Raw genomic sequence first — 42,459 nt, forward strand, 5'->3', positions numbered from 1 at the left:
TTTTGTCCCATTGTCAATGATGTGAGACCAACAATCTAAGAAATAGAAAGCTGATATGTTATTCTTTACAAGGGGCTAGCCCCTTGTAAAGAATTTCTGATTTCAATAGGCGATAACCAGTTAAGAGTCTGCATGGGGAGGCGGTTAGACAGGTAAAGATAGTTTTTCATCTGCTTGATAAGGTCATCGTAAGAGTAAAATTGCAAGCGTTGGTAGAAGCGCCTGTTATCATTTCGGTGGCTGCGTTCAACCTTCCTATTGTGTCGTGGCGTTCGAGGGCGGATGCACTTGTGTTCAATTCCTAACTCCTGACAAAGGATATCCAAAGGATGGATCTGCTTGGTTTCCTTGAAATGAGTGAACTCAACACCATTATCGGTTTGAATCATTTTGGGCTGGTATTTAAAGTGTTTGATGGCCATTTTGACAAATTGCACGGTCGAATGTGAGGATTGTTCCTTGAAAGGGAAGATAAAGCGTTCTCTGGAGGCTTCGTCGATCATAGTGTACTGGTAAAACTTATCAGGAAGTTTGCCCGTGTAGCAGTGCTTTGGGACATATTTGACATCCATCTGCCACTTTATTCCCAGTTGTGTCGGAGTATCGTAGGGCTTGGGGACGTAAGCCTTCTTCTTTTTCTTGGTATCATTGAAGAATCCTAGTTTTCTCAAGACTCGGTAAAGGGAGTTAGGATGGCGTTTGTAACCTTTATTGACCTTGAGCTTGTAGAAAATCTCGATGAGAGTTGCATTGGGATTTCGCCGAATGCAGTTTTTAATCCAGGTGATTTCTTCATCGGTATGAGCATTTGGATGAGGAGTCAGAGGTTTGTGAGACTTATCCCGCAGAGAATCTTTTGTGCCGTCAAAACGCTTGTTCCAGCGCATGAGGGAAGCCTTTGAGACCTTGTATCTGCGACAGATGAAAGCGACTGATGCGCCAGTGCGATAGGTTTTGACCGCATGGTAGCGCGTATTGAGTGTGTGTGGCAAATAGCGGAGATGTTGTGGTATACTAGTCATGAGAAGATTCCTTTGTGGTAGTTGTGTCATGACTCTTATCATATCAAGGATTCTTCTTTTTGGCTTCAATTGGTCTCACATCTATTGTAGCGGGACATTTTTATGTGTGGCTATCTGAGCGTCTACTTTTGACTGGCGAAAATTTATGGTATAATGGAATTTATGATACAGACCATTTTTACCCTCAGTAGTCATTTTTTCTTTATTTTTATTAGTTTTCAACTCTTTTATAAGGTTGTGGACTGGAATCGATTTTTTAAAGTTACTGGAGAAAACGAGCGTGCAATTCGTTTGTTAATGGTCTTTTTTAGTATTGCCTTGGGCTATCTAGTCAGTTCATTTTTCCTGACGATCTGGGAAGCTAGTCGTAGTTTCTTTCAGGGAAATTTTTAGATTAGCTGACAAACAGATACTAACTATCATAATCTTAACGGAGTAGTTATCAATGGAAAAAATTATCGTAAATGGTGGAAATACTCGTTTGGTTGGTGAAGTGACAGTTGAAGGAGCTAAGAATGCGGTTCTTCCTCTTTTAGCAGCAACTGTGCTTGCTAGTACAGGTAAGACAATCCTGACAAATGTACCGATCTTATCAGACGTTTTTACCATGAATAATGTCGTGCGAGGTCTCAATGCTGATGTTGATTTTGAGCAAGAGAAAAATACGATCCTTGTGGATGCAACTGGTGAACTATCTGAAGAAGCACCTTACAAGTACGTCAATAAAATGCGTGCTTCGATCGTTGTTTTAGGGCCGATTTTAGCTCGGAAAGGTCATGCTAAGGTGTCTATGCCCGGCGGCTGTACGATTGGAAGTCGTCCGATTGATCTACATCTCAAGGGCTTAGAAGCAATGGGGGCAGAGATTAGTCAAACTGCTGGGAATATCGAAGCAAAAGCTAAGCGCCTTAAGGGAGCACACATTTATATGGACTTCCCTAGTGTTGGTGCCACACAAAACATCATGATGGCAGCGACTTTGGCTGAAGGAACTACCGTGATTGAAAATGCAGCTCGTGAGCCAGAAATTGTTGACCTTGCTATGTTGCTCAATAAAATGGGCGCTAAGGTTCGTGGTGCAGGAACAGAAACTTTGACGATTACAGGTGTTGACAGCCTTCACGGAGCGGAGCATAGTGTGGTGCAGGATCGTATCGAAGCAGGGACTTTTATGGTGGCAGCAGCTATGACTGGCGGCAATGTTCTAGTGAAAGACGCTATCTGGGAGCATAATCGTCCTCTTCTTTTCAAAATGCAGGAAATGGGTGTGCAAGTGACTGAAGAAGATGGTGGGATTCGTATTCAATCAGATGTGGCACACTTAAAAGCGGTAAATGTAAAAACTTTGCCCCATCCAGGATTCCCAACGGATATGCAGGCACAATTTACAGCTCTCATGGCCGTTGCTCAGGGAGATTCAACGATGATTGAAACGGTCTTTGAAAATCGTTTCCAACACTTAGAAGAAATGCGGCGTATGGGCTTAGTATCAGATATTTTACGTGATACAGCTATGATTGTGGGAGGTGGACAACTTCAGGGAGCAGAAGTTATGTCAACGGATCTGCGCGCCAGTGCAGCCTTGATTTTGACAGGTCTGGTTGCACAAGGTCAGACGAAAGTGGGAAGATTGACTCATTTGGATCGAGGATATTATAAATTCCATGAGAAACTGGCCGCTTTAGGTGCAGATATTAGCCGTGTAGAGGAAAGTGATGATGAAGACTAGATTACGATATGTTGTGAAACAATCAGCTCTAATTTTACTAGTACTTGTACTAGCAGCCATAATATTTGCTTTAGGTCTTGCTTTTGGCTATGGTGGTTTAGGAAATGGAGAAAATCCTTGGTCAATCCTCTCACCTGACACTTGGAAAGAAATTTTATCTAAATTTACGGGTCAGTAATTACGAATAAAAAAGTATGACAAGAAAAAAGATAAAACAAAAAACAATAATTTCTTTTGCTGGTGCGGCAGTTGCCTTAGTGCTTGCTATTGGTGGCTACTATGCAGGCGGAAATTTTCAGTCCGCAAATCAGCCAAGTATCCATCAACACACTTCAACCAATAAAAATACACCCAGCCAAGAATTAGCAAGTTCTGTTTTAACAGAAAATGTCAAAAAGCAGTTAAAAGGCAAGATCGAGTGGAATGGAGCGGGTGCTTTTGTTATCAATGGCAATGTAACAAACCTAGATGCTAAGGTGGCAAGCGCCCCTTACGCACAAAATCAAACCAAAACAGTGGCAGGAAGGACAGTTCCCACAGTTGGCAATGCTCTCTTGTCACAAGCGACACGCCAATACAAGAATCGTGAAGAGACAGGAAATGGCTCTACAACATGGACACCAGCAGGTTGGCACCAGCTTAAAAATCTCTCTGGCTCTTACACTCATGCAGTCGATAGGGGGCATTTGATTGGATATGCTTTGGTTGGAAATCTCAAAGGTTTTGATGCTTCAACTAGCAATCCAGCTAATATAGCAGTTCAGACAGCTTGGGCAAATCAGGCGCGCGATAGCGACTCGACTGGGCAAAATTACTATGAAAGTCTGGTTCGTAAAGCATTAGATAAGAAAAAACGAGTGCGCTATCGGGTGACAGCTATTTACAGCAGTCCAGAAGATCTGGTTCCTTCGGGCAATCAGATCGAAGCCAAGTCTAGTGATGGTAGTCTAGAGTTCAATGTTTTTGTTCCTAATGTTCAAAAAGGCATTCAGCTGGACTATCGAACAGGACAAGTCACCAAAACAGAATAAAAATTAAGGGAGCGGGACAGAACTCATTCCTTAAAAGGAATAGTTCGTTGTCCCACCCCCGCGATGCCCATTAGGCTTGTACGGAGCCTGCAATGGCGAACGTAGAAGTCAAGAGGCTACCGCGTCTTGTACATATTCCAAACAGATTTTCGAGGTTGCAGACTTTTGTCCCAGCCTCTTTTTTGTATAATAAATGTAACCGTTTAGAATGTTGATTCGTTTTATTAGTGAGAGGAGGTGGAGAAGATCAAGCTTGATGATTATGAAAAAGTCTTGATTGCCTTTGCGAAAGAAATCGTCTATTATCTGCAAGGCTCAGGCGTTCCAAAAGAGCAAGCAGAAGATGTTGTTCAAGATGTTTTTATCAAAATGCTAGAGTCTGATTTTGTCATCCCTGCTGAAAAAATGCGAGCTTGGATGTATCGTGTGTCTATTTGCCGTTATATTGATAAATACCGGCGTGATAAGCATTATATGGAAATCCTGAGACGAGATTTTTTTACAAAGGGAAATCAATTGATTGTTGAAGGATCAGACTACGACTTTCTCATGGAGGAGGTGGAAAAGTTGCCAATGCGGGATAAAATCATGTTGGATCTTTATTATTTTCAAGGGTTCTCAACAGGCGAAATAGCAGAAGTGCTTCATTATTCTAACAGCAAGGTCAAGGTTCAGCTCATGCGCAGTCGAAATAAACTTCGACAGGTTTTGGAAAAGAAAGGATATTATCATGGAAACTTTTGAAATCGTTGCAAAGAAAAACAAAAAGAGAAATAGAAAGCGAATCATTCTCTGGTCAACAACAGTAGTGGTAGTATTTTTTGGAATATATATTGGTGCTCGTATGATTACGGGAAAACTCATCAGCAACCAAGCTTGGAAGGTAGTCAATGAGGTACAACTATTTGAAAGCGTTGCCTTTCCTAATATTGAAACTTATACCTGGTCTGCTAATGGTGGGGACATGCTCCATGGTGGTATTAAAGGTAGACAAGCTAAAGATATTTATGGAATTCCACTCGACTATGGTGAATATAAGGCAGATTTTGGAATTTTTAATATCAATCGAGGAATCCATTTTCATGCAAATTCTGGCAGATATACAGAATCTGGGGCAACTATTCAAATAGAAAATAACCAAAAAGTGCCACAATTCTACAATAAAAATGTGAAAGAGGAGAAAGGAGAATCTGTCCATGAACCAACTAAAGAGCTTCCTTACGTAAAAGATATGCAAAATCAATTAGTAGAGGTAGCACTGACTTTTGATAAACCATATAGTTTAAAAGAAATTCGAGCAATGATTCCTAAGAATCTTAAAACCAATTGGTATTGGATTGGTACAAATTCAACAGGTGATCCAAGTTGGTGGCAACCAAGTAATCTATACGGCACGAGTCCAGATTATCTAACGAAAAAAGAATATGTTCACAAAAAGGAAGCAGAAGAAGCTATTAAAAATCTCAAAGAAGGAGAGAGACTGAGTAACAGACTTGCCCAAATGAAAGATGTAGATGGATTCTTGGTTAATTTAAAAAAATATATTGCGACTGACATTGGAAAAAGTACCTACAATAATGTAACTCCGTCAGATGATATTAAAACCTACTTGAAAAAATTTGGTAAGCTAGACTTGTCTAAGAAAGAAGACTTAGAAAAATTAGAATTCTCAGGCGTTATCCTAACAGGAAAAGCTGAAAATTTTGCACAGTTGGAAGGTAAGGAGTGGATTTATGCATCAAGCATTGGAGCTTCTATACCAAATCAACCATACTACAAGTTGGACAAAGAATAAATTGATAAAAAAGGCGTAAAACACTTGCAATTTGAAGAAAATTTGATAAAATAGTAAGGAAAGTTAGACTGTATTGCCTACTGTCTATCTATAAAATATATTTTATTGGAGGCTTTTACTCAAATGGCAAAAGAAAAATACGATCGTAGTAAACCACACGTTAACATCGGTACAATCGGACACGTTGACCATGGTAAAACTACCTTGACTGCAGCTATTACGACTGTACTTGCACGTCGTCTTCCAAGCTCAGTTAACCAACCTAAAGATTACGCTTCAATCGATGCTGCTCCAGAAGAACGCGAACGCGGAATCACCATCAACACTGCGCACGTTGAATATGAAACTGCTAAACGTCACTATGCTCACATCGACGCTCCAGGACACGCGGACTACGTTAAAAACATGATCACTGGTGCCGCTCAAATGGACGGAGCTATCCTTGTAGTAGCTTCAACTGACGGACCAATGCCACAAACTCGTGAGCACATCCTTCTTTCACGCCAAGTTGGTGTTAAACACCTTATCGTCTTCATGAACAAGACTGACTTGGTTGATGATGAAGAATTGCTTGAATTGGTTGAAATGGAAATCCGTGACCTGCTTTCAGAATATGACTTCCCAGGTGACGATCTTCCAGTTATCCAAGGTTCAGCTCTTAAAGCTCTTGAAGGTGATGAAAAGTACGAAGACATCATCATGGAATTGATGGATACTGTTGATGAGTACATTCCAGAACCAGAACGCGACACTGACAAGCCACTCTTGCTTCCAGTCGAAGACGTATTCTCAATTACTGGACGTGGTACAGTTGCTTCAGGACGTATCGACCGTGGTGTTGTTAAAGTCAACGACGAAATCGAAATCGTTGGTATCAAAGACGAAATTCGTAAAGCAGTTGTTACTGGTGTTGAAATGTTCCGTAAACAATTGGACGAAGGTCTTGCTGGAGATAACGTAGGTGTTCTTCTTCGTGGTATCCAACGTGACGAAATCGAACGTGGACAAGTTATTGCTAAACCAGGTTCAATCAACCCACACACTAAATTCAAAGGTGAAGTTTATATCCTTACTAAAGAAGAAGGTGGACGTCATACTCCATTCTTCAACAACTACCGTCCTCAATTCTACTTCCGTACAACTGACGTAACAGGTTCTATCGAACTTCCTGCAGGTACTGAAATGGTTATGCCTGGTGATAACGTGACTATCGATGTTGAGTTGATCCACCCAATCGCCGTAGAACAAGGAACTACATTCTCTATCCGTGAAGGTGGACGTACTGTAGGTTCAGGTATGGTTACAGAAATCGAAGCTTAATTCAATTAAGTTCCCAGATTAACAATTATAGTCAGACAACTTTAATTGTAGCCCTCTGTTTGAGCAGAGGGCTTTTGTTATATTGAAATATAAAACCCTACTAAATTTTAGTAAGGTTTTAGCTATTAATCAGGAAAGTTCCTCTTTTTCTCCTGTAAAGGGAAGGGGGAATTTAGGAAGTTTGCTCTCTTCTTTCCAACTTTCAAAGCGTAGGCTAAAGAGGAGTTTGGTTAAACGAATGAGCATTTCTTTTTCGTTTGGGTCAAGTGCCTTGGTGTTGTCAAGAATTGTTATTATTTTTTTGGGTGCGTCTAGCTGGAAAAAATCAGTAATCGAAGTAATGTTAGCATCTAAAATCAGCCCGAAAAAGAGATCAAAAAATTGTTTCAGTTGGTCATCGGGAGTGGAAGCGACCCAATTTTTTAGAGTTTTGTCAGTTTGCAGACTATCTGCATTGAGTCCATCAGCTAGCAGAAAAGAATCATTTTCAACTTTCCAAGAAAAAGGATTGTGCTGTGCAATGCCGCCGATAGCAGTACTCTGAACGATGTGAGCAGTTTCAGGAATTTCCAGCATCATACCGACAATCGAGCCATAAGGAATATAGCGTTCGATTTTAGGACTAATTGATTGATAACCTGCCGTTTCAATAATAAGTTTATTAAGTCCCGGCGCATCAAAGCTGGTGATGAGTTTGATCCGTTCTTGGTTCTCTGAACTTAAATGACTGGTCGCAAAAGTTGCCAAATTACCTCCTTTAGAATGCCCTGTGACGTAAAAGGTTCCGGGTAACTCAGCGAGAGCTTTTTCCAGATAATGTGTTGCTGTTAGTTGAGCTGGGATTTGTGGCATGTAGGTCATGTGGAAATCTTCTTTCCAACCGATAATGGAATCGTCTGTTCCACGGAAAGCCACGATGTAAGTATCTGGTTTAATCCGAAAAGTTGTTGCTGAAAATTGTTTTTCGATATCTGAATCAATATCGTTAACGTAGCCCATAAGCTTGCTGCTTTTAAAACGCAGGCTTTGTCCCATTTGTTGCAATAGTTGCAAGTGTTCCTTTCCCATAATAGTCGGTGTTGGAGCTAGATCTGTAAGAGCCTCAGCACAATCATCTAGGCGCTTTGCATGGTAGCGGTCAAAATTTTTATCAGCTACTCCATCAAAATTTATGTAGCTTAATTCTGTAAACATCAGTAAATCCAAAATGGTCAGATCTTTGTCGTAGATTGTTTCATTTTTAACCTGTTCTAGATAATCAAATAAATTCATATTTTTCCTCCGGTTTTTCATGTTTAGTATATCATATTTTTGCTATAATAGAATAAATAAAAAGTATGAGGAAAGTATATGCACAAGATTATGTTAGTGGAGGATGATCCAATCATCCGCCAAATGGTAAAGCAGAGCTTGGAACAGTGGGATTTTCAGGTTATTGATATAGAAGACTTTACTCAAGTTTTAAGCATTTTTGTTCAGGAAAATCCTCATCTGGTTTTGATGGATATTGGTTTGCCGATGTTTAATGGTTATCATTGGGCTCAGGAAATCCGTAAGGTTTCAACAGTGCCGATTATGTTTTTGTCTTCACGCGATCAGGCAATGGATATTGTTATGGCTATCAATATGGGTGGAGACGATTATGTGACCAAACCCTTTGATATCAATGTTCTCTTGGCTAAGATTCAAGGGCTGCTCCGTCGTTCCTATGAGTTTGGTACAGACAATAATCTCCTAGAATATCAAGGCACTGTGCTTAACTTGAAAAATATGGATATTGTAGTCAATGGGCAAGTGGTTGATCTGACAAAAAATGAATTTCAAATTTTACGAATATTGTTTGAGCGAAAAGGGGCTATTGTCACACGTGAAGACATTATGCAGGAGCTATGGAATAGTGACTTTTTCATCGATGACAATACTTTGTCGGTTAATGTCGCACGTTTGCGTAAGAAATTGGAGGAAGTGGGTCTGGTAAACTTTATTGAAACCAAAAAAGGAATAGGATACGGTCTACGTCATGACTAGTAAGGAAAAACTTCATTTCATAAAAGGGTATATTTCTTCTCGGCGGTATTTTCTGCTCTTGCTTTTCTTGTTCTTTTTTGTGCTAGGGCTGTTGACATTTCTCTACACAAGTCAGGGACAGATGATTAATTATATTTCCTTGCTCTTGTTTTTTCTGGGCTTTCCACTTCTTAGTTTAGATGTTTTTCGCAATTACCAGCAGTTTAAGCATTTGCTCTGGGAAAGAGAAGATATAGTTATGCAGTCAGGCTCTGAGCAGCTGCTTTTGGAACGGCTTCAAGAAAGTCAGCAGAAATTGCAGAACCTAGATGAAGCAGAGAGGCAGAAGCGTTCAGAGGCAGAAGATTATTTTACTCTTTGGGCGCATCAGATCAAAACGCCGATTGCTGCTAGTCGTTTGTTAGTTGATAATCTCGCTGAGACGAATAGCCGTCAGGCCTTGCAGCAAGAGTTGTTTAAAATAGAAGCTTACGCAAATCTTGTCTTGCAATATTTACGATTGGAAAGTTTCCACGACGATTTGGTACTTAAAAAGGAAAATTTAGCAGATGTAGTCAAGGAAGCAGTGAAGAAATATTCGCTTTTCTTCATTCAAAAACATCTCAGCCTCAACTTGCATGATTTGGATTATGAATTTGTGACAGATCGCAAGTGGTTTCTTATTGTTTTGGAACAAATTTTGTCCAACAGTGTCAAATATACTAATCAAGGTGGCGTGGAGATCTATGTCAAGGATGACAGCCTTTATTTAGTCGATACAGGTCTAGGGATTCAAGAGAGCGATTTGCAGCGAGTTTTCGAGCGAGGTTTTTCTGGCTACAATGGGCGCTTGACGCAGCAATCTTCTGGTTTAGGACTTTACCTGACCAAGCAAATCCTTGATAAACTGGACTATCCAATTATGCTTAAGTCCAAGGTTGGTCAAGGGACGACAGTTAAAATTGATCTCAAACGTCGGCAGTTGGTATTTGAGTAGTTCAAGTTTTTAAAAATATTTTTCTTTCTTACAAAATTGTAAGAATTATCCTTAAAAATGAAAGGTTAGGTTATGGTACCGACCTTTCTTTTTTTATATACTAGTCTTGTAAATAAGTTAAACATGCTCTTTATATGAGAGGAGTAGAAAGTGAGGATGAAACGATGAAAAAGTTAGAAGAATTGTTCAAAAATCATGTGAGCCATAAACCGGAAGTGCTCAAAGAAGAATCCTTACGAGAAAAGATTGAAAAGCAGGAAACCTTAATCGAAATGAATCAATTTTGTATGGATTTGCGGATGATGGGTTAAGGAGAAGCAGATGAAAAAGTATAATGCTTATCAGTTAAAATTAGCTATGGCAGCCTTGATGGTGCTGGATCATATCTATATTATTCCAGGGCTTGTTTCTCCCAGCTGGGAAGGGATTTTTCATGCGCTAACTCGCTGTGTGGGAGTCTATTTTGCCTATATGGCGGTGGAGGGATTCATTCATACGCGTAACTTAAAAGCCTACCTACTCCGCTTATTTTCTTGGGGAATGTTTATGGCAGGAGGAAATGCGCTGCTAAACCTGCTTTATCAGTCGCGGCAGATTCATCTTGAAAATAATATTTTTCTGACCTTAGCCATGGGTGTGCTGATGTTAACTTTCTTTTATAGATTTTCTTCCTTATCTAAAGGTTGGTATCTCGTAGCAGGAGTGCTGACTTTACTTGCAGGTAGTTTTCTCACCGAAGGTGGGATTGTTATTTTGCCTTTTATGCTGATTAGCTACGTCTGCAGAGAACGGAAGATTTTGCGTAATAGTCTATATCTTCTTTTGTCAGCATTTTTACTGATCATGTCCTATACTGCCTGTCCAAGTTGGCAGGAGACACTGGAGATGTTACTTTATAATTCAGACTTTCTCTTTATCAGTGTGCTTCTCTTGCTAGCGCTTTATAATGGTGAGCGAGGACCAAAGACATCTTTTAGCAAATATTTCTTTTATGTCTTTTATCCGGCTCACCTCTGGTTGCTGGCAACGCTTGCCTTTTTTATGGCTGGCTAAGTCAGATTTAAAATAGTAAAATGAAATATGGAGGTACGGAGATGTTTAAACTTACCAGTAAACTTGCCCTGTCAAATCTAGTGAAAAATCGCAAACTTTACTATCCTTTCGCTCTTGCTACGATGATAGCGACTGCGATCCTTTACAGCTTTATCTCTCTGGCTTATAGTCCAGATATGGAAAAGAGTTACGGAGGTGCTGCTTCAAGGATGACTTTGCAATTTGGGATTATTGTGATTCAAATTGCGGTTTTGATTCTTGTTGCCTATGCGAATAGCTTTGTCATGAAAAATCGTTCGCGCGAGTTGGGGCTCTATAGTATTCTTGGGATGGAAAAGTGGCACTTACTCGTTATGACCTTTGTTGAGCTTTTGCTCTTCTTTGCGGGAACTGTTGGCTTGGGGCTTGGTGTTGGATTTATATTTGACAAACTTCTCTACGCTGTCTTACTCAAAGTTATGGGGATGCCTGTAGTCTTAGCTTCAACTTTCCAGTGGTTCAATATCTTTCTAACTTTAGTCAGCCTAGCTGTCGCTTTTGCCTTGATTCTCTTGCTCAATAGTGCTAGGCTTCTGCGTTATAGCTCGCTTACTATGATTCGTGAGAAAAAAGCTGGGGAGAAGAAGGGGCGTTTGCTTCTCTTGCAGACCTTGATTGGGCTTGTTTTGCTAGGTATTGCCTATTATATGGCTTTGATGGTTAAGAGTCCTGTGGCGGCGATTATCCAGTTTTTTTGGGCAGTTATCTTGGTAATTGCAGCAACTTACATTCTTTTTAATGCAGGCTCCATCACTTTCTTGCAGTTCTTGAAAAAAAGTAAGAGTTATTATCGCAAACCCGAAAATATGATTTCCGTCTCCAATCTAGTTGCACGTATGCGTAAAAACGCAGCGGGGCTTGCGACGATTTCTATCTTATCAACCATGCTGTTGGTTACCCTAGTGGGTTCTATCAACATCTATGTTGGCGGTAAGGACTATCTGGATAGTCTGTATCCTCACGCTTATAATTTTTCAGTCAGTACAGGAAATGAAAAAGAAGAGGATTTTCTTCTAAAAACAGTCAAGGAGCTAGTTGCAGAGAATCAGATAGCTTCTCCTAGTTATCATACGTATACTTACTATACCGTAGGTGTCAAAAGGAAAACCGCTAATCGGTTGATTTCAGTAGAAAATGGAAACAGGATTCCAGATATGGTTTTTACTGTTATTAGCTCTGCTGAATATGGAAAAATGACAGGCGAGAAACTTAGTCTAGCAGATAATGAAACGATTGTCTATGCAAAGGACAACTCACTGCTGGCTGATAAGCCTTTACAAGTTAATGATAAGTCTCTTACAATCAAAAAGATTGTAAGAAAAGATTTTAGCCATGGAAACATTCCAAATGAAGGCGTCGCTGTTGGTAATAAGCAAATTTATGCAGTGGTGAATGATCCCAGTCAAATCATGAAAATTGAATCGAAAACGTATTATGTCGGTGTTGATAGTTCGACAGAAGTGAAAGATATAAGTCATTTCGCTAGTCAGGCACTGGATAGGCTGATGACTTTACGCGAACAAGAAACGGCTGGAAATTTTAGTTTTACTAGTCGTCAGTCTGTTGAAAAGGAATATCGTGGCGTTGTGGGGACTCTCCTTTTTATCGGTATTTTTCTGTCTGTGATCTTTCTGATCGGAGCGGTCTTGGTTATCTACTATAAGCAAATTTCAGAAGGATATGAGGATCGGGATAATTTTGTTATTCTGCAAAAAGTAGGATTGGATCAAAGTCAAACCAAGCGCACCATTCAAAAGCAAATTTTGATCGTTTTCTTCTTACCGCTGGTCTTTGCATTTGTACACTTAGCGGTGGCTTTTAAAATGATCAGTCTAATTGTGGCTATGCTTGGTGCAAGTAATGTGGGGTTGCTCATTCAAACAACGATTGGAATTTGTCTAATCTTTCTCATAGCTTATATTGTTGTCTTTCTACTGACGGCAAGAACTTATCGAAAGATTGTTTCTCATTAAAATTTAAAAATTATACATAATAAAGAAAAAGAGGTACTTATAATGACTGTTTTAGATGTTCAACATGTGAAAAAAATTTACAAAACTCGCTTCCAAGGAAACCAAGTAGAAGCGCTTCGTGATATTCACTTTACAGTGGACAAGGGCGAATATGTCGCTATCATGGGGGAATCTGGTTCTGGGAAATCAACTCTTCTTAATATTCTCGCTATGCTGGATAAGCCGACAGAAGGGCGCGTTTTCCTCAACGGCACCGACACAGCGACCATCAAAAATAAGGACGCGTCGAGCTTCCGCCGTGAAAAGCTAGGTTTTGTCTTTCAAGATTTCAATTTATTGGATACTTTGTCTGTAAAAGATAACATTTTGCTACCATTGGTCTTATCTCGCCGTCCAATCACTGAGATGATGCGCAAATTGGTTGAGATTTGTAATGAGCTAGGGATCAACAACCTACAAGAGAAATTTCCTTATGAGATTTCAGGTGGTCAAAAGCAGCGGGTGGCAGTGGCGCGTGCCATTATCACTGAACCAGAAATTCTCCTTGCTGATGAGCCGACAGGAGCACTGGATTCCAAATCTTCCGCGACCTTGCTTGATGTCTTTGAAGAACTTAATGACAAGGGGCAAACCATTCTCATGGTGACCCACTCGACAGCAGCGGCTAGTCGTGCCAAGCGTGTGATTTTCATCAAAGATGGTATTCTCTACAATCAAATCTTCCGCGGGGATAAAACAGAGCGGCAAATGTTCCAAGAAATTTCAGATACCTTGACTGTAATGGCGAGTGAGGTGGGCTAAAATGTTTAGGCTTACCAGTAAACTCGCAGTTTCAAACCTTATCAAAAATCGCACTCTTTATTATCCTTTTGCGTTGGCTACCTGTGTTGCCGTTGCCATTACTTATATTTTTATCTCTTTAACCTTCAACCCTCACTTGAGTAAGATGGCAGGTAGCAGCACGATTGCTGTGGTACTTGCCCTAGGGATGGTCATTGTAACAATTGCTGCGACGATTATCGTTCTTTACGCCAATAGCTTCGTCATGAAAAATCGGTCTAAAGAATTAGGTGTTTACGGCATGCTGGGGCTCAATAAGCGACATTTATTTTCCATGATTTTTATTGAGCTCGTTCTCTTTGGACTAGTGACGGTTGCTTTGGGTTTAGGGGCAGGAATTTTGTTTGACAACTTGATTTATGCCTTTTTACTAAAGCTAATCGGTGTAAAGGCTGTTTTGGTTTCAACCTTCCAAGTCCCAGTTGTAATTGCAGTAGTCTTTATTTATGGTGGGATATTTGCTTTATTGGTTTTTGTTAATGGCTGGCGCCTGCTGCGTTTTAATGCGCTGCAAATGACCAAAGAAAAGCAAAGCGGTGAGAAAAAAGGACGCTTTCTTGTGGGACAAACCATTCTGGGTATACTAGCGCTTGCGGCGGGCTATTATCTAGCGCTCAGCGTAACCAATCCCATGTCAGCTATCTTCATCTTCTTCTTGGCTGTGCTGTTAGTCATCCTAGCGACCTATCTGCTTTTTAATGCTGGCATCACCGTTTTTCTGCAAATGTTGCAAAAGAACAAGAACTATTATTACCAGCCCAAAAACATGATCTCGGTCTCCAATCTCATCTACCGCATGAAGAAAAATGCGGTCGGTCTTGCTACCATTTGTATCTTGTCCACCATGGTCTTGGTGACCTTGGCAGGCGGCAGTAATATCTATGCTGGCGATGAATATTTCCAAAAAGCGATCAATCCTAGTGATTTTGCTCTAAATGGGAAAAATGTCACGACTGAACAAATGAACCAAGTTTTTAGTGAATTTGTAGCAGAACAAGGCTTGAAGGTCAAAAAACAATATGCTGTTCAGTCTTATATTATGGGGGTTAAGGAGCAGACGGGCAACACCTTTGAGCTCTACAATATGGGACAAAATCGAGTGATTCCTAAGTCAATCATTTTCATGATGTCAACGAAGGACTATGAAACCATGACAGGTCAAAAGTTGGATTTACAAGAAAATGAAGCAGCGATTTATAGTAAAAATGTCAAGCTAGACACCCAGCAAAAAGTGCGCATCGCTAATCAAGATTTGACAGTCAAAAAGGAGTTTAATGAAAACTTTATCTTTGGCTACATCCCTGATGAATACAGCTTAATTACAGACAAAATTCTTTATATGGTGGTCAACCATCCTGACCAGCTCCTAGCGCTACAAAGCCAACAATTTAATGTTACTCCCTATCTCTATGGCGGGCTCAATATTGAGGCTTCTAACAAGGTGAAAGAAAAACTAAATCAGCCTTACCAGAAAAAACTGGAGCAGTTCAATCAAACCCTACCAGAAGGAACGGCCTTCTACGGTTCAGCGAGAGTAGTGGCGGTTAAGGAATTCTCAACTGTCTTCGGCGGACTCTTCTTCATTGGCATTTTCCTAGCCATTGTCTTTATGTTGGGAACAGTCTTGGTTATCTACTACAAGCAAGTTTCTGAAGGCTACGAGGACCGCGAGCGCTTCGTCATTCTGCAAAAAGTCGGGCTCGACCAAGAGCAGACCAATCAGACCATTCGCAGACAAGTGCTGACCGTTTTCTTCCTGCCCTTGATTTTCGCCTTTGTCCATTTGGCCTTTGCCTATCATATGCTCAGTTTGATTTTGAAAATCCTGGGCGTGCTAAATAGCGGCTTGATGCTCATGGTAACCCTGGGAGTCTGTGCGATCTTCCTCATCGTCTATATCGTCGTCTTTCTTATTACATCGCGCAGCTATCACAGAATTGTGAAAATGTGACAAATGCTAGTAAAAAGTTCTGAATATAGTTTCAGAACTTTTTATTTTATAAATATTTATACCGTTTTACGAAAAAATATGATACAATAACTAGGTTATTTATATTTCTGGGAGTTAATAAATGAATATTTTTAGAAAAAAAGAAAGCGGACATGAGCGGACAGGCATGCGGCGTCATCTGCGGCTTATGGACTTGATTTTGCTGGGGATTGGCTCTATGGTTGGAACAGGAATCTTCACTATTACAGGAATTGGGGCGGCAACTTATGCGGGTCCAGCTCTGACGATTTCCATTGTAATTGCGGCTATCTGCGTGACCATTTCGGCTCTTTTTTATGCCGAATTTGCTTCGCGCGTGCCAACCAACGGTGGTGCTTATGGCTATCTTTACGTCATCTTGGGCGAATTTCCTGCTTGGATAGCGGGCTGGCTGACCATTATGGAATTTTTGACTGCTGTTTCCAGTGTGGCTTCGGGCTGGGGCTCCTATTTAAAAGGGCTTTTGGAAAATTGGGGCATTCGCCTTCCGACCGCACTCAACGGCACTTTCAACCCAGCAGCAGGGACCTATATTGACTTGCTGCCGGTCTTGGTTTTGGTTTTTGTCACAGGCCTTGTTCTGCTCAATTCTAAGGCGGCTTTGCGCTTCAACTCAGCCTTGGTCGTCCTCAAATTCTCAGCCTTGGCACTCTTTATCGTCGCAGGTCTCTTTTTCATCAAACCTGAAAATTGGTCCAACTTCGCGCCTTTTGGCTTTGGACAAATCTACGGCGGCAAAACCGGTATTATGGCTGGCGCTTCCATTATGTTCTTTGCCTTTCTTGGTTTTGAGTCTATTTCTCTGGCGGTCGATGAGGTCAAGGAACCGCAAAGGAATGTTCCGCGCGGGATTGCCCTGTCGCTCAGCATTGTGACGGTGCTTTATGTGGTGGTGACCTTGATTTTGACGGGTATGGTGCATTATACCAAGCTAAATGTACCGGACGCAGTTGCCTTTGCTCTGCGTAGCGTCGGTCTGTCTTGGGCGGGGAATTACGTGTCTGTGGTCGCGATTTTGACCTTGATTACGGTTTGTATTGCCATGACCTACGCCCTGTCGCGCATGGTCTACAGTATCAGTCGCGACGGACTCTTGCCGCGACAATTTAGCAACTTGACCCAAACGAGCAAGGTTCCTAAAAATGCCACGATTTTGGTAGGAATTTTTGCAGCTATCTGCGCGGGCGTCTTTCCCTTAGCAACGATTGCTTCCTTCCTCAATATCTGTACGCTGGCTTACCTGATTTTGTTGGCTTACGCCATTATTAAATTGCGCAAGGAACAGGGAGCACCAAAAGAGGGCGAGTTCAAGACGCCGCTGATGCCCATTCTACCAATCTTGTCCATTGTGATTTGCCTGTCCTTTATGACCCAGTATGAGCTAGTCACTTGGCTTGCTTTCGGGCTTGCCCTAATCGTCGGTATCATCATCTACGCCCTTTACGGCTACCGTCATTCCGGAGTTGGGGAGTAGCTAATCTTACAAAATTGTAAGAAATAATTAAAAAATGTAAGATAGAGCTAAGGAAATTAGTTCTATCTTTTGATATAATCGAATAAAAAATGGAGGTTTGAAAATGAAGAAAGTGTTTTTAGGGTATCTGGGAGCGCTGGTTTTATTGTTGTTAATGGCTGGGGCAGCATTGTTTTATTTCGGTCCAAATTATAACATTTACCTGCTTCCTCCAAGTCCGCAGCAATATGTTAAATCTGCACTTGGCAAAATGAGTTTTGGACTGTATGCAGGAAAAGAGTGGGAAGAAGAAAGTAAAAAAGCATTAGAGGAAGTAAAAATCGCAAAAAACTATGAAGAAACTTATCCTGTACTAAAAAGAATGGCGGAGTTAGCAGGAGGCAAACATTCCTATTTTTATAGTCCAAAAGATAACAGACTCATTCGTCGTTTGTTACCCAAAGGAGGCAAAGATGCAACTCTACAACAAGTCGCATTCATTGAAAATTGGATGAACAACTATCCAAAGAAAATACTAGATCACATATCTCTTAGAGAGTTTTTAGACGCTGGCCAACTTGGACTTAAAGTTTGGATTTTTTAAAATTAATTTTTAAAAATATATTGACCATATTTATATTTTTTGTTATAATGAAAGTACAAATTAAATAGAAGTGTAACTATTCAATTAGGCATTATTATCCAGACGACAGAGGGATAATAGTGCCATTTTTTGTTCCCTTTTTAGGAGAGTATAACTATGAGAGTGATGCAGTCGTTGAATCAGAATGCTTTATTAGTAGAAGAAGGTAAAAAGCAGTTTGTAGTTTTAGGAAAAGGAATTGGTTTTGGGAAGAAAAAGGGAGAAATTATTTCGGAAGTTCAAGGATTAAGGTACTATGAGATTACCGAAAATAACCCTAAAAATATCTTAGAGTCCATATCAGAAAAGAATTTAGAGATTGCAGAAGAAATTGCAGAAGTTACAGCTAAAAAATTTAAAACAGTTATTAGTGCAGAATCAATTGTTTCTCTTGCAAGCCATCTCGAATTTATTCATGACCGTCACCAAGAAGAGGCGACTTTCCAAGAGCCATTTGCCTATGAATTGAAATATCTTTACGCAGAAGAATATAACTTAGCGAAGTGGATTATTGATTACATAAACAAAAACTACCATTTATCTCTTCCGTTAGCTGAGGTATCTTTCTTTACTTTACATTTTGTGAATATGCAGCTTGATAAGAATTCCTCGACGAATCTGTTAAAATTAAGCACGATTTTAACAGATTTGATAAATGTAGTTGAAGAAAAGTGGGGGAAGAAAATCGATAAAGAAAGTATTGATTTTTCAAGATTTATTGTCCATCTACGTTATTTTATCATGAGAAATTTTTCTGCAGTAAGAAAAGAAGAGCAACAAGCTACAATAGACGATTTTTACTCACTTGCGGAAGTTATGTATGTTGATGAGATGGAAACACTAAGTTGCATTAATAAGGAATTATCAAATAAACATGATATTTGTTTAAGTAAACCGGAAAATTTTTATTTGTTACTTCATTTAATTCGTTTAAAGAATTGTTAGGGAGATTATTATGGTTGATTTGAGTAGTATGTTTAACAAAGATTTGGTTTTTACAGATATTAAAGCAGATGACAAATTTGATTTTTTTAGAATCGCATCTGAAAAATTAGTTTCTCTAGATTATATTGAAAATAGTTTTGAGCACGCGCTTATAGAAAGAGAAAAAGAATATCCTACAGGTCTAAATTTAGGTGACTTTGGGATTGCAATACCTCATACAGATTCGATTCACGTCAAAAAACAATTTATCAGTGTATTTAAGATGACGGATGCTATTAAGTTTACTCAGATGGGAACTGACGATGAGGAGGTAGAGGCTAAATATATCTTTGTGTTAGGGATAAAAGATCCAAAATCACAGGTAGCTTATTTAGCTTCTCTTATCTCATTGTTAACCAACCAACAATTTTTAGATGCCTTATCTCAAGCTCATACTAAAGGAGGAATAAAAGAAATTTTAAGTCGGACGTTCGATTAAAGCTAGTTTTAATCGGATTGCAAATAAGTTTCCATGGTTTTTCAAGGAGGTCTTTATGAAAAATATTTTATTAGCTTGTGGCTCAGGTATTGCAACTTCAACTGTGGTACACAGTAAAATTGCCACTATCTTAGACGATAAAGGCTATAGGGGAAAATATAAGATTACTCAATGCAAGGTATCTGAGGCCCCTGCGAAGTCAGCTAATTTCGACTTTTTGATTGCAACTACTATGCCACCTAAAGGATTAGAGTGTGAGTTTGTGTCAGGTGTCTGTTTCTTAACAGGAGTTAACACGCAAGCTTCCATTGATCGTATTGTAGAGCTTATGGAAAAATAGGAGAAGGATTATGAAAGGTTTACTTGATGTCTTCCAGTTTATTCAAGGATTGGGAGTAAGTGTGGTGATGCCTATTGTAATTTTTATATTAGGCTGTGCTTTTAAAACAGGGATTGGGAAAAGTCTTCGTGCAGGTCTTACTGTAGGGGTTGGTTTTATTGGTTTAAACCTAGTTATTAACTCACTACTTGGAGTGAGTCTGTCTCCTGCTGTACAAGAAATGGTAAAACGTTTTGGCTTATCTCTATCAACGATTGATGTAGGATGGCCAGCGTCCGCTGCGATTGCGATGGGATCAACAGTAGGGCTTATTATCATACCGTTAGGTATTGTCATTAATATGGTCATGCTCCTTACTAATACAACACAGACTGTAGATGTGGATATCTGGGACTACTGGCACTTTGCATTTACAGGAGCCTTGGTTGCGATTCTAACTAATAATGTTGTTATTGGTGTGATTGCCGCAACCATTAACATGGTTATTGTAATGGTGTTAGGTGATATTACTGCACCGGAAGTTGAAAAATCCTTGTCCTTACCTGGTGTTTCACTCCCTCACGGTTTTACAACTGCATATGCACCTATTGCCTTGGTTATCAATTCTATTATCGATAAGATTCCTGGAATCAATAAGATTGATATCAACATGGATACTGTTCAACGTCGTTTCGGTGTGTTTGGAGAGCCAATCTTAGTAGGTACTCTTCTTGGTTTCGTTATAGGAGTTTTAGCTGGTTATGATTTTAAAGGAATTCTAACTTTGGGAGTTTCTTTGGGAGCTGTTCTGGTATTAATTCCTAAGATGGCGGCCCTTCTGATGGAAGGGTTGATTCCAATCAGTGATGCTGCGAGTGAATTTATTCAAGTGAAATTCAAGAATCGCGGTAAGATCTACATTGGACTTGATTCTGCAGTAGGTGTTGGTCACCCTGTAACTCTTGCGATCTCATTTGTGCTTGTACCATTGTTGATTTTCTTAGCTGTAGTATTACCAGGAAATACTGTACTTCCATTTGCGGATCTTGCGGTTATTCCATGGATGTTTGTACTTATTACCCCAATTGTAAAAGAAAATGGATTTAGAGGTTTGATTGTTGGTTTGGTTGTCCTTGTGTGTGGTCTTTATATTGCAACTGACTTGGCACCGTTAATTACAACAGCAGCTAAAAACGTCAATTTTGAAATGCCTGCAGGTGCGAATATGATTTCTTCTATTTGTGACGGTGCAAACCCTCTAACTTGGATTCTTGTTCGTCTAAGCGGGCTTGGTTATGTAGGAACTGCTGTAGGTAGTGCTTTTGCGGTTGTACTTGCACTTTGGAACAGAAATCGTATTAAGAAAGAAGCTGCTTTGATGCATGCTGGTGAATAATAGAAAGCGGGGGAACAAAATGGTTTATGTTCATAATAAGTTTAGCTACTTTGTCAGTGTGGTTTTAACAGGAATCTTCACTGTCTTAATTGTGGCTTGGTCATTCTTTATGGTTAGCCAAAACGTTCTCCCACAGTTATTCTTGTTTATTGCTTTTATAGCGGGGTATAACGTTTGGAACACCTTTGTGTCTCAAGTCAATATTAAAGAAATTAAACTAGATGGTAATAGACTTGAGATTAAAACCTTGTCTAAAACTCATGAAGTTAAAGTAGATGAGTGTGAGAGTTTTAAAATTCGAGAGTTCCCATCAGCTGGGAAAATGTATATCAGAATAAAGGGGACAAAGTCACGACGTTTTTGGATTGATACAAAATATTTCAATGATTCTAAGACATTATTTAGAGAACTTTTGAATATTGAATTTGAGAAACACCCGAATAGCTTAAAAGCACGCGCAAGAAAAGTAAATACTGAGTACAACAAGATTACAAAAAAGAAAGTGTGATGACATGTACGAGGATTTAAAAGCGAAAATCATTGATTATGGAAAGAAATTAGATCGCTATGGGTTGATTGCCCTATCTGGTGGGAATATATCATGTAGATTAGGAAATGATTTGTTTTTGGTAACACCAAGTGGAATGGTCTATGAAGAACTTGTTCCAAGTGATATCTGTCTGGTAAATAAAGATGGACAAGTAGTTGAAGGTCAAAGAAAACCAAGTGTAGATACAGAAGCACTTCTCTATATTTATAATCATTTATCTGAAGTAAACGCAGTAATTCATACACACCAACCTTATGCGACAGCACTTGGTTTAATATCGAATCGTATTGATTGTGATTTAACAACACTAGCAAATACTGCAAAAGGTCATGTAAATGTAGCACCGTATGCATCTGCGGCTTCAATTGATATGGGAATTTCGGCTGTAGATCATCTTGATGGAAAACTAGCAGTTGTTCTAAAAAACCATGGTGTTCTAACCGTTGGAAAAGACTTGAAAGAAGCATTTTACGCAGCGGTTTATTTGGAAGAAGCATCAAAAACAATTGCTGTCGCAAGATCTCTAAATACAGATATTGCAAAGTTATCTGAAGAACAGATTCAAAAGGCAGTTGAAGTATTTACGCATTATGGCCAGAAGTAGGAGAAGGGGACATGTTAGTTACATCAAAAGAATTATTACAGTATGCAAAAAAACATCATTTTGCAGTTCCTGCCACAAACTTTGTTAATCTGGAGTCTGCACGCGCTTATGTGAAGACAGCGGAAAAGCTAGGTCTTCCTTTAATTTTAGCTTTCGCTCAAGCTCATATGGACATGATTAGTCTTGAAGAAGCTGCTTTAATTGGGAAATACTATGCTGAAAACTCAAGTACATCGGTGATTCTTCACTTAGATCATGGACAGGATTTCGATACGATTGAAAAAGCGATTCAACTAGGATTTAATTCTGTCATGATTGACGCATCGACTATGCCTTTTGAAGAGAATATTAGCTTAACAAAAAGAGTTGTTGAAATGGCTCATTCTTATGGGGTAGATGTTGAATCTGAAATTGGTCATGTGGGTTCTGGTACAAATTATGAAAATCATGACTTGAGTGATTCTATCTATACTGAGGTGGAAGATGCGGCTCGATTCGTTAAAGAAACAAATACTGATACTTTAGCAGTCTCAATTGGAACAGCGCATGGATTCTACCAAGGAACTCCAGTCATTAGTTTTGATCGTCTTCATGAGATTAGTAAAGAGGTAGATGTTCCTCTAGTACTTCATGGTGGTTCTTCCTCAGGAGATAACAATCTTCATCGTTGTGCAACGGAAGGAATTTCTAAGATCAATATCTTTACGGACTTTATGGTGGCTGCTGTAAATCAAGATAAGAAGGTAGAGTTAACTGCCTTTTCAAAAGAAGCAGAAAAAAATATGTCGGAAACTCTGGAACACTACTTTAATGTGTTTGCGACAAAAGAGTATAAGAGGTAATCTATGTCAAAAAATCATTTTTTTATCTTTAATCCAAAGTCCTATTTATATGGTAAAGAGCTAGAAGAGCTAGCGAGAACTGCAGATAAGGTCGCAAAAGAAGTAGATTTTGAAATCTATGTAACGGCTCCTTATGCGGATTTATATCGAATAAAAGAAGCAACAGAGAACATTACTGTCTGTGCCCAACACTTGGACGGAATTAACCCAGGGAGAGGGATGGGAGCAGTGTTACCAGACTCTCTAAAAGAAGCGGGAGCAGGAGCAGTCTTTTTGAATCATGCAGAGCACCCTCTGACTCTTGCTCAACTCGTACAAGCTGTGAAACGCTCTAAAGAATTGGGGTTAACCACCATTGTCTGTGCTAACACGGTTGAAGAAGCAAAAGCGGTTGCTACCTTAGGAGTAGATATTCTTCTCTGCGAGCCAACCGAATTAATTGGTACTGGACAAGTTAGCGATGAATCTTATGTGAGAGATACGATTAATGAGATAAAATCGATTGATCCAAATGTCTTAATCATGCAAGCAGCAGGCATTAGTAATCCATTAGATGTTTATAATGTTATTTCTTTAGGAGCTGATGGGACCGGTTGTACAAGTGGAATTGTTAAAGCAGGTAATCCAAAAGAGATGTTGGTCGATATGGTGAAGGCCATGGAACTTGCGATAAAAGGAGAAAATTATGACAGCTCGTTATGATGAATTTGTTGTAAAGTCGTTCAAAGGACAGTCATCCTTTATTGATGTGACGAACGAGGTGAGAGAATTCGTCCAACAAAGTGGCGTTCATGAAGGTATTTGTACGGTCGCAACCACTCATACAACCTGTGCTGTCTTTCTGGAAGAGTATACACATGATGAAGATTCACAAGGAGTGGATTACTTGTCAGTGGACTTGGAGCGCGTGTTGACAAAGTTGGTACCACGTCATTCTTCGAAAGATAGTTACCTATATCCTGGAGAAAAGCATTATCGGGCTGTTGAGTCTTGGCCAAATGCAGAGGATTATCTACCAGGAGGAGATCGAACACTTCTATTTAATGGAGATGCACACATTAAGGCGACGATTATTGGTGAGAGTGTAACCATTCCTATTAAAGGATCTAAACTTACTTTAGGAACAACCGGTTATGTTTACTTTGCAGATTTTGATCAAACACAAGAAAGAAAACGCAAGGTTCAAGTTGTCGTTATTGGGGAGTAGGGGAAGTCGGCTTAGACCAAGTCCTTCAACAGGCTTTCCTACTAGCTAAACAACAACGTTGTCTGGTTCACATTGGTAGAAACCTCCTCTCAAATGTGAAGAAAAAAGGTCAGCCAGAGATCACCAAACAGTTCAAAGAAAGCAAAAGAGTGGATTGCTAGCGAATTGACAAAATAGCTCCTGCAATGTAAAAAACAACCCTCGTGGTTGTTTTTTGCTATAATGATAAGTGGAGGAAAATAGATGATTAGACGAGCGAGGCTGTCAGACCTAGAAGGGCTTCATGCACTCAACACCAAGGTGCTGGGTTATGACATTGATAAAAAAGTAATGGGGCAGCAGTTGGAGACTTTGCTAGAGCGGCGCGACCATTTTATCTTGGTTTCAGAGACAAAAGAGGGCGAGCTTTTGGGCTACCTTCACGCGGCAGCTTACGATTGCCTTTATTTTCCACCCTTGCTCAATCTTTTGGCGTTGGCAGTCGGGGCTGATTTTCAAGGGCAGGGACATGGCAAAGCTTTGATACAGGCGCTTCGTGAACTTGCTGACCCAGCTGACTACACCAGTCTTCGTATCAACTCAGGAATTGCTCGCACAGAAGCGCATGCCTTTTACCGCGCTATCGGCTGTCAAGAGAAAGCTGACCAGAAACGCTTTTTCTGGAATTGGAAGGAGAGCAAATGAATATTCAACCGCTAAGCCAGAGGCATGCTCTGGAAATTGCGAATGACTGGCACTATGAGGGGATTTATGCTTTTTATAATATGGAAGCTGACCCTGAAGATTATGCAGAGTTGATTTCAGAAGAAGCGCGGGGCAATCGCTACTATCAAGTATTGCGCGATGGAAGTTTGTATGGCTTTTTCTACTTGGAAGAAGTAGCACCTGAGAGTTTTGAACTGGGGCTTGGACTTAAACCAGAACACTGTGGCAAAGGGCAAGGAAAGGCTTTTCTAGAATTGATTTTATCCTACATTAAAGAGCATTTTTCTGCTAAAACGGTCTTTTTATCAGTCGCAGATTTCAACCAGCGTGCACAAGCACTCTACCTTAACAGCAGCTTTGATATTGTCGACCGCTATCCGCAAGAAACCAATGGCGATAGTTACCTCTTTGTCAAAATGAAAAAAGAAATGGAGTAAAAAAATGAAAATAGCTGTTATTCAAGCTACAACTCGAAAAAATATGAATTCACTTCTTGTAGATATGGTAAAAAAATCAACTAAAGGGGAATATGAAATTGTTAATTTTGGAATATTTCCAAATGAAGATTGTCAGTACTCTTATGTAGAAGTTGCTATTATGATTAGCCTTTTAATAGAAACACAAGCCGTTGATTTTGTGGTAACTGGCTGTTCTTCTGGCCAAGGTATGATGCTCGCTTGTAATAGTCTACCGGCTCTCACATGTGGCTATGTAGCAACTCCACAAGACGCTTTTCTTTTTGGGCGTATTAATGGTGGAAATGTTGCATCACTTCCTTTGGGACTTAATTTTGGCTGGCAAGGTGATTTAAATTTACAGTATACTTTGGATAAATTATTTGATGGAGAATTTGGTGTTGGTTACCCTGCTCAAGATGCAGAGAGAAAATGCTTAGAAACTCAATTGTTACAATCTCTTAGTCAGTTAACAAAGTCAACATGGCTAGATTTATTGGATGAGTTTCCACAAGATCTATTACTAAAGATTTTACAGCGTAAAAATGTAATGGATTATTTATTAAAATATGGGCAAAACAAAAAATTAGTAGAAAAATTACAAACAAAAATGTGAGGAAAATCAAGTGACATTTGAAGAAATTTTACCGGGGCTGAAAGCCAAGAAAAAATATGTCCGCACGGGCTGGGGCGGCGCAGAAAACTATGTCCAGCTCTTTGACACCATTGAGCAAAATGGCGTGGCGCTTGAGGTGACGCCTTACTTCCTCATCAACGTCACGGGTGAGGGCGAAGGCTTCTCCATGTGGAGCCCGACCCCTTGCGATGTGCTCGCGACTGACTGGGTAGAAGTACATGACTAGGACAGTTTTGGTGACAGGCGCTAGCTCTGGTATTGGCTTGGCGCAGGCGCGGCTTTTTTTGGAAAATGGCTGGCGCGTTTACGGCGTGGACAAGTCCGAGCAGCCTAGCTTGCTTGGTGATTTCCACTTTTTACAGTTGGACTTGAGGGGCGACTTGACGCCACTCTTTGACTGGCTGCCTCAGGTTGATGTGCTATTGAACACCGCAGGCGTCTTGGACGATTACCGTCCCTTGCTTGAAACAACAGACCAAGACTGGGCTCAGCTCTTTTCCGTCAATCTTCATGCAGTCATGAAAATCACCCGCTTTTACCTAGCCAAAATGGTCGAAAAAAAGGAGGGCATCATCATCAATATGTGCTCTATTGCAAGCGACTTGGCTGGCGGAGGGGGTGCTGCCTACACGGCTTCCAAGCATGCTCTAGCAGGCTTGACCAAGCAAGTAGCGCTGGACTATGCAGACAAGGGTATTCAGGTCTTTGGCTTGGCACCGGGCGCTGTCAAAACCGCTATGACAGCAGCCGACTTTGAGCCGGGCGGTCTCTCTGACTGGGTGGCAGCAGAAACGCCAATCAAACGCTGGCTCGCCCCCCAAGAAGTAGCAGAAATCAGCCTTTTTCTTGCCTCTGGAAAAGCTCAAGCTATGCAAGGACAAATCCTCAAAATTGACGGCGGGTGGAGCTTGAAATGAAGTTTCTGGTGTGATTTAGGTAATCTGAAAAAGGAGACAGAAAATGAACGCTACTTTGTTTACGGATAACAATCTTCTATTTTTTAAAGATTGGCAGAAAAACATGGTTTCTTATGGGCTAGAAGCGCGCTTGGGGCAGCTCTTTCTTAATGAGAGTGAGACCACGGTTTTCTATGCTTTAGGAAATTTTCTCTTTTTAGCCGGCGATGTTGATGCTCGATTTTTTGTCGAATACTATGAGAAACATGGTCTTGAAAATAAAATCCTTATTTCTGAAGAAAAGGCTTGGCAGGATTTTTTGGATAAGAATGAGAATGTGCCTCCCTTGCGGCGCTTTAAGCGCTTTGCTTTTTCTGATACCATAGATGTTGATAAGGCAAAGTTGACAAAACTGATTCAGGATTTGCCAGAGAAGTATGAGTTGAGACCAATCAATCAAGACCTGTATGAAGATTTGGGAGCAGAAGACTGGTCTCAAGATTTGCAAGGTGATTTTAAGGATTTTTCTCAATTTGAGGCTTGTGGTGGTTTTGGTTTTCTTCTCTTACACGATAGAAAAACGATTGCAGGAGTTTCATCGGGCTTGGTCTATCGCTCTGCCATTGAAATCGAAATCGCAACCAAGAATAATTACCAAAAGCAGGGTCTAGCGAAAGTTTTGGCAGCGCGAATGTTGCTGGAAGCAACTAAGCGAGGAACCATTCCTCTGTGGGACGCGCATAATGACGCTTCGCGTAAAATTGCTAACTTTCTTGGTTATCAATGTTTAGGAGCTTATCCAGCCTACGAGCTGATAACAAATGAGTAAGGAGCTAACTATGAACGCACAACAAATGTGGGCGGAATACAAAGCAATCAATCCAGAAATTGGCGATGAGATAGACGCTTGGGCTTTTGGCGCGGAGGCCGATAAGCTAGCGGACTTGGTCTTGCGCGGTCAAAAGACAGCCACAGCCTCAAGCTATGATTTATATGGAGTGGACGGGGAGCCCCTGCCGCAAGTCGGGACTTTTGATGTCATCTTGGACAGTCGCGATGAAGCGGTTTGTATCGTAGAAATCACCAAGGTAACTGTCCAGCCTTTCAATCAAGTAGCAGCCGAGCACGCTTTTAAAGAGGGCGAGGGGGACAAATCCCTGTCCTATTGGCGGGAGGTTCACCGCTCGCTCTTTAGCCAGTGGCATCAGGAGGCGGGCTTGACCTTTACAGAAGACAGCAAGGTTGTCTTGGAAGAATTCCGCAGGGTTTATCCTGTAAAATAATAAGCAAGCAGTCAAAAAATTTTGGCTGTTTTTGGATTTATTTCTTAGAATTTAACCTCTTTCGCTAAAAGAGTGAAAATATGATATAATGATACAAAACTATATTTATAAATTGAGGAACATTATGTCAAATTATGCGATAATTTTAGCGGCTGGTAAAGGCACTCGGATGAAGTCTGATTTGCCTAAGGTCTTGCATCAAGTTGCAGGGATTTCTATGGTTGAGCATGTTTTACGTGCGGTTAAGTCTGTTGAGCCGCAAAAAACGGTCACAATCGTTGGGCACAAGGCAGAGCTGGTTGAGCAGGTTTTGGCAGGTCAGACCGACTTTGCTAGACAGACCGAGCAGCTGGGAACAGGCCACGCCGTCATGATGGCAGAGCCTGCTTTGCAGGACTTAACAGGACAGACCTTGGTGATTGCTGGGGACACGCCGCTTATCACGGGTGAAAGCCTGAAAAATCTGATTGATTTTCATGTCAACCACAAAAATATTGCGACCATTTTGACCGCAGAAGCGGACAATCCTTTCGGTTACGGACGCGTTGTCCGCAATGAGCACGACGAAGTCTTGAAAATTGTCGAGCAAAAGGACGCTACGGACTTTGAAAAGCAAATCAAGGAAATCAACACGGGAACTTACGTCTTTGACAATGCCCGCCTCTTTGAAGCGCTGAAAAATATCAATACGGACAATGCCCAAGGCGAATACTATATCACCGATGTTATCTCGATTTTCCGTGAAAATGGCGAGAAGGTTGGCGCTTACACCTTGCAGGACTTTGATGAAAGTCTGGGCGTTAATGACCGCGTGGCGTTGGCAACGGCTGAGAGTGTCATGCGTCGCCGTATCAACCAGGCTCACATGGTGAATGGCGTAAGTTTCCAAGCGCCAGAGACAACTTACATCGAAATCGATGTTGAAATTGCCCCAGAAGTGCAGCTGGAAGCCAATGTTACTCTAAAGGGCAAGACCAAGATTGGCGCGGCCAGCCGCTTGACCAATGGGACTTACATCCTAGACTCTGAAATCGGGCAAAATACGGTGATTACCAGCTCCATGATTGAGAAATCGACTTTGGCAGACGGCGTGACGGTAGGGCCTTATGCGCATATCCGCCCAGGTTCTTATTTGGCCAAGGACGTTCACATTGGTAACTTCGTGGAGGTCAAGGGGTCAAGTCTCGGTGAAAATACCAAGGCGGGACACTTGACTTACATCGGCAATGCAGAAGTTGGCTCAGACGTTAATTTTGGAGCGGGTACGATTACGGTGAATTACGACGGGCAGGCCAAGTTCAAGACAGAGGTCGGCAACAACGTCTTCATCGGCAGCAACTCAACCTTGATTGCGCCGCTGTCTATCGGTGACAATGCCTTGACCGCTGCGGGCTCTACGATCAATAAAGATGTACCAGCAGACGCCATTGCGATTGGTCGTGGCCGTCAAATCAACAAAGAAGACTACGCTAAACGTTTGCCACATCATCCCAACAATCAATAAATAGGAGAGGCTGGTTTGCCAGCAAGCAAGCTAGTTCAAAAAAGCTATGGAATTTGAAGAAAAAACAATCAAGCGAACAGAAATCTTTTCTGGACAGGTCATTCGCGTGGCGGTGGACGATGTCCAGTTGCCTGAGGGGAAAGGTCAGTCCAAGCGCGAGTTAATTTTTCACAATGGAGCGGTAGCGGTGATTGCTATCACGCCAGAAAATAAACTAATCTTGGTTAAGCAGTACCGCAAGGCCATTGAAGCAACGAGCTACGAAATTCCCGCTGGCAAGTTGGAAGTCGGTGAAAATGCGGATCCCAAGGCTGCTGCCCTGCGCGAGTTGGAAGAAGAAACAGGCTACACGGCTGACTTGGACTTGGTTTATGATTTCTATACAGCTATCGGCTTTTGTAATGAAAAAATCAAGCTCTACAGCGCCAGCCATTTGACCAAGGTCGAAAACCCGCGCGAGCAAGACGCTGACGAGACTTTGGAGCTCTATCAAGTGACCTTGGACGAGGCGAAGAAGCTGGTCGCTTCTGGTGATATTTGTGATGCAAAGACCATTATCGCCCTTCAATATTGGGAAATGAAGGAAAATTTGAAGAGATAGGAAGGTGGGCTCATGGGTAAACCTTTATTAACAGACGAAATCATTGAGCGGGCTAACCGCGGCGAGATCATTTCTGGTCCGCCCTTGACAGATGACGAGGAAACCAAGATTTTGAGGACGAGTGCGACTTCAACGCCTTTTGGTTATGCTTCACCTAACAATCATCATCAGTCCGTCAGTCAAGAAACCTTGCACATCAAGGTGGAGCCGTCGGTTGTCAAAAGTCGTCGGATTGAAAATGAAAAAAGAGGACTTTTCCAAGCCAAATTAAATAAAATTTTGCTGGTAGTTGTCCTTTTGCTGGCGATCTTGATTGCGGCCATTATCTGGCTCTAGAAAGGAAGACTATGAAAATCGGAATTATTGCAGCCATGCCTGAGGAACTGAAGATTCTCGTCGAGCATTTGAAAGATGCCAAGAAGCATCTGCGGCTCGGGCATGTCTACCATACGGGAAATTTAGGTCGCCACGAAGTGGTCTTGGTTGAGAGCGGCGTCGGTAAGGTCATGTCTGCCATGAGTGTGGCTGTTTTGGTCAATGATTTTAAGGTGACAGCCATTATCAATACCGGCTCAGCTGGGGCGGTGGCTCCTGGCTTGAATATCGGTGATGTGGTGGTCGCTGACCGCTTGGTCTATCACGATGTGGACTTGACCGTTTTTGGCTACGATTATGGTCAAATGTCGCGCCAGCCGCTCTATTTTGAGGCTAGTCGCTATTTTGTTTCTGAGATGAGAAAAGTTCTGGAGAAATCTCATCAAACCAGTCGCATCGGTTTGATTGCAACGGGCGATAGTTTTATCGCTGGGCAGGACAAGATTGACAAGATTAAGGGGCACTTTCCAGATGTTCTGGCTGTTGAAATGGAGGGCGCAGCCATTGCCCAAGCTGCTCACTCTATCGGGCTGCCTTTCATGGTTGTCCGTGCCATGAGCGATACAGCCAGCCACGACGCCAATATCACTTTTGACGAGTTTATCGTGGACGCGGGTAAGCGCTCGGCAGAAACCTTGATTGAACTTTTGAAAGAGTTAATTTAGGAGAATAGGAGAAATTTTATGTATCGGGAGAGTTATTTTGACGGAGGCTTGTTGAGCTACATCGGGCATTTTTTGCTGGCTTTTCTTATTACAGCAGTTACTTTTGGTTTTTGTGCGCCTTGGGGCATGTGCATTATGTATGATTGGAAAATCAAGCACACCGTGATTGACGGTCATCGCCTCTATTTTGACGGGACAGCTATGCAGTTGTTTGGAAATTGGATAAAATGGTGGTTTTTGACGATTATCACTCTTGGAATTTATGGTTTTTGGCTGAATATTAAGCTCACTCAGTGGATTACCAAACATACCCACCAGATTAACTAAAAGTCATCACACCCTTGAGGTGTGTTTTTTTCTGCAAACATGGTATAATTTTAAAAGAATTTTGACAGTAAGGAAAATGAGATGAGTATTTTAGAAGTAAAAAATCTGAGCCATGGTTTTGGCGACCGCGCGATTTTTGAGGATGTGTCTTTTCGGATCTTGAAGGGCGAGCATATCGGGCTGGTCGGTGCTAACGGCGAGGGGAAATCGACCTTTATGAGCATCGTGACGGGCAAGATGCTACCTGACGAGGGCAAGGTCGAGTGGTCTAAGTATGTGACGGCGGGCTACCTTGACCAGCATTCGGTTTTGGAAGAAGGGCAGTCGGTGCGCGATGTGTTGCGGACGGCTTTTGACGAACTTTTTAAAACCGAGGCGCGGATGAACGAGATTTATCTGGAAATGGCGGAAGCCGAAGACTACGATGCCCTCATGGAAGAAGTGGGCGAGCTGCAAGACCGTTTAGATAGCCGTAATTTTTACACGCTGGATGCCAAGATTGATGAGGTTGCGCGGGCGCTTGGGGTTATGGATTTTGGCATGGAGACCGATGTAACTTCTCTATCGGGTGGGCAGCGTACCAAGGTTTTGCTGGCTAAGCTCCTGCTTGAAAAGCCGGATATTCTCCTTTTGGACGAGCCGACCAACTATCTGGACGCCGAGCATATTGACTGGCTCAAGCGCTATTTGCAGAATTATGAAAATGCCTTCGTTCTCATTTCCCACGATATTCCTTTTTTGAATGACGTCATCAATATCGTCTACCACGTGGAAAATCAACATTTGACCCGCTACACAGGCGATTATGAGCAATTTCAAGAAGTTTATGCCATGAAGAAAGCCCAGTTGGAAGCGGCTTATGAGCGTCAGCAAAAAGAAATTGCGGATTTGAAGGACTTTGTCAACCGCAACAAGGCGCGGGTGGCCACCCGAAATATGGCCATGTCCCGTCAGAAGAAATTGGACAAAATGGACATCATTGAGCTGCAAAGCGAGAAACCCAAGCCGTCCTTTGATTTTAAAATGGCACGGACACCGGGACGCTTTATTTTTCAGGCTGAGAATTTGCAGATTGGCTATGACCGACCTTTGACCAAGCCGCTCAATCTAACCTTTGAACGCAATAAAAAAATCGCTATTATCGGTGCCAACGGTATCGGGAAAACCACGCTTTTAAAGAGCCTATTGGGCTTGATTCCCGCTTTATCTGGGCAAGTGGAGCGTGGGGATTATTTGGAATTAGGCTATTTTGAACAGGAAGTAGAAGGGGGCGAGCGTCAAACTCCGCTTGAGGCTGTCTGGAATGCTTTTCCAGCTCTCAATCAAGCAGAAGTTCGTGCGGCGCTAGCTCGCTGTGGGCTGACCTCCAAGCATATCGAAAGCCAAATTCAGGTGCTTTCTGGTGGGGAGCAAGCTAAGGTAAGGCTTTGTCTCCTCATGAATCGGGAAAATAATGTGCTGGTCTTGGATGAGCCGACCAATCACCTAGATGTGGACGCCAAAGACGAGCTCAAACGTGCTCTACAAGCCTACAAGGGCAGCATTCTCATGGTCTGTCACGAGCCTGATTTTTATGAGGGCTGGGTCAGCCAAGTCTGGGATTTCAACGAATTAAGCTAAGGAGGCTTCTATGGCAGTTCAGTTAATCGCACACGCCCTCATCAAACAGGCAGACAACTATTTACTGATTAAACGAAGTCTAGTGAAACGTGGGGAACTCAATGCCTATCCAGAATATTGGGATATTCCCGGTGGTACAGCTCTATTAAACGAATCGCCCCGTCAAACGGCGATTCGAGAGACTTTAGAAGAAGTTGGGCAAAAGATTTATGTATCTGATATTCTGCATGAGGATAGCAATCTGGACGGAGACACACTTTACACTCGCTTAGTCTACCGAGGTCATATAGAGCGTACTAGGTCCATCGTACTAGACCCAGAAGAACATACAGAATTTCGCTGGATTTGCGATTTATCTGATATGAAAGGGGAGAAAATTGTCCCTTATTTGGAGGAGTTGTTTGCTCAGCTACCTTAGTATAAACTAAAAACCCGTTTGGTTACACGACCAAACGGGTTTTAAAAGGGTTAAACCTCAAAATCATACAAAGTTGTAGATAAGTAACGCTCGCCATTATCTGGTGCCAAAGCCAGAACTTTTTTACCAGAACCTAGTTCTTTTGCTAACTCAATAGCAGCATGAACAGCAGCCGCAGCAGAAATTCCCAAAAGGAAGCCTTCTTGACCACCAATGATCCGACCTGTGGCGATGGCATCGTCAGATTTGACACGTAAAATACCATCATAAGACTTGGTATCTAGCGTATCAGGAATGAAACCAGCAGAAATTCCCTGAATTTTGTGTGGTCCAGCTTTTTCACCAGAAAGAATAGCTGACTCATCGGCTTCGACGGCATACACCTTAACTTCAGGATTTGCAGCTTTCAAAGCATGAGAAACTCCTGTTACAGTACCGCCTGTACCGACACCAGCTACAAAAGCATCAAGTCCAGTTGGACCAAAAGCTTCTAAAATTTCACGTCCTGTTGTTGCTTCGTGAATTTTTGGATTTGCTTGATTGCTAAACTGTAATGGTACCCAACCGTTACGTTCTGCTGCGATTTCTTGCGCTTTTGAAATAGCGCCTTTCATTCCTTCACTACCAGGAGTGAGGACTAGTTCAGCACCGTAAGCCTGAATGATTTTGCGGCGCTCCACACTCATCGTTTCAGGCATAACAATGATCACTTTGTAGCCTTTTGCTGCTCCGACCCATGATAAGCCAATACCAGTATTTCCACTAGTTGGCTCGACAATGGTATCACCCGGTTTGATCAGTCCGTCTTTTTCAGCTTGCTCAATCATCGCAAGAGCGATCCGATCTTTAACAGAAGAGCCAGGGTTGAAGGCTTCGAGTTTGACATAAACCTCTGCTGCCCCCTCAGGGACAATTCTGTTCAATTTCACAATCGGCGTATTGCCAATGAGTTCAGTAATATTATGATAAATTTGTGCCATATTTACACCTCAAAAAGTTAATACTAACAGTATAAAACGCAGGAGCAAATTTGTAAAATATAAAAAACCTATACAGGTGATAGGCAAATGCTATCACATCGCAATTTTATAATACTGTATTTAGAGGCGCAGGGTGGTTTATATTACTTGTATCAAAAAAACAATTGTGTTATAATGTAGGTAATAAAACTACAAGAGAGGCAAAAACATGGCTACAATTACTCCTGTTTCTGTACGATTTGATGCTGAAATGCTTGATGCACTAAATGAAATTTCAGAGTTAACTCAGATTTCTAAAGCAGACTTTATCCGTCAAGCTGTTGCAGAAAAAATTGAGGATATGTATGATATTGAGATGGCTGACCGTGCTTATGCTAAGTGGCTAGCAGGTGGAAAGAAAACCTATACTCATGAGGAAATGATGAAACGATATGGCTAAGTATCAGGTAGAGTATGCAGAAAGTTTTTTCAAAGATATGGAAAAGCTAGATAAGGGAACGCAGCGGAAGATTGCCAGATGGATTGATAAACATTTGGTAAATGTTGATTTTCCAACAGCTCCTGGTAAACATTTAACAGGGGAGCTGGCGGGATACGTGCGCTTCCGTGTGGCCAATTACCGAATTATTGCTAACATTGTAGCTGGTGACTTTGTCATTACTAATTTGCATGTCGGTCATCGTTCAAGTATTTATCGTAAGATTTAAGCATTCGAGCAATCGGGTGCTTTTTGTGTCTTGAAGATGCTCTCTTTTTTAGTTATAATGAGTGGGAGAAATGAGGCGAATATGAGAAAAAGAATAGGCATTGTCAAAGAAAATCTTGAGAGAGCTGAGAAAGAAAATGAGATTGTAGTTACTCAATTAACTGAGATAAAGAGTCGTTTAGATAATAGAAAAACCTCTTGGAAAGTTTGCTTTCTATTTTTTCTATTTTGTTTGCTCGTAATCTTTTTGTTAAATGGTCATGTTGTTTTTAAAATTTTATTTTTCGTTTTGACACTTACTGTATTTTGGGTAATGACCTTTAGTGAGGGGCAAGGTACATCTTTGGTAGAAAGGAATCAGGAAAAAATTAAAGAGAACATGGAAAACATAAAGACACTTCAAGAGGAATTTCAACAAATTCAAGAAAGAGAGAGGAATTCTATTTATCATGAAATTATAAAAGGAAAAGGGGCTACTTATTATCAAAAGAACCTGTCTGCCGTATTTCTAAGTTTGCAAGACGAGGATTGGGAGCCATATGGTGGATATACAAAAAGTGAGGTTCGTAAGGAAATTAGAGAGATAGGTGGTGAAGAATATAAGTATATGCCAGTATATACAAATGATGTCAAGCTGGTATGTGAGCCAACTAATTCTCATGATCCTAATGCTGTTCAGATTTTTGTTTGTGATAAATTAGTTGGCTATATTCCTAAAAGATTGGCTATAAAAATATCTGCATGGGTGGGTTCACCAGATTTTTTCAGCTATACTTGTCGTGCGGAACTTGATGGTGGTGAGTATATTGGATGGGATTATGGAAATAATAAAATTTTTACTTCTGAAAAATTAGTGAAGGTTGTCCTAGATTTAAATATTGTTCGAATAAAATGATAAAGTTTATCTGACCTACTGGTTTTGACCGGTAGGTCTTTTTTTGTGCTCTTTTTTCAAAAATCTGAAAATGTGATTAAAAGGGAAGTAGAAATCGATATGCTGGAATTATAGAGAAAAGATAAAAGTGTAAAAAGTAACAATATGCAAGTTTTAAACAAGAAAAGACCTTATTCTAAGGCCTTGATTTTGTCTGTATATAATGGAAAGAGTTGTTTTTAAAGCATTTTGTTATATAGATAGTAGGTTTTTTTATAGTTTGACTTCAATTTCCCGGTTCCCTTTATCCACAGGTTCCACTTTACCCTTGAAAAATTCTGTCAAATCCTCTTGGATAGCTGCTTTTCGCTCCTTGTCCACAAAAATGCAGGTAGAAACCTTGTCTGTAAAAGCAGTATCATACTCAGTGAGTTCATGCCCCTTGAGAAAATGAGCAAAATCCTGATACTGGCTGTAAGACAGCAGTAGGCCGATACCAGCTTGCTCCTTGATTTCAACCATGCCAAGTTCCTTGACAGCAAGCGCCACGCTACCTGCATAAGCCCGGATCAGCCCACCAGCCCCTAGCTTGATGCCACCAAAATAACGCGTAACCACCACGCAAATATTGCTTAAGTCGTGATTTTCCAACACGCCCAGCATGGGAACGCCCGCCGTACCACTAGGCTCGCCGTCATCGCTCGTTCGCTTAATGTGGCTCTTTTCTCCGATGATAAAGGCAGAGCAGTTATGGTTGGCTTTGTAGTGCTCTTTTTTGATAGCAGTGATAAAATCGCGCGCCTCTTCTTCCGTATAGACACGTTTCACATGGCAAATAAAGCGAGATTTCTTGATTTCTTCTTGGACGGAGCCATCTTTTTCTATCGTTTTGTATTCCATATCTTTATTTTACTAAGTTTGAAAATTTTTAGCAAGATTTTACGAATAAAAGGGTATGAACGAAAAAGCAGATTTTTTAGGGCGCTTATTGACCCAAAAGCAAGTACCCAAAGAGTTTTTAGCAGAAGTAAAGACCATACCTGCAATAGTCAAAAGCAAACAAGGCTGGACTTGCGCACGTTGTGGAACACTAGCTCAGCCGGAGTGGCTCTTACCCAATGCTTCTTATTATTGCCGAGAATGTTTGCTCCTGGGACGAGTTCGCAGTGATGAGCCCCTTTATTATTTTCCGCAGCAGCCTTTCTCAAAAGAGTCAGCTCTCACATGGCAAGGGCAGCTAACGCCTTATCAAGAGCAGGTTTCACAGGGCTTGCTCCAAGCTTGGGAAAATCGTCAGCCGACCTTGGTTCATGCTGTGACAGGAGCTGGAAAAACAGAAATGATTTACCAAGTTGTGGCTAGAGTGATTGAGCAGGGCGGTGCGGTCTGTCTTGCCAGTCCACGGATTGATGTTTGCCTAGAGTTAGCTAAACGGCTCAAAAATGATTTTTCCTGCCCAATAGCTCTTTTGCATGGTGACTCAGAACCTTACCAGCGTAGCCCCCTTGTCGTCGCAACAACACATCAACTACTCAAGTTTTACCGAGCTTTTGATCTTTTGATCGTTGACGAAGTGGATGCTTTTCCTTATGTGGATAATGCCATGCTTTACCATGCAGTGGAGCAATCTGTGAAAGAAACGGGCGTCCGCTTTTTCCTGACTGCGACCTCAACTGATGAATTGGACAAAAAGGTAGCACGCGGAGATTTGCAGCGTTTAAGTCTGCCTCGTCGTTTTCACGGAAATGCTTTAGTTGTACCCAAGAAAATTTGGCTATCAGGTGTAGATAAGCTCTTGCTCAAAGGAAAAATTCCCACAAAACTCATCACTTATATTCGTCGTCAGCGCAAGACTGGTTTTCCTTTGTTGATTTTTGCTTCTGAAATTGCTAAAGGAGAGCAACTAGCTCAGGTGCTAATGTCCTATTTTCCAGAGGAAAAAATTGGTTTTGTTTCATCAAAAACGGAGAATCGCCTAGAGCTTGTTCAGGCTTTTCGTGAGCAGGAGTTGACCATTCTCGTTAGTACAACTATTTTAGAACGCGGGATAACTTTTCCATGTGTGGACGTTTTTGTGGTAGAAGCCCATCATCGCCTTTTTTCTAAAAGTGCGCTTGTTCAAATCGGAGGGCGAGTTGGGCGCAGTATGGAGCGCCCGACAGGGGATTTATTTTTCTTTCACGAGGGTACAACTTTAGCTATCGAAAAAGCTATTGCAGAAATTAAAATGATGAATGCGGAGGCAGGATTAGGATGACATGTATCTTATGTGGAGAAAAGTTACAACAAAAATTACCATTTCATCATCTTTTTCTGCTAAAACCAGAAGACGCTGCTATTTGTAGCAGCTGCAAAGAAAGCTTTGAGTTGATCAGTGAACAGCATTGTCCAAAATGTTGGAAATCAGGGAAAGCAACAATTTGCAAAGATTGTCAGTATTGGAAAGAGCAGGGACAAGAAGTAAGTCATCATGCCTTATTCTGCTATAATGATGCTATGAAAAGCTATTTCAGTCGCTATAAGTTTGAAGGAGATTACCTGTTGCGTAAGGTGTTTGCTCGCGAGCTGAAAGAAGCCTTTAAGAAATACAAGGGCTATACGATTGTCACGCTTCCGGTTAGTAAAGAGCGTTATCATGAGCGAGGTTTTAATCAAGTGACAGGTCTTCTAGAGGCAGCGGGGGTTCCTTATACAGAATTGCTTGAAAAATCTGATACAAGTACCCAGTCAAGCAAAAGTCGTTTAGACCGATTGAAAACAAAGCAGTCTTTTTCATTGAAATCTAATGTAAAATTAGCCGAGAAAATTCTTTTAGTAGATGACATTTACACGACTGGAGCTACTTTGCAACTTGCTAAGGCTTTATTTTATGAAAATGGTGTGAAAGAAGTCGTGACCCTCTCTCTAGCAAGGTAGGGAAAATTCTTGCAAAAAAAGAATGAAAGCGTTATAATAAGAATATAGAAAAATGGTTAGAAAGAAGGTACTTATATGATTAAATATAGTATCCGCGGCGAAAACCTTGAAGTCACAGAAGCAATTCGTGATTATGTTATTTCAAAACTTGAAAAAATTGAAAAATATTTTCAAGAAGATCAAGAACTTCATGCGCGTGTAAACCTTAAAGTTTATCGTGAGAAAACTTCAAAAGTTGAAGTAACCATTCCACTTGGTTCAGTTACTCTTCGCGCAGAAGATGTGTCACAGGATATGTATGGATCTATTGACTTAGTCGTTGATAAGATTGAGCGTCAAATTCGTAAGAACAAGACTAAAATTGAAAAGAGAAATCGAATCAAACGTCCAACTGGAAAAGTCTTTACAGATGTTTTGGTAGAGGAAGTAGAAGAACATCCAGCTAAGGTCGTTCGTACAAAACAAATTGACCTTAAGCCAATGAATGTGGATGAAGCTTTGTTGCAAATGGAACTTTTAGGTCATGACTTCTTCATCTATACAGATGTAGATGATAATGCAACCCATGTTCTTTACCGTCGTGAGGATGGCGATTTTGGCCTTTTAGAAGTGAAATAATTAATATGTGAGGCTGGGATAATAATTCTCAGCCTTTTAAACTGGTTCGGATTATCTGCAAGACGCGGTAGCCTCTTGGCTTCTACGTTCGTTTTTACCAACTCCGGATTTTGACAAAAGCTTTGTTTGTTTTATCCGCAACCTTACACAGTCCACTGGACTGTGTAAGCCTAATAGGCATCGCGGGGGTGGGATTTAAACAGTCCTGTGGACTGTTTAAACATCAGCCTAGAAACAAAAAAGCTGACGAACTATTTCTTTACAGGAAGTAGTTCTGTCCTACTCCCATTTTTCATTTTACGACCATTTCAGGGATAAAAAAGGACATAATAAATAAAACGAATGGATAAGAAAGCTACATGTGTTAGAATTATCAATGGAATACTTTAGAAGGAGGAATGTAAAGCAGACAGGTTGTTCAGTAAATAATTCTTCACAGTAAAGATCCTAAAAATAAGAGGTTATCCTGTGGAAAAGTCTTTATTTCTGTACAACCTTGTGATATAATTATAGGCGTAAATAAAATTGAGAAGAGGTATGTGAAATGTCACGTAAACCATTTATTGCTGGTAACTGGAAAATGAACAAAAATCCAGAAGAAGCAAAAGCATTTGTTGCTGCTGTTGCTGGGAAATTGCCATCAGCTGAGCTTGTAGAAGCTGGTATCGCAGCCCCTGCTTTGGATCTTGCTGTGGTTGTTGAAGCAGCTAAAGGTTCAGATTTGAAAGTTGCTGCACAAAATTGCTATTTTGAAGATGCCGGTGCTTTCACAGGAGAAAACAGCCCTAAAGTTTTAGCTGAAATGGGACTTCCTTATGTTGTCATCGGGCACTCTGAACGTCGTGATTACTTCCATGAAACAGATGAGGACATCAATAAAAAAGCACATGCCATTTTCCGAAATGGACTGTTGCCAATCATTTGTTGTGGTGAATCACTTGAAACTTACGAAGCTGGAAAGGCAGTTGACTTTGTAGGTGCTCAAGTTTCTGCAGCTTTGAAAGGGTTGTCAGCTGAGCAAGTATCTTCACTTGTTATTGCTTATGAGCCAATCTGGGCTATCGGTACTGGTAAGTCAGCTACTCAAGACGACGCACAAAAAATGTGTAAGGCTGTCCGTGATGTAGTTGCTGCTGACTTTGGTCAAGATGTGGCAGATAAAGTTCGCGTTCAATATGGTGGTTCTGTAAAACCTGAAAACGTTGCAGCTTACATGGCTTGTTCAGACGTTGACGGAGCTTTGGTAGGCGGAGCTTCACTTGAAGCAGAAAGCTTCCTTGCCCTTCTTGATTTTGTAAAATAATAGTTGAGTAAATAGACTTGTTGCTGCTTTGTGGTGGCAGGTCTTTTTTATAGAGTGGGGATTATGAAAAAGAGAAATTTAATTTATTTAGCGAGTACAGCAGTTCTTATGGTAGCAAGTGCACAACAGGTTCTAGCTGATGCGCATGAGACTACAAATTCTGAGGCAGCAGTCGGCGCGACTTTAACAGACAAGCAAGCAGCAGCGGCGGAGACTAGTCATACAATTGAGAATACTTATTCAGCACCTGCGGTAGATCCTTCGGAACAAAAGTCAGCGGCTAAAGAAAGCCAGCAACCTGCGTCTGAAACAACTGAAACAAACGCAACAGTTCCTCAAAAAAATGAGGGTGTCGACGAAACAAAGGATAAAAAAGACGAGGCAAGAGCAAGTTCTGCTGAAAAAGAACCCCCATCAAGCAAGGGGGAGTCTTCTTTCTTTGATAGCCATTCAACCGTCACAAAACCTAGTAAAGTTGAAGCCAAAGGTAGTTTTGTTGACGTCAGCAGTCACAATGGTGACATTAGTGTCGCAGATTATAAGGAATTAGCTCGTCAAGGTGTTTCTGGTGTTGTGGTCAAATTGACAGAAGGAACTTTTTATAAAAATCCTTATGCGCAGGGACAGATCCGCAACGCTCAGCAAGCTGGACTAAAAGTTTCTGCCTATGCTTTTTCACATTATACAAATGAAAATGAAGCCCGTGCAGAAGCTCAGTATTTTGCACAGCGCGTTCGGGAATTGAATCTTCCTACGGCAACTGTTTTGGTCAATGATATTGAAGATCATGATATGGAAAGAAATATTAATCCAAATACACAGGCTTGGACTGATGAAATGAAACGCCTTGGCTTTTCAAATCTGGTTTATTATACTAGTGCAGCCTGGTTGGATGTCAATAATCTTCGCAACCGTGGTCCTATCCAAACATCTAAATTTGGCTTACAAAACTTTTGGGTGGCTCAATATCCAGCTGGCAATTTGAATGTACCAAAAGCACAAGAATTGAATTATAATAATGGTGCAGCAAGCTGGCAATTTACTAGTCAGGCTCAACTTCTTGTTGGTAAACATGTTTTTGACCAAAGTTTGGACTACACTGGACGGTTTACCACTCCAGTAATAGGAAAAATTAGTATAGTTAATAATAATTCTAAAACAGGAAGCTTTGATATTGTTGTTTCTAATGTATCCAACCCTGGTGGTGTTAAAGTTGTCAAGGTGCCAACTTGGTCTACTGTAAATGGGCAAGATGATTTATTTTGGTATACAGCAGAGAAACAAAGCGATGGTACTTATCGAGCGCACGTAGAAGCAAGTAATCATAAGAATTCAATAGGCGA

The 42,459-nt window shown here is 41.1% G+C and carries 50 protein-coding genes and 2 pseudogenes; 48 read left to right on the plus strand and 4 right to left on the minus strand.

Going from position 1 to position 42,459, the window contains the following annotated elements; all coding sequences use genetic code 11:
- Window positions 1–65: 65 nt before the first annotated feature.
- Entirely contained in the window at window positions 66–1,022 is a 957-nt protein-coding gene (locus tag A3I3_RS0101445) for a DDE-type integrase/transposase/recombinase (RefSeq protein WP_018370962.1), read from the minus strand.
- 162 nt (window positions 1,023–1,184) lie between these two features.
- Between A3I3_RS0101445 and A3I3_RS0101450 the strand changes: the two genes are divergently transcribed.
- From A3I3_RS0101450 to tuf, 7 genes are all read left to right on the plus strand, one after another.
- Window positions 1,185–1,415, plus strand: coding sequence for a DUF1146 family protein (locus A3I3_RS0101450; RefSeq protein WP_018370963.1), 231 nt, complete (start codon window positions 1,185–1,187; stop codon window positions 1,413–1,415).
- Window positions 1,416–1,467: 52 nt separating this feature from the next.
- Complete coding sequence (gene murA, locus A3I3_RS0101455) at window positions 1,468–2,751, plus strand: UDP-N-acetylglucosamine 1-carboxyvinyltransferase (RefSeq protein ID WP_018370964.1); 1,284 nt, start codon at window positions 1,468–1,470, stop codon at window positions 2,749–2,751.
- Window positions 2,741–2,929, plus strand: a complete 189-nt coding sequence (locus tag A3I3_RS0101460; RefSeq protein WP_018370965.1) for a DNA-directed RNA polymerase subunit beta — start codon at window positions 2,741–2,743, stop codon at window positions 2,927–2,929. Before murA ends, A3I3_RS0101460 begins: the two co-directional genes overlap by 11 nt.
- A 16-nt stretch (window positions 2,930–2,945) precedes the next feature.
- Window positions 2,946–3,782, plus strand: a complete 837-nt coding sequence (locus A3I3_RS0101465) for a DNA/RNA non-specific endonuclease (RefSeq protein ID WP_018370966.1) — start codon at window positions 2,946–2,948, stop codon at window positions 3,780–3,782.
- A 273-nt stretch (window positions 3,783–4,055) separates the two neighbouring features.
- Window positions 4,056–4,526, plus strand: coding sequence for an RNA polymerase sigma factor (locus tag A3I3_RS0101470; RefSeq protein WP_026129816.1), 471 nt, complete (start codon window positions 4,056–4,058; stop codon window positions 4,524–4,526).
- Entirely contained in the window at window positions 4,513–5,577 is a 1,065-nt protein-coding gene (locus A3I3_RS0101475) for an anti sigma factor C-terminal domain-containing protein (RefSeq protein ID WP_018370968.1), read from the plus strand. The genes A3I3_RS0101470 and A3I3_RS0101475 overlap by 14 nt, the downstream gene beginning before the upstream one ends.
- Window positions 5,578–5,700: 123 nt before the next feature.
- Window positions 5,701–6,897: an elongation factor Tu gene (gene tuf / locus A3I3_RS0101480; RefSeq protein ID WP_018370969.1), complete on the plus strand. Its 1,197-nt coding sequence runs from the start codon at window positions 5,701–5,703 to the stop codon at window positions 6,895–6,897.
- Between the two features lie 129 nt (window positions 6,898–7,026).
- On the opposite strand, the gene A3I3_RS0101485 is transcribed toward tuf, so the two are convergent.
- A complete protein-coding gene (locus A3I3_RS0101485; protein WP_018370970.1) occupies window positions 7,027–8,169 on the minus strand; it encodes a DUF2974 domain-containing protein in 1,143 nt (380 codons plus the stop codon).
- 78 nt (window positions 8,170–8,247) lie between these two features.
- On the opposite strand from A3I3_RS0101485, the gene A3I3_RS0101490 reads away from it, so the two are divergent.
- The 33 genes and pseudogenes from A3I3_RS0101490 to A3I3_RS0101645 all read left to right on the plus strand — a co-directional run bounded on the left by A3I3_RS0101490 (window position 8,248) and on the right by A3I3_RS0101645 (window position 33,719).
- Window positions 8,248–8,925, plus strand: a complete 678-nt coding sequence (locus A3I3_RS0101490; RefSeq protein WP_018370971.1) for a response regulator transcription factor — start codon at window positions 8,248–8,250, stop codon at window positions 8,923–8,925.
- Window positions 8,918–9,901 (plus strand): sensor histidine kinase, encoded by a 984-nt coding sequence (locus A3I3_RS0101495; protein WP_018370972.1) that lies wholly within the window; start codon window positions 8,918–8,920, stop codon window positions 9,899–9,901. The genes A3I3_RS0101490 and A3I3_RS0101495 overlap by 8 nt, the downstream gene beginning before the upstream one ends.
- A 164-nt stretch (window positions 9,902–10,065) precedes the next feature.
- Window positions 10,066–10,212 (plus strand): hypothetical protein, encoded by a 147-nt coding sequence (locus tag A3I3_RS10935; protein WP_018370973.1) that lies wholly within the window; start codon window positions 10,066–10,068, stop codon window positions 10,210–10,212.
- Window positions 10,213–10,222: 10 nt separating this feature from the next.
- Entirely contained in the window at window positions 10,223–10,954 is a 732-nt protein-coding gene (locus tag A3I3_RS0101505; RefSeq protein ID WP_018370974.1) for a TraX family protein, read from the plus strand.
- Between the two features lie 41 nt (window positions 10,955–10,995).
- The gene (locus A3I3_RS0101510; protein WP_018370975.1) at window positions 10,996–12,966 is read left to right on the plus strand and encodes an ABC transporter permease; all 1,971 of its coding nucleotides are present in this window, start codon (window positions 10,996–10,998) and stop codon (window positions 12,964–12,966) included.
- A 42-nt stretch (window positions 12,967–13,008) separates the two neighbouring features.
- A complete protein-coding gene (locus tag A3I3_RS0101515; RefSeq protein WP_018370976.1) occupies window positions 13,009–13,767 on the plus strand; it encodes an ABC transporter ATP-binding protein in 759 nt (252 codons plus the stop codon).
- Between the two features lies 1 nt (window position 13,768).
- Window positions 13,769–15,757: an ABC transporter permease gene (locus tag A3I3_RS0101520; RefSeq protein ID WP_018370977.1), complete on the plus strand. Its 1,989-nt coding sequence runs from the start codon at window positions 13,769–13,771 to the stop codon at window positions 15,755–15,757.
- Window positions 15,758–15,878: 121 nt separating this feature from the next.
- Window positions 15,879–17,270, plus strand: coding sequence for an amino acid permease (locus A3I3_RS0101525; protein ID WP_018370978.1), 1,392 nt, complete (start codon window positions 15,879–15,881; stop codon window positions 17,268–17,270).
- 409 nt (window positions 17,271–17,679) lie between these two features.
- Window positions 17,680–17,853, plus strand: a pseudogene (locus A3I3_RS10775) (IS30 family transposase); the annotation flags it as partial.
- Window positions 17,854–18,009: 156 nt separating this feature from the next.
- Window positions 18,010–18,837, plus strand: a complete 828-nt coding sequence (locus tag A3I3_RS0101535) for a PRD domain-containing protein (RefSeq protein ID WP_018370980.1) — start codon at window positions 18,010–18,012, stop codon at window positions 18,835–18,837.
- Window positions 18,838–18,847: 10 nt separating this feature from the next.
- Window positions 18,848–19,315 carry a PTS sugar transporter subunit IIA gene (locus tag A3I3_RS0101540; RefSeq protein WP_018370981.1) on the plus strand — a complete coding sequence of 156 codons (468 nt, stop codon included), beginning with the start codon at window positions 18,848–18,850 and terminating at the stop codon, window positions 19,313–19,315.
- A 55-nt stretch (window positions 19,316–19,370) separates the two neighbouring features.
- The gene (locus A3I3_RS0101545) at window positions 19,371–19,655 is read left to right on the plus strand and encodes a PTS sugar transporter subunit IIB (protein WP_018370982.1); all 285 of its coding nucleotides are present in this window, start codon (window positions 19,371–19,373) and stop codon (window positions 19,653–19,655) included.
- A 10-nt stretch (window positions 19,656–19,665) separates the two neighbouring features.
- Window positions 19,666–21,030, plus strand: a complete 1,365-nt coding sequence (locus A3I3_RS0101550; RefSeq protein ID WP_018370983.1) for a PTS galactitol transporter subunit IIC — start codon at window positions 19,666–19,668, stop codon at window positions 21,028–21,030.
- A gap of 19 nt (window positions 21,031–21,049) precedes the next feature.
- On the plus strand, window positions 21,050–21,538 hold the full coding sequence (locus A3I3_RS0101555; RefSeq protein ID WP_223873779.1) for a hypothetical protein: 489 nt from the start codon (window positions 21,050–21,052) through the stop codon (window positions 21,536–21,538).
- Between the two features lie 4 nt (window positions 21,539–21,542).
- Window positions 21,543–22,184, plus strand: coding sequence for a class II aldolase/adducin family protein (locus A3I3_RS0101560; protein WP_018370985.1), 642 nt, complete (start codon window positions 21,543–21,545; stop codon window positions 22,182–22,184).
- An 11-nt stretch (window positions 22,185–22,195) separates the two neighbouring features.
- Window positions 22,196–23,026, plus strand: coding sequence for a class II fructose-bisphosphate aldolase (locus A3I3_RS0101565; protein WP_018370986.1), 831 nt, complete (start codon window positions 22,196–22,198; stop codon window positions 23,024–23,026).
- A gap of 3 nt (window positions 23,027–23,029) precedes the next feature.
- Entirely contained in the window at window positions 23,030–23,728 is a 699-nt protein-coding gene (locus A3I3_RS0101570; protein WP_018370987.1) for a triose-phosphate isomerase, read from the plus strand.
- Window positions 23,712–24,233: a YjbQ family protein gene (locus A3I3_RS0101575; RefSeq protein ID WP_018370988.1), complete on the plus strand. Its 522-nt coding sequence runs from the start codon at window positions 23,712–23,714 to the stop codon at window positions 24,231–24,233. The genes A3I3_RS0101570 and A3I3_RS0101575 overlap by 17 nt, the downstream gene beginning before the upstream one ends.
- An 8-nt stretch (window positions 24,234–24,241) precedes the next feature.
- Window positions 24,242–24,370 (plus strand): annotated as a pseudogene (locus tag A3I3_RS10780) (transposase); the annotation flags it as partial.
- 106 nt (window positions 24,371–24,476) lie between these two features.
- Window positions 24,477–24,917 carry a GNAT family N-acetyltransferase gene (locus A3I3_RS0101580; RefSeq protein WP_018370989.1) on the plus strand — a complete coding sequence of 147 codons (441 nt, stop codon included), beginning with the start codon at window positions 24,477–24,479 and terminating at the stop codon, window positions 24,915–24,917.
- Complete coding sequence (locus A3I3_RS0101585) at window positions 24,914–25,375, plus strand: GNAT family N-acetyltransferase (protein ID WP_018370990.1); 462 nt, start codon at window positions 24,914–24,916, stop codon at window positions 25,373–25,375. The genes A3I3_RS0101580 and A3I3_RS0101585 overlap by 4 nt, the downstream gene beginning before the upstream one ends.
- 4 nt (window positions 25,376–25,379) lie before the next feature.
- Window positions 25,380–26,009, plus strand: coding sequence for an RpiB/LacA/LacB family sugar-phosphate isomerase (locus A3I3_RS0101590; protein WP_018370991.1), 630 nt, complete (start codon window positions 25,380–25,382; stop codon window positions 26,007–26,009).
- Window positions 26,010–26,019: 10 nt separating this feature from the next.
- Entirely contained in the window at window positions 26,020–26,256 is a 237-nt protein-coding gene (locus tag A3I3_RS0101595; RefSeq protein ID WP_018370992.1) for a DUF2829 domain-containing protein, read from the plus strand.
- Window positions 26,249–26,947, plus strand: coding sequence for a 3-oxoacyl-ACP reductase (locus A3I3_RS0101600; protein ID WP_018370993.1), 699 nt, complete (start codon window positions 26,249–26,251; stop codon window positions 26,945–26,947). Before A3I3_RS0101595 ends, A3I3_RS0101600 begins: the two co-directional genes overlap by 8 nt.
- 43 nt (window positions 26,948–26,990) lie before the next feature.
- A complete protein-coding gene (locus A3I3_RS0101605) occupies window positions 26,991–27,755 on the plus strand; it encodes a GNAT family N-acetyltransferase (protein WP_018370994.1) in 765 nt (254 codons plus the stop codon).
- 10 nt (window positions 27,756–27,765) lie between these two features.
- Window positions 27,766–28,209: an ASCH domain-containing protein gene (locus A3I3_RS0101610; RefSeq protein ID WP_018370995.1), complete on the plus strand. Its 444-nt coding sequence runs from the start codon at window positions 27,766–27,768 to the stop codon at window positions 28,207–28,209.
- Window positions 28,210–28,333: 124 nt separating this feature from the next.
- Window positions 28,334–29,713 (plus strand): bifunctional UDP-N-acetylglucosamine diphosphorylase/glucosamine-1-phosphate N-acetyltransferase GlmU, encoded by a 1,380-nt coding sequence (gene glmU / locus A3I3_RS0101615; protein WP_018370996.1) that lies wholly within the window; start codon window positions 28,334–28,336, stop codon window positions 29,711–29,713.
- Window positions 29,714–29,759: 46 nt separating this feature from the next.
- Complete coding sequence (locus A3I3_RS0101620) at window positions 29,760–30,314, plus strand: NUDIX hydrolase (protein WP_018370997.1); 555 nt, start codon at window positions 29,760–29,762, stop codon at window positions 30,312–30,314.
- 12 nt (window positions 30,315–30,326) lie between these two features.
- Window positions 30,327–30,650, plus strand: coding sequence for a cell wall synthase accessory phosphoprotein MacP (macP, locus tag A3I3_RS0101625; protein WP_018370998.1), 324 nt, complete (start codon window positions 30,327–30,329; stop codon window positions 30,648–30,650).
- An 11-nt stretch (window positions 30,651–30,661) separates the two neighbouring features.
- The gene (locus A3I3_RS0101630) at window positions 30,662–31,354 is read left to right on the plus strand and encodes a 5'-methylthioadenosine/adenosylhomocysteine nucleosidase (protein WP_018370999.1); all 693 of its coding nucleotides are present in this window, start codon (window positions 30,662–30,664) and stop codon (window positions 31,352–31,354) included.
- A gap of 18 nt (window positions 31,355–31,372) precedes the next feature.
- Complete coding sequence (locus tag A3I3_RS0101635) at window positions 31,373–31,681, plus strand: DUF898 family protein (protein WP_018371000.1); 309 nt, start codon at window positions 31,373–31,375, stop codon at window positions 31,679–31,681.
- A gap of 81 nt (window positions 31,682–31,762) precedes the next feature.
- Complete coding sequence (locus tag A3I3_RS0101640; RefSeq protein ID WP_018371001.1) at window positions 31,763–33,301, plus strand: ABC-F family ATP-binding cassette domain-containing protein; 1,539 nt, start codon at window positions 31,763–31,765, stop codon at window positions 33,299–33,301.
- Between the two features lie 10 nt (window positions 33,302–33,311).
- Window positions 33,312–33,719, plus strand: a complete 408-nt coding sequence (locus A3I3_RS0101645) for an NUDIX hydrolase (protein ID WP_018371002.1) — start codon at window positions 33,312–33,314, stop codon at window positions 33,717–33,719.
- Between the two features lie 50 nt (window positions 33,720–33,769).
- Here the strand turns inward: A3I3_RS0101645 and cysK are convergent, their stop codons facing one another.
- The gene (gene cysK / locus A3I3_RS0101650; protein WP_018371003.1) at window positions 33,770–34,699 is read right to left on the minus strand and encodes a cysteine synthase A; all 930 of its coding nucleotides are present in this window, start codon (window positions 34,697–34,699) and stop codon (window positions 33,770–33,772) included.
- 208 nt (window positions 34,700–34,907) lie between these two features.
- Between cysK and relB the strand changes: the two genes are divergently transcribed.
- The 3 genes from relB to A3I3_RS0101665 all read left to right on the plus strand — a co-directional run bounded on the left by relB (window position 34,908) and on the right by A3I3_RS0101665 (window position 36,300).
- On the plus strand, window positions 34,908–35,138 hold the full coding sequence (relB, locus tag A3I3_RS0101655; protein ID WP_018371004.1) for a type II toxin-antitoxin system RelB family antitoxin: 231 nt from the start codon (window positions 34,908–34,910) through the stop codon (window positions 35,136–35,138).
- Window positions 35,131–35,406 carry a type II toxin-antitoxin system RelE family toxin gene (locus A3I3_RS0101660; protein WP_018371005.1) on the plus strand — a complete coding sequence of 92 codons (276 nt, stop codon included), beginning with the start codon at window positions 35,131–35,133 and terminating at the stop codon, window positions 35,404–35,406. Before relB ends, A3I3_RS0101660 begins: the two co-directional genes overlap by 8 nt.
- Window positions 35,407–35,487: 81 nt before the next feature.
- Window positions 35,488–36,300 carry an HIRAN domain-containing protein gene (locus A3I3_RS0101665; RefSeq protein ID WP_018371006.1) on the plus strand — a complete coding sequence of 271 codons (813 nt, stop codon included), beginning with the start codon at window positions 35,488–35,490 and terminating at the stop codon, window positions 36,298–36,300.
- 252 nt (window positions 36,301–36,552) lie between these two features.
- On the opposite strand, the gene A3I3_RS0101670 is transcribed toward A3I3_RS0101665, so the two are convergent.
- Window positions 36,553–37,179 carry a YigZ family protein gene (locus tag A3I3_RS0101670; RefSeq protein WP_018371007.1) on the minus strand — a complete coding sequence of 209 codons (627 nt, stop codon included), beginning with the start codon at window positions 37,177–37,179 and terminating at the stop codon, window positions 36,553–36,555.
- 55 nt (window positions 37,180–37,234) lie between these two features.
- On the opposite strand from A3I3_RS0101670, the gene A3I3_RS0101675 reads away from it, so the two are divergent.
- The 5 genes from A3I3_RS0101675 to A3I3_RS0101695 form a co-directional block, all read left to right on the plus strand.
- Window positions 37,235–38,536, plus strand: coding sequence for an ATP-dependent helicase ComFA (locus A3I3_RS0101675; protein ID WP_018371008.1), 1,302 nt, complete (start codon window positions 37,235–37,237; stop codon window positions 38,534–38,536).
- Window positions 38,533–39,195, plus strand: a complete 663-nt coding sequence (locus A3I3_RS0101680) for a ComF family protein (protein ID WP_018371009.1) — start codon at window positions 38,533–38,535, stop codon at window positions 39,193–39,195. Before A3I3_RS0101675 ends, A3I3_RS0101680 begins: the two co-directional genes overlap by 4 nt.
- Before the next feature lie 75 nt (window positions 39,196–39,270).
- Window positions 39,271–39,813: a ribosome hibernation-promoting factor, HPF/YfiA family gene (gene hpf, locus A3I3_RS0101685; protein WP_018371010.1), complete on the plus strand. Its 543-nt coding sequence runs from the start codon at window positions 39,271–39,273 to the stop codon at window positions 39,811–39,813.
- A 544-nt stretch (window positions 39,814–40,357) separates the two neighbouring features.
- Window positions 40,358–41,116 carry a triose-phosphate isomerase gene (tpiA, locus tag A3I3_RS0101690; RefSeq protein WP_018371011.1) on the plus strand — a complete coding sequence of 253 codons (759 nt, stop codon included), beginning with the start codon at window positions 40,358–40,360 and terminating at the stop codon, window positions 41,114–41,116.
- Window positions 41,117–41,179: 63 nt separating this feature from the next.
- Window positions 41,180–42,459: GH25 family lysozyme (locus tag A3I3_RS0101695; protein WP_018371012.1), on the plus strand; the 1,280-nt coding region annotated here is incomplete at its 3' end.

The organism is Streptococcus massiliensis DSM 18628, from assembly GCF_000380065.1.
GTDB classification, from domain to species: Bacteria; Bacillota; Bacilli; order Lactobacillales; family Streptococcaceae; genus Streptococcus; species Streptococcus massiliensis.

Bases quoted from the DNA above. Each gene is read 5' to 3' on its own strand.
- A3I3_RS0101445 (WP_018370962.1), bottom strand. From the start codon at position 1,022: ATGACTAGTATACCACAACATCTCCGCTATTTGCCACACACACTCAAT.
- A3I3_RS0101450 (WP_018370963.1), top strand. From the start codon at position 1,185: ATGATACAGACCATTTTTACCCTCAGTAGTCATTTTTTCTTTATTTTT.
- murA (WP_018370964.1), top strand. From the start codon at position 1,468: ATGGAAAAAATTATCGTAAATGGTGGAAATACTCGTTTGGTTGGTGAA.
- A3I3_RS0101460 (WP_018370965.1), top strand. From the start codon at position 2,741: ATGAAGACTAGATTACGATATGTTGTGAAACAATCAGCTCTAATTTTA.
- A3I3_RS0101465 (WP_018370966.1), top strand. From the start codon at position 2,946: ATGACAAGAAAAAAGATAAAACAAAAAACAATAATTTCTTTTGCTGGT.
- A3I3_RS0101475 (WP_018370968.1), top strand. From the start codon at position 4,513: ATGGAAACTTTTGAAATCGTTGCAAAGAAAAACAAAAAGAGAAATAGA.
- tuf (WP_018370969.1), top strand. From the start codon at position 5,701: ATGGCAAAAGAAAAATACGATCGTAGTAAACCACACGTTAACATCGGT.
- A3I3_RS0101485 (WP_018370970.1), bottom strand. From the start codon at position 8,169: ATGAATTTATTTGATTATCTAGAACAGGTTAAAAATGAAACAATCTAC.
- A3I3_RS0101490 (WP_018370971.1), top strand. From the start codon at position 8,248: ATGCACAAGATTATGTTAGTGGAGGATGATCCAATCATCCGCCAAATG.
- A3I3_RS0101495 (WP_018370972.1), top strand. From the start codon at position 8,918: ATGACTAGTAAGGAAAAACTTCATTTCATAAAAGGGTATATTTCTTCT.
- A3I3_RS10935 (WP_018370973.1), top strand. From the start codon at position 10,066: ATGAAAAAGTTAGAAGAATTGTTCAAAAATCATGTGAGCCATAAACCG.
- A3I3_RS0101505 (WP_018370974.1), top strand. From the start codon at position 10,223: ATGAAAAAGTATAATGCTTATCAGTTAAAATTAGCTATGGCAGCCTTG.
- A3I3_RS0101510 (WP_018370975.1), top strand. From the start codon at position 10,996: ATGTTTAAACTTACCAGTAAACTTGCCCTGTCAAATCTAGTGAAAAAT.
- A3I3_RS0101515 (WP_018370976.1), top strand. From the start codon at position 13,009: ATGACTGTTTTAGATGTTCAACATGTGAAAAAAATTTACAAAACTCGC.
- A3I3_RS0101520 (WP_018370977.1), top strand. From the start codon at position 13,769: ATGTTTAGGCTTACCAGTAAACTCGCAGTTTCAAACCTTATCAAAAAT.
- A3I3_RS0101525 (WP_018370978.1), top strand. From the start codon at position 15,879: ATGAATATTTTTAGAAAAAAAGAAAGCGGACATGAGCGGACAGGCATG.
- A3I3_RS0101535 (WP_018370980.1), top strand. From the start codon at position 18,010: ATGAGAGTGATGCAGTCGTTGAATCAGAATGCTTTATTAGTAGAAGAA.
- A3I3_RS0101540 (WP_018370981.1), top strand. From the start codon at position 18,848: ATGGTTGATTTGAGTAGTATGTTTAACAAAGATTTGGTTTTTACAGAT.
- A3I3_RS0101545 (WP_018370982.1), top strand. From the start codon at position 19,371: ATGAAAAATATTTTATTAGCTTGTGGCTCAGGTATTGCAACTTCAACT.
- A3I3_RS0101550 (WP_018370983.1), top strand. From the start codon at position 19,666: ATGAAAGGTTTACTTGATGTCTTCCAGTTTATTCAAGGATTGGGAGTA.
- A3I3_RS0101555 (WP_223873779.1), top strand. From the start codon at position 21,050: ATGGTTTATGTTCATAATAAGTTTAGCTACTTTGTCAGTGTGGTTTTA.
- A3I3_RS0101560 (WP_018370985.1), top strand. From the start codon at position 21,543: ATGTACGAGGATTTAAAAGCGAAAATCATTGATTATGGAAAGAAATTA.
- A3I3_RS0101565 (WP_018370986.1), top strand. From the start codon at position 22,196: ATGTTAGTTACATCAAAAGAATTATTACAGTATGCAAAAAAACATCAT.
- A3I3_RS0101570 (WP_018370987.1), top strand. From the start codon at position 23,030: ATGTCAAAAAATCATTTTTTTATCTTTAATCCAAAGTCCTATTTATAT.
- A3I3_RS0101575 (WP_018370988.1), top strand. From the start codon at position 23,712: ATGACAGCTCGTTATGATGAATTTGTTGTAAAGTCGTTCAAAGGACAG.
- A3I3_RS0101580 (WP_018370989.1), top strand. From the start codon at position 24,477: ATGATTAGACGAGCGAGGCTGTCAGACCTAGAAGGGCTTCATGCACTC.
- A3I3_RS0101585 (WP_018370990.1), top strand. From the start codon at position 24,914: ATGAATATTCAACCGCTAAGCCAGAGGCATGCTCTGGAAATTGCGAAT.
- A3I3_RS0101590 (WP_018370991.1), top strand. From the start codon at position 25,380: ATGAAAATAGCTGTTATTCAAGCTACAACTCGAAAAAATATGAATTCA.
- A3I3_RS0101600 (WP_018370993.1), top strand. From the start codon at position 26,249: ATGACTAGGACAGTTTTGGTGACAGGCGCTAGCTCTGGTATTGGCTTG.
- A3I3_RS0101605 (WP_018370994.1), top strand. From the start codon at position 26,991: ATGAACGCTACTTTGTTTACGGATAACAATCTTCTATTTTTTAAAGAT.
- A3I3_RS0101610 (WP_018370995.1), top strand. From the start codon at position 27,766: ATGAACGCACAACAAATGTGGGCGGAATACAAAGCAATCAATCCAGAA.
- glmU (WP_018370996.1), top strand. From the start codon at position 28,334: ATGTCAAATTATGCGATAATTTTAGCGGCTGGTAAAGGCACTCGGATG.
- A3I3_RS0101620 (WP_018370997.1), top strand. From the start codon at position 29,760: ATGGAATTTGAAGAAAAAACAATCAAGCGAACAGAAATCTTTTCTGGA.
- macP (WP_018370998.1), top strand. From the start codon at position 30,327: ATGGGTAAACCTTTATTAACAGACGAAATCATTGAGCGGGCTAACCGC.
- A3I3_RS0101630 (WP_018370999.1), top strand. From the start codon at position 30,662: ATGAAAATCGGAATTATTGCAGCCATGCCTGAGGAACTGAAGATTCTC.
- A3I3_RS0101635 (WP_018371000.1), top strand. From the start codon at position 31,373: ATGTATCGGGAGAGTTATTTTGACGGAGGCTTGTTGAGCTACATCGGG.
- A3I3_RS0101640 (WP_018371001.1), top strand. From the start codon at position 31,763: ATGAGTATTTTAGAAGTAAAAAATCTGAGCCATGGTTTTGGCGACCGC.
- A3I3_RS0101645 (WP_018371002.1), top strand. From the start codon at position 33,312: ATGGCAGTTCAGTTAATCGCACACGCCCTCATCAAACAGGCAGACAAC.
- cysK (WP_018371003.1), bottom strand. From the start codon at position 34,699: ATGGCACAAATTTATCATAATATTACTGAACTCATTGGCAATACGCCG.
- relB (WP_018371004.1), top strand. From the start codon at position 34,908: ATGGCTACAATTACTCCTGTTTCTGTACGATTTGATGCTGAAATGCTT.
- A3I3_RS0101660 (WP_018371005.1), top strand. From the start codon at position 35,131: ATGGCTAAGTATCAGGTAGAGTATGCAGAAAGTTTTTTCAAAGATATG.
- A3I3_RS0101665 (WP_018371006.1), top strand. From the start codon at position 35,488: ATGAGAAAAAGAATAGGCATTGTCAAAGAAAATCTTGAGAGAGCTGAG.
- A3I3_RS0101670 (WP_018371007.1), bottom strand. From the start codon at position 37,179: ATGGAATACAAAACGATAGAAAAAGATGGCTCCGTCCAAGAAGAAATC.
- A3I3_RS0101675 (WP_018371008.1), top strand. From the start codon at position 37,235: ATGAACGAAAAAGCAGATTTTTTAGGGCGCTTATTGACCCAAAAGCAA.
- A3I3_RS0101680 (WP_018371009.1), top strand. From the start codon at position 38,533: ATGACATGTATCTTATGTGGAGAAAAGTTACAACAAAAATTACCATTT.
- hpf (WP_018371010.1), top strand. From the start codon at position 39,271: ATGATTAAATATAGTATCCGCGGCGAAAACCTTGAAGTCACAGAAGCA.
- tpiA (WP_018371011.1), top strand. From the start codon at position 40,358: ATGTCACGTAAACCATTTATTGCTGGTAACTGGAAAATGAACAAAAAT.